General features: G+C 53.2%; 53 protein-coding genes, 1 rRNA gene and 1 pseudogene (1 of these 55 cut by a window edge). 22 read left to right on the top strand and 33 right to left on the bottom strand.

Annotation, left to right across the window (positions count from 1 at the left end; translation table 11 throughout):
* Window positions 1-281 precede the first annotated feature (281 nt).
* A 5S ribosomal RNA gene (gene rrf / locus ACPUC8_RS16350) occupies window positions 282-397 on the top strand.
* Between the two features lie 84 nt (window positions 398-481).
* Here the strand turns inward: rrf and mobB are convergent.
* Window positions 482-988 (bottom strand): molybdopterin-guanine dinucleotide biosynthesis protein MobB, encoded by a 507-nt coding sequence (mobB, locus tag ACPUC8_RS16355; protein WP_058972468.1) that lies wholly within the window; start codon window positions 986-988, stop codon window positions 482-484.
* Window positions 985-1,560: a molybdenum cofactor guanylyltransferase MobA gene (gene mobA / locus ACPUC8_RS16360; RefSeq protein WP_039328036.1), complete on the bottom strand. Its 576-nt coding sequence runs from the start codon at window positions 1,558-1,560 to the stop codon at window positions 985-987. The genes mobB and mobA overlap by 4 nt, the downstream gene beginning before the upstream one ends.
* A 71-nt stretch (window positions 1,561-1,631) precedes the next feature.
* Here mobA and ACPUC8_RS16365 point away from each other — a divergent pair, with 71 nt between their 5' ends.
* The 5 genes from ACPUC8_RS16365 to spfP all read left to right on the top strand — a co-directional run bounded on the left by ACPUC8_RS16365 (window position 1,632) and on the right by spfP (window position 7,075).
* A complete protein-coding gene (locus ACPUC8_RS16365) occupies window positions 1,632-1,907 on the top strand; it encodes a YihD family protein (protein WP_039328039.1) in 276 nt (91 codons plus the stop codon).
* A gap of 46 nt (window positions 1,908-1,953) precedes the next feature.
* Entirely contained in the window at window positions 1,954-2,940 is a 987-nt protein-coding gene (locus ACPUC8_RS16370; protein ID WP_039328041.1) for a serine/threonine protein kinase, read from the top strand.
* Between the two features lie 26 nt (window positions 2,941-2,966).
* On the top strand, window positions 2,967-3,596 hold the full coding sequence (dsbA, locus tag ACPUC8_RS16375) for a thiol:disulfide interchange protein DsbA (RefSeq protein ID WP_038644001.1): 630 nt from the start codon (window positions 2,967-2,969) through the stop codon (window positions 3,594-3,596).
* Between the two features lie 366 nt (window positions 3,597-3,962).
* The gene (gene polA, locus ACPUC8_RS16380; RefSeq protein ID WP_494926842.1) at window positions 3,963-6,752 is read left to right on the top strand and encodes a DNA polymerase I; all 2,790 of its coding nucleotides are present in this window, start codon (window positions 3,963-3,965) and stop codon (window positions 6,750-6,752) included.
* 275 nt (window positions 6,753-7,027) lie between these two features.
* Window positions 7,028-7,075: a small protein SpfP gene (gene spfP, locus ACPUC8_RS16385; protein WP_071892919.1), complete on the top strand. Its 48-nt coding sequence runs from the start codon at window positions 7,028-7,030 to the stop codon at window positions 7,073-7,075.
* An 86-nt stretch (window positions 7,076-7,161) separates the two neighbouring features.
* Here the strand turns inward: spfP and yihA are convergent, their stop codons facing one another.
* Complete coding sequence (gene yihA / locus ACPUC8_RS16390) at window positions 7,162-7,803, bottom strand: ribosome biogenesis GTP-binding protein YihA/YsxC (protein ID WP_494926843.1); 642 nt, start codon at window positions 7,801-7,803, stop codon at window positions 7,162-7,164.
* Between the two features lie 554 nt (window positions 7,804-8,357).
* On the opposite strand from yihA, the gene yihI reads away from it, so the two are divergent.
* Entirely contained in the window at window positions 8,358-8,879 is a 522-nt protein-coding gene (gene yihI / locus ACPUC8_RS16395) for a Der GTPase-activating protein YihI (RefSeq protein WP_494926844.1), read from the top strand.
* Window positions 8,880-9,115: 236 nt separating this feature from the next.
* On the top strand, window positions 9,116-10,489 hold the full coding sequence (hemN, locus tag ACPUC8_RS16400; RefSeq protein WP_494926845.1) for an oxygen-independent coproporphyrinogen III oxidase: 1,374 nt from the start codon (window positions 9,116-9,118) through the stop codon (window positions 10,487-10,489).
* Between the two features lie 49 nt (window positions 10,490-10,538).
* Here hemN and glnG read toward each other — a convergent pair whose 3' ends face one another.
* The 3 genes from glnG to glnA form a co-directional block, all read right to left on the bottom strand.
* Complete coding sequence (glnG, locus tag ACPUC8_RS16405; protein WP_039328060.1) at window positions 10,539-11,948, bottom strand: nitrogen regulation protein NR(I); 1,410 nt, start codon at window positions 11,946-11,948, stop codon at window positions 10,539-10,541.
* A 7-nt stretch (window positions 11,949-11,955) separates the two neighbouring features.
* A complete protein-coding gene (gene glnL / locus ACPUC8_RS16410) occupies window positions 11,956-13,005 on the bottom strand; it encodes a nitrogen regulation protein NR(II) (RefSeq protein ID WP_039328063.1) in 1,050 nt (349 codons plus the stop codon).
* Window positions 13,006-13,190: 185 nt separating this feature from the next.
* Entirely contained in the window at window positions 13,191-14,600 is a 1,410-nt protein-coding gene (glnA, locus tag ACPUC8_RS16415; protein ID WP_007885243.1) for a glutamate--ammonia ligase, read from the bottom strand.
* 439 nt (window positions 14,601-15,039) lie between these two features.
* Here glnA and typA point away from each other — a divergent pair, with 439 nt between their 5' ends.
* The 5 genes from typA to fabY all read left to right on the top strand — a co-directional run bounded on the left by typA (window position 15,040) and on the right by fabY (window position 19,955).
* Window positions 15,040-16,860, top strand: coding sequence for a ribosome-dependent GTPase TypA (gene typA, locus ACPUC8_RS16420; RefSeq protein WP_039328069.1), 1,821 nt, complete (start codon window positions 15,040-15,042; stop codon window positions 16,858-16,860).
* Window positions 16,861-17,044: 184 nt separating this feature from the next.
* Window positions 17,045-17,641 carry a glucose-1-phosphatase gene (gene yihX / locus ACPUC8_RS16425; protein ID WP_039328071.1) on the top strand — a complete coding sequence of 199 codons (597 nt, stop codon included), beginning with the start codon at window positions 17,045-17,047 and terminating at the stop codon, window positions 17,639-17,641.
* A 3-nt stretch (window positions 17,642-17,644) separates the two neighbouring features.
* Window positions 17,645-18,514: a virulence factor BrkB family protein gene (locus ACPUC8_RS16430; RefSeq protein ID WP_418903624.1), complete on the top strand. Its 870-nt coding sequence runs from the start codon at window positions 17,645-17,647 to the stop codon at window positions 18,512-18,514.
* Window positions 18,511-18,948 carry a D-aminoacyl-tRNA deacylase gene (dtd, locus tag ACPUC8_RS16435; protein WP_058972464.1) on the top strand — a complete coding sequence of 146 codons (438 nt, stop codon included), beginning with the start codon at window positions 18,511-18,513 and terminating at the stop codon, window positions 18,946-18,948. Before ACPUC8_RS16430 ends, dtd begins: the two co-directional genes overlap by 4 nt.
* A 59-nt stretch (window positions 18,949-19,007) precedes the next feature.
* A complete protein-coding gene (gene fabY / locus ACPUC8_RS16440; RefSeq protein ID WP_039328080.1) occupies window positions 19,008-19,955 on the top strand; it encodes a fatty acid biosynthesis protein FabY in 948 nt (315 codons plus the stop codon).
* A 103-nt stretch (window positions 19,956-20,058) separates the two neighbouring features.
* Here the strand turns inward: fabY and ACPUC8_RS16445 are convergent, their stop codons facing one another.
* From ACPUC8_RS16445 to ACPUC8_RS16455, 3 genes are all read right to left on the bottom strand, one after another.
* The gene (locus ACPUC8_RS16445) at window positions 20,059-21,738 is read right to left on the bottom strand and encodes an AsmA family protein (protein ID WP_039328306.1); all 1,680 of its coding nucleotides are present in this window, start codon (window positions 21,736-21,738) and stop codon (window positions 20,059-20,061) included.
* A 122-nt stretch (window positions 21,739-21,860) separates the two neighbouring features.
* Window positions 21,861-23,237 (bottom strand): nucleobase:cation symporter-2 family protein, encoded by a 1,377-nt coding sequence (locus ACPUC8_RS16450; RefSeq protein ID WP_058972463.1) that lies wholly within the window; start codon window positions 23,235-23,237, stop codon window positions 21,861-21,863.
* A gap of 92 nt (window positions 23,238-23,329) precedes the next feature.
* A complete protein-coding gene (locus ACPUC8_RS16455; RefSeq protein WP_494926846.1) occupies window positions 23,330-24,265 on the bottom strand; it encodes a quinone oxidoreductase family protein in 936 nt (311 codons plus the stop codon).
* A gap of 62 nt (window positions 24,266-24,327) precedes the next feature.
* Between ACPUC8_RS16455 and ACPUC8_RS16460 the strand changes: the two genes are divergently transcribed.
* Window positions 24,328-24,804: a MarR family winged helix-turn-helix transcriptional regulator gene (locus ACPUC8_RS16460; RefSeq protein WP_039328088.1), complete on the top strand. Its 477-nt coding sequence runs from the start codon at window positions 24,328-24,330 to the stop codon at window positions 24,802-24,804.
* A 14-nt stretch (window positions 24,805-24,818) separates the two neighbouring features.
* Here the strand turns inward: ACPUC8_RS16460 and recG are convergent, their stop codons facing one another.
* From recG to gmk, 5 genes are read right to left on the bottom strand one after another with little or no spacing between them, the layout of a single operon-like run.
* A complete protein-coding gene (gene recG / locus ACPUC8_RS16465) occupies window positions 24,819-26,897 on the bottom strand; it encodes an ATP-dependent DNA helicase RecG (protein ID WP_039328092.1) in 2,079 nt (692 codons plus the stop codon).
* Complete coding sequence (trmH, locus tag ACPUC8_RS16470; protein WP_039328096.1) at window positions 26,894-27,589, bottom strand: tRNA (guanosine(18)-2'-O)-methyltransferase TrmH; 696 nt, start codon at window positions 27,587-27,589, stop codon at window positions 26,894-26,896. The genes recG and trmH overlap by 4 nt, the downstream gene beginning before the upstream one ends.
* 2 nt (window positions 27,590-27,591) lie before the next feature.
* Window positions 27,592-29,700 carry a bifunctional GTP diphosphokinase/guanosine-3',5'-bis pyrophosphate 3'-pyrophosphohydrolase gene (gene spoT / locus ACPUC8_RS16475; RefSeq protein WP_039328100.1) on the bottom strand — a complete coding sequence of 703 codons (2,109 nt, stop codon included), beginning with the start codon at window positions 29,698-29,700 and terminating at the stop codon, window positions 27,592-27,594.
* 20 nt (window positions 29,701-29,720) lie between these two features.
* On the bottom strand, window positions 29,721-29,996 hold the full coding sequence (gene rpoZ, locus ACPUC8_RS16480) for a DNA-directed RNA polymerase subunit omega (protein WP_034823855.1): 276 nt from the start codon (window positions 29,994-29,996) through the stop codon (window positions 29,721-29,723).
* 57 nt (window positions 29,997-30,053) lie between these two features.
* Window positions 30,054-30,677, bottom strand: coding sequence for a guanylate kinase (gene gmk, locus ACPUC8_RS16485; RefSeq protein ID WP_494926847.1), 624 nt, complete (start codon window positions 30,675-30,677; stop codon window positions 30,054-30,056).
* A gap of 239 nt (window positions 30,678-30,916) precedes the next feature.
* On the opposite strand from gmk, the pseudogene ligB reads away from it, so the two are divergent.
* Window positions 30,917-32,659 (top strand): annotated as a pseudogene (gene ligB, locus ACPUC8_RS16490) (NAD-dependent DNA ligase LigB); the annotation flags it as partial.
* Here ligB and ACPUC8_RS16495 read toward each other — a convergent pair.
* The 12 genes from ACPUC8_RS16495 to ACPUC8_RS16550 form a co-directional block, all read right to left on the bottom strand.
* The gene (locus tag ACPUC8_RS16495) at window positions 32,600-33,217 is read right to left on the bottom strand and encodes a trimeric intracellular cation channel family protein (RefSeq protein ID WP_071885761.1); all 618 of its coding nucleotides are present in this window, start codon (window positions 33,215-33,217) and stop codon (window positions 32,600-32,602) included. The pseudogene ligB and the gene ACPUC8_RS16495 overlap by 60 nt on opposite strands.
* A 296-nt stretch (window positions 33,218-33,513) precedes the next feature.
* Window positions 33,514-34,158, bottom strand: a complete 645-nt coding sequence (locus ACPUC8_RS16500) for an oligosaccharide flippase family protein (RefSeq protein ID WP_494926848.1) — start codon at window positions 34,156-34,158, stop codon at window positions 33,514-33,516.
* Window positions 34,159-34,348: 190 nt separating this feature from the next.
* Window positions 34,349-34,615: a hypothetical protein gene (locus ACPUC8_RS16505; RefSeq protein WP_039328111.1), complete on the bottom strand. Its 267-nt coding sequence runs from the start codon at window positions 34,613-34,615 to the stop codon at window positions 34,349-34,351.
* Window positions 34,616-35,053: 438 nt separating this feature from the next.
* Window positions 35,054-35,449 (bottom strand): polyketide cyclase, encoded by a 396-nt coding sequence (locus tag ACPUC8_RS16510; RefSeq protein WP_494926849.1) that lies wholly within the window; start codon window positions 35,447-35,449, stop codon window positions 35,054-35,056.
* Window positions 35,450-35,617: 168 nt separating this feature from the next.
* Entirely contained in the window at window positions 35,618-36,763 is a 1,146-nt protein-coding gene (locus tag ACPUC8_RS16515) for an alanine racemase (RefSeq protein ID WP_494926850.1), read from the bottom strand.
* Window positions 36,764-36,830: 67 nt separating this feature from the next.
* Window positions 36,831-38,276, bottom strand: a complete 1,446-nt coding sequence (locus ACPUC8_RS16520) for an efflux transporter outer membrane subunit (protein WP_494926851.1) — start codon at window positions 38,274-38,276, stop codon at window positions 36,831-36,833.
* 138 nt (window positions 38,277-38,414) lie between these two features.
* Window positions 38,415-39,338: a kdo(2)-lipid IV(A) palmitoleoyltransferase gene (gene lpxP / locus ACPUC8_RS16525; protein ID WP_039328123.1), complete on the bottom strand. Its 924-nt coding sequence runs from the start codon at window positions 39,336-39,338 to the stop codon at window positions 38,415-38,417.
* 404 nt (window positions 39,339-39,742) lie between these two features.
* Window positions 39,743-41,032 (bottom strand): maltoporin, encoded by a 1,290-nt coding sequence (locus ACPUC8_RS16530; RefSeq protein ID WP_039328127.1) that lies wholly within the window; start codon window positions 41,030-41,032, stop codon window positions 39,743-39,745.
* Window positions 41,033-41,057: 25 nt separating this feature from the next.
* Complete coding sequence (gene treC, locus ACPUC8_RS16535) at window positions 41,058-42,707, bottom strand: alpha,alpha-phosphotrehalase (protein WP_494926852.1); 1,650 nt, start codon at window positions 42,705-42,707, stop codon at window positions 41,058-41,060.
* Window positions 42,691-44,142 carry a PTS trehalose transporter subunit IIBC gene (gene treB / locus ACPUC8_RS16540; protein ID WP_081998048.1) on the bottom strand — a complete coding sequence of 484 codons (1,452 nt, stop codon included), beginning with the start codon at window positions 44,140-44,142 and terminating at the stop codon, window positions 42,691-42,693. The genes treC and treB overlap by 17 nt, the downstream gene beginning before the upstream one ends.
* A 196-nt stretch (window positions 44,143-44,338) precedes the next feature.
* On the bottom strand, window positions 44,339-45,295 hold the full coding sequence (gene treR / locus ACPUC8_RS16545; RefSeq protein WP_058972457.1) for a trehalose operon repressor TreR: 957 nt from the start codon (window positions 45,293-45,295) through the stop codon (window positions 44,339-44,341).
* Window positions 45,296-45,418: 123 nt separating this feature from the next.
* Complete coding sequence (locus ACPUC8_RS16550) at window positions 45,419-46,282, bottom strand: YicC/YloC family endoribonuclease (protein ID WP_039328135.1); 864 nt, start codon at window positions 46,280-46,282, stop codon at window positions 45,419-45,421.
* 173 nt (window positions 46,283-46,455) lie between these two features.
* On the opposite strand from ACPUC8_RS16550, the gene ACPUC8_RS16555 reads away from it, so the two are divergent.
* Window positions 46,456-46,899 (top strand): DUF3574 domain-containing protein, encoded by a 444-nt coding sequence (locus ACPUC8_RS16555; protein ID WP_039328138.1) that lies wholly within the window; start codon window positions 46,456-46,458, stop codon window positions 46,897-46,899.
* A gap of 42 nt (window positions 46,900-46,941) precedes the next feature.
* Here ACPUC8_RS16555 and ACPUC8_RS16560 read toward each other — a convergent pair whose 3' ends face one another.
* Window positions 46,942-48,126: a NupC/NupG family nucleoside CNT transporter gene (locus ACPUC8_RS16560; RefSeq protein ID WP_494926853.1), complete on the bottom strand. Its 1,185-nt coding sequence runs from the start codon at window positions 48,124-48,126 to the stop codon at window positions 46,942-46,944.
* Window positions 48,127-48,272: 146 nt separating this feature from the next.
* Between ACPUC8_RS16560 and rph the strand changes: the two genes are divergently transcribed.
* Window positions 48,273-48,989 (top strand): ribonuclease PH, encoded by a 717-nt coding sequence (rph, locus tag ACPUC8_RS16565; protein WP_058972456.1) that lies wholly within the window; start codon window positions 48,273-48,275, stop codon window positions 48,987-48,989.
* A 49-nt stretch (window positions 48,990-49,038) separates the two neighbouring features.
* Window positions 49,039-49,680 carry an orotate phosphoribosyltransferase gene (pyrE, locus tag ACPUC8_RS16570; protein ID WP_034823839.1) on the top strand — a complete coding sequence of 214 codons (642 nt, stop codon included), beginning with the start codon at window positions 49,039-49,041 and terminating at the stop codon, window positions 49,678-49,680.
* Window positions 49,681-49,765: 85 nt separating this feature from the next.
* On the opposite strand, the gene slmA is transcribed toward pyrE, so the two are convergent.
* The 3 genes from slmA to coaBC form a co-directional block, all read right to left on the bottom strand.
* A complete protein-coding gene (slmA, locus tag ACPUC8_RS16575) occupies window positions 49,766-50,362 on the bottom strand; it encodes a nucleoid occlusion factor SlmA (protein WP_039328145.1) in 597 nt (198 codons plus the stop codon).
* A gap of 116 nt (window positions 50,363-50,478) precedes the next feature.
* The gene (gene dut, locus ACPUC8_RS16580) at window positions 50,479-50,937 is read right to left on the bottom strand and encodes a dUTP diphosphatase (RefSeq protein ID WP_039328147.1); all 459 of its coding nucleotides are present in this window, start codon (window positions 50,935-50,937) and stop codon (window positions 50,479-50,481) included.
* Window positions 50,915-52,135 (bottom strand): bifunctional phosphopantothenoylcysteine decarboxylase/phosphopantothenate--cysteine ligase CoaBC, encoded by a 1,221-nt coding sequence (coaBC, locus tag ACPUC8_RS16585; RefSeq protein WP_494926854.1) that lies wholly within the window; start codon window positions 52,133-52,135, stop codon window positions 50,915-50,917. The genes dut and coaBC overlap by 23 nt, the downstream gene beginning before the upstream one ends.
* Before the next feature lie 190 nt (window positions 52,136-52,325).
* Here coaBC and radC point away from each other — a divergent pair, with 190 nt between their 5' ends.
* From radC to mutM, 4 genes are all read left to right on the top strand, one after another.
* Window positions 52,326-52,982 (top strand): RadC family protein, encoded by a 657-nt coding sequence (radC, locus tag ACPUC8_RS16590; protein ID WP_494926855.1) that lies wholly within the window; start codon window positions 52,326-52,328, stop codon window positions 52,980-52,982.
* Between the two features lie 242 nt (window positions 52,983-53,224).
* Window positions 53,225-53,461 (top strand): 50S ribosomal protein L28, encoded by a 237-nt coding sequence (gene rpmB, locus ACPUC8_RS16595; RefSeq protein ID WP_007885297.1) that lies wholly within the window; start codon window positions 53,225-53,227, stop codon window positions 53,459-53,461.
* Between the two features lie 11 nt (window positions 53,462-53,472).
* Complete coding sequence (gene rpmG / locus ACPUC8_RS16600) at window positions 53,473-53,640, top strand: 50S ribosomal protein L33 (protein WP_001051798.1); 168 nt, start codon at window positions 53,473-53,475, stop codon at window positions 53,638-53,640.
* Between the two features lie 70 nt (window positions 53,641-53,710).
* Entirely contained in the window at window positions 53,711-54,520 is an 810-nt protein-coding gene (gene mutM / locus ACPUC8_RS16605) for a bifunctional DNA-formamidopyrimidine glycosylase/DNA-(apurinic or apyrimidinic site) lyase (protein ID WP_039328161.1), read from the top strand.
* A 1-nt stretch (window position 54,521) separates the two neighbouring features.
* Here the strand turns inward: mutM and coaD are convergent, their stop codons facing one another.
* The 3 genes in view from coaD to waaA are tightly spaced (at most 3 nt apart) and all read right to left on the bottom strand, a layout consistent with a single transcriptional unit that may run on beyond the window.
* Entirely contained in the window at window positions 54,522-55,010 is a 489-nt protein-coding gene (coaD, locus tag ACPUC8_RS16610; RefSeq protein WP_494926856.1) for a pantetheine-phosphate adenylyltransferase, read from the bottom strand.
* On the bottom strand, window positions 55,007-55,783 hold the full coding sequence (locus ACPUC8_RS16615) for a glycosyltransferase family 2 protein (RefSeq protein ID WP_494926857.1): 777 nt from the start codon (window positions 55,781-55,783) through the stop codon (window positions 55,007-55,009). The genes coaD and ACPUC8_RS16615 overlap by 4 nt, the downstream gene beginning before the upstream one ends.
* A 3-nt stretch (window positions 55,784-55,786) precedes the next feature.
* Window positions 55,787-56,800 carry the 3' portion of a lipid IV(A) 3-deoxy-D-manno-octulosonic acid transferase gene (gene waaA / locus ACPUC8_RS16620; protein ID WP_039328170.1) on the bottom strand. 261 nt of this gene lie beyond the right edge of the window, so 1,014 of the gene's 1,275 nt are visible here — the last part of the coding sequence; the start codon falls outside the window, past its right edge; it ends in the stop codon at window positions 55,787-55,789.

Consider the following 56,800-nt stretch of genomic DNA (forward strand, 5'->3'; position numbering starts at 1 on the left):
TGCAGCGATGCATTGAGCTAACCGGTACTAATGACCCGTGAGGCTTAACCTTACAACGCCAGAGGCGTTTTTGAGAAGACGCAAAAGTAGATTTTCAGCTTGATTCACCGGATTTTAGATTTAGTTTTGTTCTGCGGACATGAGTCCGAAGGATTTTGCGCTGAAGCAAGGCGGCAAGCGAGACGATGTGAAGGAGCATACATGAGTATGTGACTGAGCAGCGCGAACGCAGCCAACGCAGCAGCAGTGCAAAAGACACAGGACAGAACACCAAGAATTTGCCTGGCGGCTGTAGCGCGGTGGTCCCACCTGACCCCATGCCGAACTCAGAAGTGAAACGCCGTAGCGCCGATGGTAGTGTGGGGTCTCCCCATGCGAGAGTAGGGAACTGCCAGGCATCAAACAAGTGAAGAAGCCCTGAACGAAAGTTCAGGGCTTTTTTACGTCTGAAATTCAGCCATCTCATCCAAAAAATCTCTGTTTATTGGCCTCTTTTCAGCCACTCTTCAATAAAATCAGCCACCTTAACTGTCTGATTAATATCAAGGAGAGGAAGGTTGATTGCCAATTTCTCATCGCTTGCCACAGCAATCACGTATTCATCCAATAAATCGGTCACCCCACCTTTAACACCGTGCCGCCAGAGGGCAATTTTGGGCACCGGTTCGCCCTTAAAGCCTTCAACCAGCACCAAATCCAAGATTGAACTGTCCATTTTGGCCGCTAACGCCGTCAAATCTAACGGCTGATCCGGGGTTTCACACATCAAAGCCCAGCGTTGGTTACTGGCGACGATCACTTGGTCGGCACCCGCTTTTCGCAGCAAATAGCTGTCCTTTCCCGGTGTATCTATATCCATTTGATGGTGAGTGTGCTTGATTAACCCTGTACGGATGCCTCGTTCCTTTAGCAAAGGGATAACCTGCTGTAACAAGGTGGTTTTTCCTGTACCGCTCCATGCCACAACTGCCAGCAACGGCACGCTCATGACAGGTTCTCCTCATTCATCAAATCGTCCGGGGTATTGATGTTGCGAAACGCCGACTCAGGATCGGTAAATGTCACCGCATGGCCGCCGTGCTCCCGTAGGAACTGCATTAAACGTCGCTCACCGCGTAACAGCCAGGCTTCCAGATCATCGGCTAATGATCGATGAACCAGCGCTAATGCGGGATGATCGCGCTGCGTCGAACGTACCCAGACAGCGGGGGCATTGCCGCGCTGCTGCCATAAACGTGCGACGAAATCCTCTGGAAGCCAGGGCGTATCACAGGCGCAAAAGGCGACCCATTCGGTTTTGCTGTGCTGCAAACCACTCAGCATGCCAGCCAGAGGCCCTGGGAAATCAGACATAGAATCAGTAATCACCTGACAGCCGCTATGCTGATAACGATCAATGTTACGGTTCGCGCTTATCAACACAATATTGACCTGCGGCATGAATCGCTGCAGAACGTGCTGATAAAGCGGTTTGCCCTGCAGTTCCAGCAGCCCTTTATCTTGACCTCCCATACGGCTGCCTTGCCCACCGGCGAGGATCACGCCAGTCAATGCTGTCATTTTCGTCTCCTTAGTCATTCTGGACGATACTTGCATCACGGCAGCGTACCACCTGCGTAAAGGAATCAACGATGAAATATCACCGCCTTAATGAACTTCTCGAACTCCTGCAACCGGCATGGCAAAAGGAGTCGGATCTTAACCTGCTGGCATTTTTACAAAAATTGGCGCAGGAATCCGGTTTCAGTGGCCCATTAAGTGAATTAACCGATGATGTATTGATTTACCATCTCAAGATGCGTGATGCTGACAGCCATGCTGAAATTCCCGGACTGAAAAAGGATCACGAAGTGGACTTCAAAACTGCGCTATTACGTGCGCGCGGTGTGATTAAGGATGATGAGTAGTGTTATCCTTGCGCATGACTTGCAACGGTAACCTACAGACAAAATGATGAGCGAAGCTGCCTTTACTTTCCAGACGCTGGACCCTGATGTCATCCTCGATGCACTTTGGGATGCGGGTCTGCGTGTCGAATCAGGCCTAACCGCCCTCAATAGCTACGAGAACCGTGTTTATCAGTTCAGCGATGATGAAAAGCGTCGCTATGTGGCCAAGTTTTATCGTCCACAACGCTGGAGTGCGCAGCAGATTCATGAAGAGCATCAGTTCACACGGGATCTGCTGGCAGATGAAGTTCCGGTGGCAGCGCCATTGACGCTGCAAGGCAGCACGCTGAACCAGCATGCCGGATTTATGTTTGCCGTTTTCCCCAGTCTGGGAGGACGACAATATGAAACAGATAACGAAGAACAGATGGAGTGGGTGGGGCGTTTTCTGGGCCGCATCCATCAAACCGGTCGTCAGAGTCTGTTTCAGCAGCGCCCAACAATGGGTCTGGAAGAGTATGTGTTCCAGCCTCGTCGGGAACTGGAGCAAAGCACACTGGTGCCTGGTGCGCTGAAAGACGCACTGCTGAACGCCGTAGATAAACTCAGCAGCACGCTGCAGCAGTGTTGGCATAGCCAATGGCAACCTCTTCGGCTGCACGGTGACTGCCATCCGGGTAATATTCTATGGCGCGATGGCCCGATGTTTGTCGATCTGGATGACGCGCGTAACGGCCCGGCCGTGCAGGATTTATGGATGTTGGTGAATGGCGATCGTCAGGAGCAACTGATCCAATGGGACATTCTGCTGGAAGCTTATAATGAATTCAGTGACTTCGATTTACATGAATTGTCACTGATTGAGCCTTTACGCGCTATGCGCATGGTTTATTATTTGGCCTGGGTGGTACGCCGTTGGCAGGATCCCGCTTTTCCGCGCGCTTTCCCCTGGATGACCGATGAGGATTTCTGGCGCCGACAGATTGCACTATTTATCGAGCAGGAGAGGCTGTTACACCAACCCCCGTTGCAGCTTAGCCCGCAATTTTAATGAAGTACTCAGGAGATTTTTTCACGATGAAAAAGATTATGTTTGCGTTGGTAGGATTAATGCTGGCATTTGGCGCTTCAGCCGCACAGTTTAACGACGGCAAACAGTTCGTTACGCTGCCAAAGCCGGTTGCGGGTGAACCGCAGGTGCTGGAGTTCTTCTCCTTCTTCTGCCCACACTGCTACCAGTTCGAACGTGTTTATCACGTGAGTGATGCAGTGAAAAAGAACCTGCCAGCTGACACCAAAGTGACGAAATATCACGTCGATTTCCTGGGTGGTGATTTCGGCCCAGTCGTCACGCAGGCTTGGGCTGTGGCGATGGCCTTAGGTGTGGAAAGCAAAGTCACTGCACCGATTTTTGATGGTATCCAGAAAACCCAAACCATCACTGATGCAGCAAGCCTGAAAGCGACTTTCATCCAGGCGGCGGGCATCTCTTCTGAAGATTATGATGCTGCATGGAACAGCTTTGCGGTAAAAGCGTTGGTGGCGCAGCAGCAGAAAGCAGCCTCTGACCTGAACTTGCAAGGTGTGCCTGCGATCTTCGTTAACGGCAAATACATGGTCAACAATGGCGGCCTTGATACCAGCTCTATGGACAATTTCGTTGCAGATTATGCCAACGTAGTGAAGTTCCTGGTTGAGAAGAAGTAATCAAGCTTGATAAAACGCCGACAATGTCGGCGTTTTATCGCCATTATCACTGCGCAACACTCATACTCCTGTTAACCCTCCGCTTAATATCCACATGGACGATCACCTTTTTAAAAAGGTGTTGTGCATCACGGTAAGTTGATAACTATCTGAATATAAAGTTTTTTTATCAATAAAATGATTGCAATTAACGTAAATAACAATACGTTATGATTTTTACGCACAAAGTTATCCACAACCCGATCCTTGCGATCCGCTCCGCGTAACCGCGAAAAAGATCCTGACTTCCCCGCACAGATTCAACATTCTTCTCTGGTTGTGGCATCCTTATAGCCCTCATTATCGCAACGAAGAAAATACGAACCTATGGCGCAAATTGCAGAAAACCCTCTGATTCTGGTAGACGGCTCCTCATATCTCTATCGGGCATATCATGCCTTTCCGCCGTTAACCAACAGTGCTGGCGAGCCAACAGGCGCCATGTATGGTGTGCTCAACATGCTGAAAAGCCTGTTGATGCAGTATCAGCCGAGCCACGTGGCTGTTGTCTTCGATGCGAAAGGCAAAACCTTCCGTGATGAGTTATTCGAGCACTACAAATCTCACCGTCCGCCGATGCCTGACGATCTGCGTGCACAGATTGAACCGCTGCATGAGATGGTTAAAGCGATGGGTCTGCCATTATTGGCTGTAACTGGCGTTGAGGCCGATGATGTTATCGGTACACTGGCGCTGGAAGCCGAGAAGCAAGGCCGTGCAGTGTTGATCAGTACCGGTGATAAAGACATGGCGCAGCTGGTCACGCCGGGCATCACGCTGATTAACACCATGACCAATACGGTGCTGGGTCCGGAAGAGGTTGAGCAGAAATATGGTGTTCCGCCGTCACTGATTATCGATTTCCTGGCCATGATGGGCGATAGCTCGGACAATATTCCCGGTGTGCCGGGCGTGGGAGAGAAGACGGCACAAGCACTGCTGCAAGGGTTAGGCGGCATGCAGTCGATTTACGACAATCTCGATAAAGTGGCCGATCTTTCGTTCCGTGGCGCGAAAACCATGGCGGCGAAGCTGGAGCAAAACCGTGAGGTGGCTTTCCTCTCTTATCAGCTGGCGACGATTAAGACCGACGTTGAGCTGGAGCTGGGCTGTGAGCAGCTCACGGTTAACGAGCCTGACGTCGAAGCGCTGCAAACTTTGTTTGGCCGTTACGAGTTCAAACGCTGGATCACCGATTTACAGGATGGCACCTGGCTTCAGGGTAAGAAGAGCAATACCCAGGCTCAGAAATCACTGGCAAGTGAACCTGTGGCCGCAGCCGCGGAAACAGCCAGCGTGCTGTCATCGGATGGCTACGTCACCATTCTTGATCAGGCGACCTTCGACGAGTGGCTGCAAAAGCTGAAAAATGCGGAGCTGTTTGCCTTCGATTTGGAAACCGATTCGCTGGATAACTGGAGCGCCAACATTATTGGTCTCTCCTTTGCGATCGCGCCGGGTGAAGCGGCTTATCTTCCGGTGGGCCATGACTATCTTGATGCACCAGACCAGCTGGACCGCACCGACGTCCTGAAACAGCTGAAACCGCTGCTTGAAGATGCCAAAGCCGCGAAAGTGGGGCAAAACCTCAAGTACGACCGCGGCGTGCTCAAGAATTACGACATTGAGCTGAAAGGCATTAAATTCGACACCATGCTGGAGTCTTACTGTCTGAACAGCGTTGGCGGTAAACATGATATGGACAGCCTGGCGGCGCGCTGGTTGAACCACAAAACCGTGACCTTTGAAGAGATTGCCGGAAAAGGCAAAAATCAGCTGACCTTCAACCAGATTGCGATTGAGCAGGCCGCTCACTACGCCGCAGAAGACGCCGATGTCACGCTGCAGCTGCACATGCAAATGTGGCCAAAGCTGGAGCAGGAAGCGGGGCCGAAGCAGGTGTTTACCGACATTGAAATGCCGCTGGTTACGGTGATTTCTCGTGTTGAGCGTAACGGCGTGTTGATCGATCAAAACATTCTGGCGAAGCACTCGCAGGAGCTGACTACCCGTTTGGCTGAGCTTGAGCTGAAGGCTCACGAATTAGCCGGTGAGCCGTTTAATCTCTCTTCTACCAAACAGCTGCAAACCATTCTGTTTGAAAAGCAGGGCATTAAACCCACCAAGAAAACGCCGGGCGGTGCCCCATCAACCAGTGAAGAAGTGCTGGCTGAGCTGGCTCTCGACTATCCGCTGCCAAAAGTGATTCTGGAGCACCGTGGTCTGTCGAAGCTCAAGTCGACCTACACCGATAAATTGCCACTGATGATCAATCCGAAAACCGGTCGCGTCCATACCTCTTATCATCAGGCAGTTACCGCAACCGGGCGTCTCTCTTCCACCGATCCGAACCTGCAAAATATCCCGGTGCGTAATGATGAAGGTCGTCGTATTCGCCAGGCGTTTATAGCGGGTGCGGATAAGCGCATTGTGGCGGCTGACTACTCGCAAATTGAACTGCGTATTATGGCGCACCTGTCACAGGATAAAGGCTTGCTGGATGCCTTTGCGCAGGGAGAAGACATTCACCGTGCCACGGCGTCAGAAGTGTTTGGTGTGGCGCTGAGTAAGGTGTCAGGGGAGCAGCGTCGCAGTGCCAAAGCGATTAACTTTGGTTTGATCTATGGCATGAGCGCATTTGGTTTATCGCGTCAGCTGAATATCGGTGCCGGCGAAGCGAAGAAGTATATGGATCTCTATTTCGAACGTTATCCGGGCGTGCTGCGCTATATGGAAGAGACGCGTGCGCAAGCTGCGGAGAAGGGCTACGTTGAAACCCTTGAGGGCCGCCGTCTGTGGCTGCCGGACATCAATTCCAGCAACGCCATTCGTCGTAAAGCGGCTGAGCGTGCGGCGATTAATGCCCCGATGCAAGGCACGGCAGCAGATATCATTAAACGCGCGATGATTGCTGTGGATGGGTGGTTACAACAGCAGAATGATGATGCAGTGCAGATGATCATGCAGGTACACGATGAATTGGTGTTCGAGATCCGCAATGATGCGGTTGAGAGTGCCAGTGCGACGATCCGTCAACTGATGGAGAGCAGCATGAAGTTGGATATACCGCTGCAGGTTGAAGTCGGAACGGGTGATAACTGGGATCAGGCACACTAACAGGTGAATGTTGGCGGCATCTCGGTGCCGCTGACATCATCATAAGAAAAAAGTTTGATTAATCGGTTCAGCAAGCGCGCAAAGCCGCTTGTAAAATGCACGTTGGGTAACTGCTTATCCCCTAAGCATTTTTTTAGTAATTAAACTACATGCCTTAAGCCAAAGTGTGACGAACCTGGTAAAAAAGATGTCGGATCCTGAAACTTAACAACAAAAAACCCTTTGTCGGTCAGGAAAAATCAGGTAAAGTTCATCGCGTAGGGTACAGAGGTAAGATGTTCTATCTTTCAGACCTTTTACTTCACGTAATCGGATTTGGCTGAATATTTAGCCGCCCCAGTCATTTATGACTGGGGCGTTTTTTATTGGGCTTTTTCTGAAAAGCGGGCTGAAAAACCCGCTGGAGAGATTAGGCGGATGGTGCTTCGCTATCGCCTTCCTGCGCCGGTTCCAGTTCAGCGAACCAGTTGTCCAGCTTTTGACGAACGATATCCACACCCAGCTTTTTCAACGATGAGAACATCTCGACCTGCACATCACCCATAAAGCCCAATGCAGCTTCACGCACCATCTTGAGCTGTGCTTTACGCGCGCCTGAGGCCAGCTTATCCGCTTTAGTTAACAGTACCAGCACCGGAATGCCACTCTGAACGGCCCACTCAATCATGTTCTGATCGAGGTCTTTCAATGGATGGCGGATATCCATCAGCACCACCAAGCCTTTCAGTGCCTGACGTTTCTGCAAATATTCAGACAGTGCGCGCTGCCACTTGCGCTTCATTTCTTCCGGTACTTCCGCGTAACCGTAACCTGGCAAGTCCACTAAGCGCTTACCATCAACCACTTCAAACAGGTTGATGAGCTGGGTACGGCCAGGCGTTTTACTGGTACGTGCCAGACCTTTCTGATTGGTCAGGGTGTTCAGTGCGCTGGATTTGCCCGCATTAGAGCGCCCGGCAAAGGCGACTTCAATGCCCGCATCCGCCGGCAAATGGCGAATATCCGGGGCGCTGAGCATAAAATGGGTCATGTGATAGTTCAAAGCAGACAAAGTAAAACTCCAGCAGAGTGATTCGGCAATTGGGCTGATTATACCTGTTATGGCGCAAAAGTGCCCGATGGCGTCTTAACGCGCTATTTTGTAAGAGATCAACGATTGTTACTGCCAGTCATTACCGCTTAATGGAATGTTCACATTAAGACTTGTTGTTAATAATCATGGTGTTAATGGAATCATGAAAAAGACCGCTCTAAATAAGAGACAAGTCTCACTTGTTCATTTTACTGATTGGTCTACATTGAGTGTCAGTGCACGGCAGCACCCATCAGGATGATGCGCTCAGGAGTGTCGGGGAAGACCAAGAGCATGGCAGGAAGTGATTCAGGCACGAGTCAGACAAGGAAAAGGAATACTCGCAGGAGCGATGGGGCGAAGGAGCAACCGGGACGTGGTGAGCCGTAAAGGATTGATACCGTAATTCCTTCATGAGAAGGTGCGAAATAAGGCGATAGCATAGGCTATCGCCTTTTTTCTTTGCCCGCTTTCTGCTAGATTTCGCCGCAATTCTATACTGAATTCACTTAGCATCACTGAGACCGGACACCATGAAGCAACCTGCATCAGCCCCGCGTGGCAAACCTGCTGCAAAAGCCAAGCGCAAATCGCGTGAAGAACTCAACCAGGAAGCGCGCGACCGTAAACGCGATAAAAAACACAGTGGCCACAAATCTGGCAGCCGTGCCAATCCGGAAGTGCAAGCCGCAAATAAAGGCCAGGGTAAAAAAAGCCAGGACCCACGCGTAGGCAGCAAAAAGCCGATTGCGCTGGTGGCCGACGGTAAAACTCAGCCAGAGAAGAAACCCGCCGCGCAACCCAAGTCGAAAGCGGAAAAAGTGCGTTTAACGCCGCAGGAAGAGCTGGCCAAGCTGGAAAACGATGAGCGTCTGGATACGCTGCTGGATCGTCTTGAAAATGGCGAGACGCTGAGCGGCGAAGATCAGGCCTGGCTGGACCAAACCTTAGACCGCATCGACGAGCTGATGGAAACTCTGGGCATTGCCTTGGATGACGAAGCGGAAGATGAGCAGGCAGAAGAAGATATGATGCGCCTGTTGAAGGGCAACTAAGGCACTTTTTGATCGGCATGCGTGTTACCGCATGCCGCGCTAAACAGGTATTCGCTTATGCTTTGGCCTGGATCAATTTTAGCGCTGCTACTGACATGTTATCTGCTGTGGTTATTGTTTAAACTACGCCGCCTGTCGCGTCTGAAGTCGCGTATACGCCGGCGTTCGGCTCACCGCTTCATCCACTCTTCTGCTACGCGACCCTCTCTCAGACGACGTCACCGTAAGGAGTGAGCATGTCATCGCAGCAGATTGAATGGGATCAGCGCCTGATTGAAAAATACAATTACGCAGGCCCGCGCTACACCTCTTATCCCACTGCGTTGGAGTTTAATGAAAACTTCGGCGAGGCGGCATTTCAGCAAGCCGTTGAACGCTATCCTGAGCGCTCTCTGTCACTGTATGTGCACATCCCGTTCTGCCATCGTCTGTGCTATTTCTGCGGTTGCAATAAGATCGTCACGCGCCAGTTGCACAAGGCAGACCGCTATCTTGATGTGTTGGAACAGGAAATCCGTCAGCGAGCCCCGCTTTTTGCTGGTCGTCGCGTAACCCAATTACACTGGGGCGGCGGCACGCCAACCTTTCTTAACCCGGCACAGGTGAGCCGGCTGGTGGCGCTATTACGCAGCCATTTTGACATTGCGGATGATGTTGAAATGTCGATCGAGGTCGATCCACGTGAAATTGAACTGGAGATGATCGATCATCTGCGTGCCGAGGGGTTTAACCGACTGAGCATGGGCGTGCAGGACTTCAACAAAGCCGTGCAGGAGCGTGTTAACCGCGTTCAGGATGAAGAGACCATCTTTGCCCTGGTCGAGCGTGCTCGGGCGCAGGGGTTCCGTTCCGTGAGTCTCGATTTGATCTACGGCCTGCCGTTGCAAACGCCAGAGAGCTTTGCTTTTACCTTGCAGCGGGTAATCGCACTCAATCCCGACCGCCTTAGCGTGTTTAACTATGCGCATATGCCCACCCTGTTCGCGGCGCAACGTAAGATCAAAGATGATGAACTGCCCAGCGCCGCCCAGAAGTTGCTGATTCTGCAGCAAACTATCGCAACCTTAACCCGCGCGGGCTACCAATTCATTGGGATGGATCACTTTGCCAAGCCAGATGATGAGCTGGCTGTGGCACAGCGTGCCGGTGTGCTTCATCGCAACTTCCAGGGTTACACCACCCAGGGAGAGAGCGATCTGCTCGGTTTCGGGGTGTCGGCGATCAGTATGCTGGGTGACGGCTATGCGCAGAACCAGAAAGATTTGAAGGCGTATTATCGCGACGTTGAGCAGCGTGGCAATGCCTTGTGGCGCGGCCTGACGTTAAGCGATGATGATTGCCTGCGCCGCGATGTGATCAAAGCGCTGATCTGTAATTTCTCTCTGGATTTTTCTGCCATTGAGGCGCACTGGCCAATCGATTTTGACGACTATTTCGCAGAGGATTTAGCGCTGCTTGCGCCGTTAATCGCCGATGGCTTGCTGGAACAGCAGGGGCTCAGCCTGCAGGTAACGGGGATTGGACGTTTGCTGATTCGCAATATCTGCATGTGCTTTGATCGTTACCTGCGCCAGAAAGCCCGCCTGCAGCAATTTTCACGTGTGATATAAAAACAAAAGGCGGCCTGAAGGCCGCCTGCGGTTGCACTAAGCTGCAATCTTACTCCATACCCAGTTCTTTCAATTTACGCGTCAGCGTATTTCGACCCCAACCGAGTAACCGTGCGGCTTCCTGCTTGTGCCCCTGAGTGTGGCGCAGTGCGGTGGTGAGCAGCGTGCGTTCCATTTCCGGCTGAGCTTCAGAGAGCAGGTTTTGATGACCGGAACGCAGCGCGCGGTCCGCCCATTGTGCCAGCAGTGTTGCCCAGCTATCTGGCAGCGACTGAACCGGGCTATCTGGCGTGCTCGACTCAAACAGTTCCGGCGGCAGATCCTGAATCAACACTTCCTGGCCCGCAGCCATTACGGTTAACCAGCGGCAGGTGTTCTCCAGTTGGCGCACGTTACCGGACCAATGCAGACGCGTCAGTGCGGTTTCCGTCTCCTGGTGCAGAATCTTCGCTTCAACACCCAACTCACGCGCAGCCACCTGCAGGAAGTAGCGCGCCAGACGAGGGATGTCTTCACGACGCTCGCGCAGTGGCGGCAGATGGACACGGATCACGTTGAGACGGTGGAACAAGTCTTCACGGAACTTGCCTTCCTGCACGCGCAGTTCAAGGTTTTGGTGGGTTGCCGCGATGATACGCACGTCCACTTTCACCGGCGCATAGCCGCCCACGCGATAGAACTGGCCATCAGCCAAAACGCGTAACAAGCGGGTCTGCACATCGAGCGGCATATCACCGATTTCATCGAGGAATAGCGTACCGCCATCAGCTTGCTCAAAGCGACCCTGACGAATCTGGTTTGCCCCGGTAAAGGCACCTTTCTCGTGTCCGAACAGCTCGGATTCGATCAGGTCTTTAGGAATGGCAGCCATATTCAGCGCGATAAACGGTGATTTAGCCCGCGGACTATGACGATGCAGCGCATGCGCCACCAACTCTTTACCGGTACCTGATTCGCCGTTAATCAGCACACTGATCGACGAGCGCGACAAGCGGCCAATTATACGGAACACATCCTGCATCGCTGGCGCTTCGCCAATGATATCGGTAGTGGGGCCGCTCACCGGCTGATTGCGCGGCTGCTGCTGCTCCTGATAATGGCTAATCGCACGTTCAACCAGTGCCACCGCCTCATCGATATCAAACGGTTTTGGCAGGTAATCAAACGCACCCTGCTGATAGGCGCTCACTGCGGCATCCAAATCCGAATGCGCGGTCATGATGATCACCGGCAGCATAGGATGACGCTGTTTAATTTGTTTCAGCAACGCCAGCCCATCCATGCCCGGCATGCGAATATCTGATAACAATACATCTGGGGTTTTACTTGAGAGTGCATCCAGCACCTCATTGGCGCTGTCAAATGTTGCGCAGCTCAAACCGGCTCCAGTGAGCGCACGTTCAAGCACCCAGCGGATGGAGCTATCGTCATCGACGATCCAGACTATCCCTCGTTGCATAGAAACCTCACTGGCGAATAGGCAGGTAGACCGAGAATTCGGTGTGTCCTGGCCAACTGTTAAATTCTATTTTTCCTGAATGCTGATCGATCAAACTGCGGGCGATGGAGAGACCTAAACCCGTGCCCCCTTCGCGTCCGCTGACCATCGGATAGAACAGCGTATCTTGTAGCTGGGCAGGTATGCCTGGGCCATCATCTTCAATATCAATGCGTGCCACTAAGCGATAACGTGTGCCGTGCAGCGTCAGTTGGAAAGCAGTGCGCGTGCGGATGACGATAGTGCCGCCTTCCTCACCCAGCGCTTGCAGGGCATTACGCACTACATTAAGCAGCACCTGCTCAATCTGGTCAGGGTCATGCGGCAGTTCTGGCAGGCTGGGGTCGTAATCACGCACCAGCGAGACATTGTCCGGTAACTCCATTGAGACCAGGTTGACCACGCGCTCGGCCACCTGATGAATGCTTTGTGTTACGTGCATACCCGGCTGTTGTGGCCCGAGTAAGCGATCGACCAGATTGCGCAGGCGGTCCGCCTGTTCAATGATGATCCGGGTATATTCATGCAGCGACGGATCGGGCAGGGCACGGGTTAATAATTGTGCCGCGCCGCGTAATCCACCCAGCGGGTTTTTAATTTCATGTGCCAGTCCGCGCACTAAATCACGGGCTGCGACCTGCTGTGCATGTTGCAACTGTTCCTGGCTCAGGCGGCGTTGATTATCCATCGGCGCCATTTCCAGCAAAATAAGGCCATCGGGCAGTCGTTGCGCCGTCAGCGACATAATGTGCGCTCGGCCATCAACCACCAAAGTGACTTCGCTGTCGGTAAAGCCCTGGCCTGCTCCAAGACTCTCGCTCATCACCTCAATATTCAGCGAAAAATAGCCGGTTAATTCCGGTAATGGCGTGCCGAACAATTTGCGTGAGCTTTGCGCCAGTAATTGCTGAGCTGCCGGGTTGGCATAATGGATAACCAGATCGTTATCGACCAGCAAAATACTGTTGATTAGAGAGTTGAGTATCTGCCCCGCGTCGGGCAGCGTGCCAGTAGCCATACAGCGTTCCTCTGCACTAAGTTAGTGCATTATAGCCTTTTAGGACGGAAATCTGTCTTTGAAACGGTATTTGCGCGGAGAAAAAAGCCCATCCGGAGATGGGCCAAAGTTTCCACGGCAATATAAAAAGTTTTCAGACTCTGTGCGCCGCCAAAAAAGCGGCGCATGAAGCCGAATTTTTTAAATTAAACGCTGTAGTACAGTTCGAACTCAACTGGGTGCGGAGTCATGCGCACACGGTCAACTTCTGGCTTACGCAGTTCAATGTACGCATCGATAGCGTCATCAGTGAACACGCCGCCACGGGTCAGGAACTCGCGGTCTTCGTTCAGTGCGTTCAGTGCTTCTTCCAGAGAACCTGCAACTTTTGGAATCTCAGCTTCTTCTTCCGGAGGCAGGTCATACAGGTTTTTGTCCATGGCATCGCCAGGGTGGATCTTGTTGATAACACCATCAAGACCCGCCATCAGCAGTGCAGTGAACGCCAGGTATGGGTTAGCCGCTGGATCCGGGAAGCGCGCTTCGATACGACGAGCTTTCGGGCTTGCAACCACTGGAATACGGATAGAAGCAGAACGGTTACGGGCAGAGTAAGCCAGCATAACAGGTGCTTCGTAGCCTGGGACCAGACGCTTGTATGAGTTAGTGGTTGGGTTCGCCAGGGCGTTGATCGCTTTAGCGTGCTTGATGATACCGCCGATGTAGAACAGAGCAGTTTCAGACAGGCCGCCGTACTTGTCGCCAGAGAACAGGTTCACGCCGCCTTTTGACAGGGACATGTGGCAGTGCATACCAGAACCGTTATCGCCGAACATTGGCTTAGGCATGAAGGTTGCAGTTTTGCCGTACGCGTGAGCAACGTTGTGCACCACGTATTTGTAGATCTGAATTTCGTCAGCTTTTTTGGTCATGGTGTTGAAGCGGGTTGCCACTTCGTTCTGACCAGCAGTTGCCACTTCGTGGTGGTGAGCTTCAACCACCAGACCCATCTGCTCCATGGTCAGACACATAGCAGAACGGATGTCCTGAGCTGAGTCGACTGGTGGAACTGGGAAGTAACCGCCTTTCAGACCTGGACGGTGACCTTTGTTACCGCCTTCGTATTCTTTACCGGTGTTCCATGCTGCTTCGATATCGTCGATAGCAACGTGTGAACCTGAGGTAGATGAACCGAAACGAATGTCATCGAACAGGAAGAACTCTGGCTCTGGTCCAAACAGCACGGTATCCGCGATGCCTGAAGAACGCAGGAACTCTTCTGCACGCTTAGCAATGGAGCGTGGGTCACGGTCGTAGCCCTGCAGTGTGCCTGGCTCGAGGATGTCGCAACGAATGATCAGGGTAGAGTCTTCGAAGAACGGATCCATCACCGCAGTGGTCGCATCCGGCATCAGCACCATGTCTGATTCGTTAATGCCTTTCCAGCCGCCGATGGATGAGCCATCGAACATTTTGCCTTCTTCGAAGAAGTCAGCGTTAACCTGGTGCGCAGGGATAGTAACGTGCTGTTCTTTACCTTTGGTATCGGTAAAACGCAGGTCAACAAACTTAACTTCGTGTTCGTTCATCATCGAGAGAACGTGTTCAGCGGACATACTCAACTCTCCTGGAAATGGTCATTATCGTCATGGTGAGAGAACTTCGTTGCCTGGAATGTGTCACGACTTCTGACCATTACCTAACCAAGATCTCGGCAAGCTCTTTCAACCGTTTTATAACTGTCGTTTTCGCTTAAAAGATATAAAGCGAATTCTGTGCCAACTTTATTACAATGGTGAAAATGGCGCTGTGGCGCGCTCTTTGGTGAGTCGACCACTGCACCAGTATGGATGGTGCGCACTAATTTGGTGCTCCATGGATGAAATTGCGCCCCAAAAAGGTGCAAAACACCATCGCAGTGCAGATTAATGCACCGTTATTGGTGCTAAAAAACAGCACTATGAGAAACTTTAAGTGAATACTGTGATCATGTTCAGTCTTTCGCTTAATCCGTGTACAATACCGCGTTATTTCTATAATGCCTGAGGCAAAGCTGTGATCGAAAATTTGCGTAACATCGCCATTATCGCGCACGTTGACCATGGTAAGACCACCCTGGTTGACAAACTCTTACAACAGTCCGGTACTTTTGATGCCCGTACCGAAGCGACTGAGCGCGTAATGGACTCCAACGATTTGGAGAAAGAGCGTGGGATTACCATCCTCGCAAAAAACACCGCCATCAAATGGAACGACTACCGTATCAACATCGTTGATACCCCAGGACACGCCGACTTCGGTGGTGAAGTGGAGCGCGTTATGTCCATGGTGGATTCGGTGCTGCTGGTTGTAGATGCGATGGATGGCCCTATGCCGCAAACCCGCTTCGTAACCAAAAAAGCCTTTGCTCATGGTTTGAAGCCGATCGTAGTCATCAACAAAGTTGACCGTCCTGGCGCGCGTCCAGATTGGGTTGTTGATCAGGTCTTCGACCTGTTCGTTAACCTCGATGCGACCGACGAGCAGCTGGACTTCCCTATCATTTATGCTTCAGCGCTGAATGGTATTGCAGGTCTGGACCACAACGACATGGCTGACGACATGACCCCGCTGTACCAGGCGATTGTGGATCGTGTTTCTCCGCCACAGGTTGAAGTTGAAGCACCACTGCAGATGCAGATCTCGCAGCTGGACTACAACAACTACCTGGGTGTTATCGGCATTGGCCGCATCAAGCGCGGTAAAATCAAGCCGAACCAGCAAGTCACTATCATTGATAGCGAAGGCAAAACCCGTAACGGTAAAGTCGGTAAAGTACTGGGCCACCTGGGTCTGGAACGTATCGAAAGCGCCGAAGCTGAAGCTGGCGATATCATCGCGGTAACCGGTCTGGGCGAGCTGAACATCTCTGACACCATCTGTGATACGCAGAAGGTTGAAGCGTTGCCAGCCCTGAGCGTCGATGAACCAACCGTAACCATGTTCTTTAACGTCAACACCTCACCTTTCTGCGGTAAAGAAGGTAAGTACGTGACTTCGCGCCAGATCCTGGAGCGTCTGAACAAAGAGCTGGTGCACAACGTGGCACTGCGCGTTGAAGAAACCGAAGATTCAGATGCGTTCCGCGTTTCTGGTCGTGGTGAGCTGCACTTGTCTGTTCTGATCGAGAACATGCGTCGTGAAGGTTTCGAGCTGGCGGTATCCCGTCCGAAAGTTATCTTCCGTGAATTCGAAGGCCGTAAGCAAGAGCCATTCGAAAACGTGACCCTCGACATCGAAGAAACCCACCAGGGTTCTGTGATGCAAGCGATGGGTGAGCGTAAAGGCGACCTGAAAAACATGGATCCTGATGGTAAGGGCCGTGTACGTCTTGACTACATGATCCCAAGCCGTGGTCTGATTGGCTTCCGTAACGAATTCATGACCATGACTTCAGGTACCGGTCTGCTGTACTCCACCTTCAGCCACTACGACGATGTGCGTCCGGGTGAAGTGGGCCAGCGTCAGAACGGCGTGCTGATCTCTAACGGCCAGGGTAAAGCGGTAGCGTTCGCCCTGTTCAGCCTGCAGGATCGCGGTAAGCTGTTCCTGGGTCACGGTGCGGAAGTGTATGAAGGCCAGATCATCGGTATTCACAGCCGTTCAAACGACCTGACAGTTAACTGCCTGACCGGTAAGAAACTGACCAACATGCGTGCATCAGGTACTGATGAAGCCACCACTCTGGTTCCACCGCAGAAAATGACGCTGGAGCAGGCTATCGAGTTCATCGATGATGACGAACTGGTAGAAGTGACTCCGCAGTCAGTCCGTATTCGTAAACGTCACCTGACCGAGAACGACCGTAAGCGTGCGTCTCGCGGCGGTAAAGACTAAGCGAAACAGTCTGATATTTAAGCCCCGCATTGCGGGGCTTTTTTATGTCTGCAACCCGCTGAAACGCTCGCTTTCTGAACTTTGCACCGGCTTCCAAATCGCGGATTTCCTCCTCATCGTACCTGTTCAGCTTCTCGTTTTACCGCTAGAGTGAATGATCCAGGGAACATAGAGGAGAGGCGTCATGCTGTACATTTTTGATTTAGGCAATGTGATTGTTGATATCGATTTTAACCGTGTGCTCGGCGTCTGGAGTGACCTGGGACGTGTGCCGCTGGCGACGCTGCAAAGTCGCTTCCGTATGGATGAAGCGTTTGAAAAACACGAACGGGGTGAAATCAGCGATCCTGAATTTGCGGCACGCATCTGTGACCAACTGGACATTGCACTGAGCTATCCGCAATTCACTGCAGGCTGGCAGGCAGTGTTTGTCGGTGTTCGCCCGGAAACACTGGCGATCATGAACAGACTGCGCGCCAACGGCGAGCGCGTGGTGATCCTGTCGAATACCAATCAGCTGCACTTTGAATTCTGGCCAACGCAATATCCGGAAGTGCAACAGGCTGCCGACCACGTCTATATGTCGCAGGACATGGGGATGCGTAAGCCTGAGGCACGTATCTATCAAACTGTGCTGGAACATGAAGGTTACACGGCCGACCAGGCGGTGTTCTTCGATGATAACCAGGCAAATATTGATGCCGCGCGTGCGCTGGGTATTGAGAGCGTGCTGGTAGAAGATGACAAAACCGTACCAGCCTGGTTTGCGAGCCGTCTCTGAGTGGTGACGCGTAACCATCTGCGCCATTCGGCGCACGCGTTTTTTCTCTGGGTCAAACTGCTGTGGCGACGCGTAGATGAAGACAACATGACGACGCAGGCCGGAAATCTGGCCTACGTCTCATTACTGGCTTTAGTGCCGCTTATCGCCGTGGTGTTTGCCCTGTTTGCCGCCTTCCCGATGTTCAGAGACATCAGCGTCCAACTTAAACACTTCGTTTTCAGCAATTTCATGCCGGCAGCGGGTGACGTCATCCAGCGTTATCTCGATCAGTTTGTCGCAAATGTGAATAAGATGACGGCAGTGGGGACCGTGGGGTTGATCGTCACGGCCCTGCTGCTGATGCATTCCGTAGACAGCGCACTCAATACCATTTGGCGCAGTGATAAACAGCGCCCCTTGGTCTATTCCTTTGCGGTGTACTGGATGATCCTGACGCTAGGCCCGTTACTGGCAGGAGCGAGTCTGGCCATCAGCTCTTATTTGTTGTCCCTGCGCTGGATTGATGTGACCGGCGTGAACAGCCTGATTGATCAGATCTTGCGTGTGTTTCCTTTATTGCTGGCCATCCTCGCTTTTTGGCTGCTGTACAGCATTGTTCCCACCCGGCGCGTGCCTGCCCGTGATGCATTGATCGGGGCGATTGTTGCGGGGCTGCTGTTTGAGTTGGGTAAAAAAGGCTTTGCGCTCTATGTTACGATGTTCCCTTCGTATCAATTAATTTACGGCGTACTGGCCGTCATCCCAATACTCTTTCTGTGGGTTTACTGGACCTGGTGTATTGTGTTGTTAGGTGCGGAAATAACCGTCACATTGGACGACTATCGCCAGCTGAAAAAGCAGGAACGCGAAAAAGAACGAGAGGATACATGATTGCTTTGATTCAGCGCGTCACTCGCGCGAGCGTCAGCGTCGAGGGCGCGACGGTGGGCGAAATTGGTGCGGGTTTGCTGGTGTTATTAGGTGTTGAGAAGGGCGACGACGAACAAAAGGCACAGCGTTTATCTGAGCGTGTGCTGGGTTATCGCATCTTTGGTGATGAGAACGACAAAATGAACCTTAACGTACAGCAGGCCGGTGGCAGCGTGCTGGTGGTTTCCCAATTCACCCTTGCCGCCGATACCAACAAAGGCATGCGCCCCTCTTTTTCAGGTGGCGCTGAACCGGCGGAAGCCGAGCGCCTCTATCACTATTTCAGCGACTGTTGCCGGGAACAGGGTGTGTCCACGGCGAACGGTCGTTTTGCTGCCAACATGCAGGTTTCACTGGTTAACGATGGTCCAGTCACCTTCTGGTTGCAGGTGTGAGGTTTTCAGCCGAGCGGCCAGGGATCAGCCACGCAAGCTCCGAACGAGAGAATCACTTTATGTATCATCTTCGTGTGCCGCAAACAGCGGAAGAGCTGGATGTTTATTATCAGTTCCGCTGGGAAATGTTACGTAAACCGCTGCGTCAGCCGCAGGGCTCCGAACGTGATGCCTGGGATGCGCTGGCCCACCATCAAATGGTGGTGGACGAACAGGGCAATCCGGTTGCCGTCGGACGTCTTTATATCAACGCCGAAAACGAAGCGGCGATCCGCTTTTTAGCCGTGCATCCCTCGGTGCAAGGGAAAGGTTTAGGCACGCTGGTGGCGATGACGCTGGAATCCGTTGCGCGTCAGGAAGGGGCGAAACGCGTCACCTGTAGCGCACGTGAAGATGCCGTCGAGTTCTTTGCGAAGCTGGGCTTCGTCAACCAGGGTGAAATCACCGCGCCTCAAACCACACCGGTGCGTCACTTCCTGATGATTAAACCGGTGGTCACGCTGGATGACATACTGCATCGCGCCGATTGGTGTGGGCAATTACAGCAGGCCTGGTATGAACACATCCCGCTCAGTGAAAAAATGGGGGTGCGCATTCTGCAATATACCGGGCAGAAGTTTGTCACCACCATGCCCGAAACGGGCAACCAAAACCCTCACCACACGCTGTTCGCCGGTAGCCTGTTCTCGCTGGCCACACTCACAGGGTGGGGGCTTATCTGGCTGCTGCTGCGCGAGCGTCACCTTGGCGGCACCATCATCCTGGCGGATGCGCATATTCGTTACAGCAAGCCCATCAGCGGTCGTCCGGGCGCGATTGCCGATCTCGGCTCATTGAGCGGCGATCTCGATCGTCTGGCGCGTGGCCGTAAAGCGCGTGTGCAGATGGAAGTGGAACTGTTTGGTGATGATGAGTTAGGTGCGGTGTTTGAAGGGGTGTATATCGTGCTCCCCGCCGATGCGGATGGTGCGTTAGAAGAGGGCGGTTCCGGCGCACGGATCAATTAATACGTTGTGTGTTCTGTTGCGGCGCAATTTATTGCGCATCTGGCAGCAACATCGTTGCTCCAGGTACGCGCGATAAATCGCGCCGCTACGATTCTCTGCAAATTTACTGAACCTGCCCGCCTCGCATCGTCTGCTGCACCGATTGTGAATCAGTAGTCACGGACAAATTCCCCTCCACGCTCGGACGCAGCGGCGCATTAGCGCTCAGCGATCCCTTCAGTTGCAACAGCAGATTGCTGTTACCGCTGAGCGGCAAGGCTGGCCAGCCCCAGTTTTGCAACACATTGGCGGGCACCGCCTGGCCTTTTAGATTCAGCGTTAATGCACGCTGTGCATCCTGCCCGACGTTCGCGGTGCCTTCCAGCAAACCGCTGCCGTTAAAGGCACTCATTTCAGTGATCTGAACCTGTTGATCGTCAGCATTGAAAGTGATGGATGGATGGCGCAGATCGGTGCGGTTAAAGGTGGCTTCCGCCGCATTGAAACTCGCTTTGCCGCTCCAGACGCCCCACTGATGCTGGCGCGCCAGTAGAACGTTATCGGCACTGCCATCCAGCGCTGTCATCTGGAACGGGAAGGCGGGATTAATATCGATCACCAGATTGCGGTTTGCCGTCGCGTGTTTCAACAATACGCTGTCCAGCCAGGAGGGTAACGCCTGCTGCCAGCGATCGCGCCAGTTCTGTGGCAAGGTATATTCCAGCCCGGCAATCGCTAAGTCATCAAGCGTCAAACGCTTATCGCTGCGCGTCCAGGTGCCGTTAGCGCGGATCACCCCGTTTGCCCAGCGTGAACTGAACTGTGCCAACTCAATGCCTTGCGCTGAGAAATTGGCATTCACAATCGGGTCGTTCAGCTCAAAGCCGCCGTTGATAAAGTTACCGGCGTTCATCGACAGTGAGCCGCCATCGCTCTGCCAGTCATCACCGCGTAGCGTGATGTTCTTCAGGGTCAAATCGAGATCGGTCACCGCCCAATCCGGGCCTTGCAGTCGTGCATCCGTCATATCCAGCCGATTAATGCTAACGGAAGGCACATCACGTAACGGATTGAGGAAATCGCTCAGGTTTTGATGGGTCTGCAAACGGATATCGTTGAGGCGTAGCTGATCAATCTGCCAGTTGCCCTGGGCATCGCGCTCAGCGTTGCCGGTCATCGAACCGCGCGCGAGGTCCGCGCCAATGTTGGTGAGTACTAAACGCCGCTGATTAACGCTGCCTTGCAGCAGCACATTGTTGCCGGGCACGCCATTCAACGTCATGACGCCAGCACTCATCTGAAACTGAGCATCACTGCCCAACATGTCTGTCGGCGTCGGTTTCCACGGCACAATCCCACCGTTTACACGCTGAGCCATCATCGGCAGCGTGCTGTGTGGGCTATCAATGCGTACATTATTGAGCTGCAGGCGGTTAGCCTGGATCGGCAGCGTGGTATCCGGTGTTTGATTGGCAAGGTTGATTTCGCCATCGCGTACTTCAATGCTGTCAAAATGTAGCCAGTCGCTGAATTGCACCAGCGCCAGACCCAGATCGACGCGCTTGGCAACCAGCACCGCCGGTTGGCCATCATGGCCGAAGCTGAAGTCATCGAGGATGATGTGTGAAGGCGAAGAGAAGTTGTGCTCAATCTTGCTCAGCGACAGGTGCCAGGCGGTTTTATCGCTTACCCAACGGCTAAACCAGCCTGCGCCCCACTGGGTCTGCAGCATGACATACAGGACCACCAGCCCAAGCAGAATCAGCAGCAGTAAGGTAAGGAAAAACTTGCCTAAAAATTTCATCGCATCCATCCATCCCGATATTTATCCGGTAAGAGGTTGTTATGCCTGAATTACCGTTACAGCTCAACAGCCTGGATGTAAAAGCGGATAAATAACAGGCAGGCCGTAGCCTGCCGTACGAGTTACTTTTCTTGTGGAAAGACGAGGTTAAGTACGATTGCGGTGATACCACCCGCAGCGATACCCGATGACAGCAGGGTTTTCAGCCAGTCTGGCGCAAATTGCAGAATCAGCGGTTGCTGGGAAACCCCCAGGCCCACAGCCAGTGAAAGCGCGATGATCATGATGGCGCGGCGGTTCAGTGGCTCACGCGAAACAATACGCACACCGGAAGCCGCGATAGTGCCAAACATCACAATGGTGGCACCGCCGAGTACCGGTTCTGGAATATGCTGAACAAAGCCGCTGACTGCCGGGAACAAGCCAAGCACAATCAGCATCAACGCCACCACAAAACCCACGTAGCGGCTGGCAACACCGGTCAACTGGATCACCCCGTTGTTCTGACCAAAGCAGGAGTTCGGAAACGTATTGAACAATGCGGAAACAAAAGAGTTCAGGCCGTTGGCCAGCACGCCGCCTTTCAGGCGCTTCATGTATACCGGGCCGCTCACCGGTTGCTCTGAAACATCGGAGGTGGCGGTGATATCGCCAATGGTTTCCAGCGAGGTCACCATAAACACCAACATCAGAGGAATCAGCAGATTCCAGTCAAAACCCAGACCGTAATAGAGCGGGGTGGGTACGGCGACCAGCGCTTGGTTGGTGGGGGCGGTGATGGTGGGTAACATATCCAGCGCCCAGGCCAGCGCATAACCCACCGCCATGGCAATCACCAGAGATGCAACGCGCAGATACGGATTGCGCTGGCGGTTAAGCAAAATAATCACCACCAGCACGGCACCGGCCAGCAGCAGGTTTTTTGGTGCGCCAAAAGTGTGATCGCTCATGGCCGCGAAGCCACCGCCAATCGAGGTCAGGCCAACCTGAATCAGTGACAGGCCGATAATCATCACCACGATGCCCGACACCAGCGGCGTGATAATACGGCGCGCCAGGTGCAACACGCGTGACAGCACCATCTCGGTACAGGATGCCACCATCAAAGTGCCAAACAGTGCCGCCATCATGGTGGGCACATCCGCACCGCCATTCTTCAGCGCCATCCCGCCCATAATCAACGGGGTGACAAAGTTAAAGCTGGTGCCCTGAATCGACAGCAGGCCGGAACCCACCGGTCCCCAGGTTTTGATTTGCAGAATCGATGCCACGCCGGAAGCAAAGAGTGACATGCTGATAATGTGCTGGGTATCCTGCGCCGGTAAACCCAGCGCCTGGCAGATCAGCAGTGCGGGCGTAATCACCGCGACAAACATCGCCAACAGATGCTGGCAGGCCGCAAACAGTGTTTGAGGCAAGGGCGGACGGTCTTCGAGGCGGTAAATCAGTTCACTTTTAGGCGTGGCTGGCTGGTGAGATTCAGCGGTATTGACGGACATGGTGGACGTTCTCAATAACAACAAAGGGGCGATTTTAAACGGTTGCGTTGTGAAAGCAATCGTTTGCAATGCCCCTTTGCCGTTGTATTGATTTAAAGCGTAAACACCGTGCGGCTGCGGCTATCATCTTCCTGCCATGCCTGCGCCACTTCACTTAGCGGGCGCATGTTAAAGGCAATGGAAAAATCGCTTTCTGCCGCTGCGTTGAGCATTTCACTGATACAGGCGATGAGTTCAGCATCAGAGACGCTACCCAAACCGCTACCCATCAGAGTCAGGCCAGAAGAGCGTAATAATTTGCTGTGAAGCGAGATTTCCTGACCGCTCAGCGAACCAATCTGGACGAAGCGCACCACTTTTTCACCCCCTGCCACCGCGGCTTGCATGATGTCGAGTGCACTCGGGCCCCACAGATAATCCAGCACCACATCAACACCTTCCTTCATTAGAGCAGGAAGTGAGCCAGGCAGTTCATCCAGTGTCAGCGTGATATCGGCACCCTGCGTACGCAATTGGTTAAGCACTTCACGGTTGCGCCCGGTGGCGATAATTTTCCCAGCGCCGAGATGGCGGGCGATGCGTACAGCCAATCCACCCGAAGTGCCGGTGGCGCCATTAATCAACACCGTTTCCCCTGGCTGTAACTGAGCACGTCGCGTCAGCGCAGCCCATGATGACATGCCGGGATTGGCGATGGCCGCTGCCAGTACCGGATCCAGCGTGGCGGGCAATGGAACGATGGCGGCAGCAGGTACTAAAGTTCTTTCCGCCATGCTGCCCCAGGGCGCATTAAAGGCGAGGAAGTAGACCGGGTCGCCGTTACTCAATGTGCCCGTGCCATCAATGCCGGCAATAAAGGGATAGTGTGAACCCGCGCTGTAGTGCTTACCCGCCGCACGTGCTTTTGCCAGCTGGCTGATGGCCGAGGCTTTAACTGACACGACAACCTGTTCTGCGTCAGCCTGTGGCTCCGGAAAATCACCGTATATCGGCAGGATACCCGCCGCAGAAACGATCGCTGCTTTCATGTTTTCACCTTAAATTAATATGTGTAATATGCACACATTAGTTCTGCCTCGGGATAACGTCAATGAAAAGTGTGCAAAATACACATAATAGTGCGGAGTTTGATGATCTTCATAACGCGCTGCTGATGATTGTGGGTACATTCAACCGACCTCAGCGTGATGAGTTGCTGATTAAAGAGTCCAATATTCAACTCGACCGCGCGCTGTTTCCACTGCTGATACAGATTGGCCGTTTCGGTCCTATTGGTGTGGTCGAACTGGCGGAGCGCGCAGGGCGTGATTACACCACCGTAAGCCGTCAGGTGGCGAAGCTAGAGGAGCTAGGACTGGCGCAACGGCAAAAAAATGCCAAAGACAAACGGGTGAATGAAGCGGTGATTACCCCGGCAGGCAAGGCAATGACCGATAAAATCGATACTGCACGCGCGCAGATTTATCAGAATTTGTTTGCCAGTTGGCCGCATGATGAACGCGCCGAACTGGCGCGTCTGTTGCAGAAGTTTGTCGGTGATTTTATGGCGATCGATCGCAACCCGTAAGACCGCGTCAGCATTTATGCGTTGCTGTAACGCTCGGTCTCCGGCAACCAGCGCTCAATGAGTGCTTGAGCCTGCTCGGGGTAATGCTGGTGGATATGGCGAGCCACACGCTGAACTTCGGGGATCATGCCCTGATCGCGCAACAGATCAGCGACTTTAAACTCTGCGTTCCCGGTCTGACGCGTGCCCAGCAGTTCACCCGGGCCGCGAATCTCAAGGTCATGTTGCGCAATCACGAAGCCATCATTGCTGTCGCGCAGCACCTGCAAACGCTTTTGTGCCGTTTTGCTCAGCGGCGCTTTATACAGCAGCACGCAATGCGAGGCGACAGCACCACGGCCAACGCGTCCTCGCAGCTGATGCAACTGTGCCAGGCCCAGTCGCTCTGGGTTTTCGATGATCATCAGGCTGGCATTGGGAACATCTACACCAACTTCGATCACCGTGGTGGCCACCAGCAGTTGAATGTCGTTGGCTTTGAATGCGGCCATCACGGCCTGCTTCTCTGCGGGTTTCATGCGACCGTGCACCAGCCCAACCTGCAAACCGGGTAGGGCGGCTTTCAACTCTTCCCATGTCGCTTCTGCTGCTTGCGCTTCCAGTACGTCTGACTCTTCGATTAATGTACAGACCCAGTAAGCCTGACGACCTTCGTGACACGCATTTTTGACACGCTCAATAATATCGCCACGGCGGCTATCAGGAATCGCCACCGTTGTGACCGGCGTACGGCCAGGGGGCAATTCGTCGATGGTTGAGGTATCCAGATCGGCATAAGCGGTCATCGCTAGCGTGCGGGGAATCGGGGTTGCGGTCATGATCAGCTGATGCGGATGGAAACCTTGCTCTTCGCCTTTTTCCCACAGTGCCAGACGCTGGTGGACGCCAAAGCGGTGCTGTTCATCAATGATCACCAGCGCCATGCCGTTAAATTTCACCTGCTCCTGGAATAGAGCATGGGTGCCAACCACCATCGCCACCTGACCACTGGCAATGGCTTCCTGCTGAGCTTCACGCGCTTTGCCTTTCTGTTTACCGGCCAGCCAGCCTACTTCAATGCCCAGCGGTGCAAACCACTGGCGGAAGTTGTTGGCATGCTGCTCGGCCAGCAGTTCGGTGGGCGCCATGAGCGCCACTTGCTTGCCATGCGCGATCACATTCAGCGCCGCCAGTGCGGCAACCAGGGTCTTTCCGGAGCCAACATCGCCCTGTACCAGGCGCATCATCGGGAAGTCATTGGCCAAATCGCGCTCTATCTCCTCAACCACCCGCTTCTGTGCGCCCGTCGGTGAGAAGGGCAGCGCAGCCAGCAATTGATCAACCAGATGATGTCTGGCGGGCATTGGCAATGCGTGATGGCGCTGCGCACCGGCGCGTACGGCCAGCATGCTGAGATTGTGCGCCAGTAGCTCTTCGAGAATTAAGCGTTTCTGGGCCGGATGGCGGCCGGTTTCCAGCTCGCTGAGCGGTAAATCAGGTGGGGGGCGATGCAGTGTGCGCAGCGCATCTGGCAAACTCATCAAGCCGCCACTCAGTTCCGACGGCAACAGTTCGGCAATCGGGCAGGTTTCCAGCAACGTCAGTGCCTGATCGGTCAGATTGCGCAGTGTTGCCTGGCGAATCCCTTCGGTGGTGGGATAGACCGGCGTCAGCGTCTCTTGCAGCTCTACGCCGCCTTGTTCGCCCTGCACGCGATACTCGGGATGAATGATCTCTGCGCCGCGTTGGCCGCGTTTGATTTCACCATACGCGGTGACGCGACGGCCAGGAGCGAGGCTGTTTTTCATTCCGGCATTGAAGTTGAAGAAGCGCATGGTCAGCACGCCGCTGCCATCGCTGATCTGGCACACCAGCATACGGCGACGGCCAAAGGTGATGTCGCTGTGCAGCACTTCGCCTTCCACCGTGGCCCAAACGCCCGGTAGCAGGTTATTAATTTTGTAGAGTTGGGTGCGATCTTCGTAGCGCAGCGGCAGATGCAGCAGCAAATCCTGAATGGTAAACAGACTGAGTTTAGCCAGTTTACCCGCCTGACTGGCGCCGACGCCGGTCAGGGTACTGAGCGGGATGGCATCCAGCAGACGGCCTTTCATTTTTTACCCGTCGCTTGCATGGTGGCCCACCAACTGGCATCGGCTTCCACCTCGCCCTGGACGTTAATGTGCGGATACGGCAGGCCTTTCTGCTTCGCAACGCGTGCCAGCACCGGATAGCCGCCTTCAAACAGCAAACGCTGCTGTTCGTCTTCATCCAGCAGGCTGTATTGACGCTGGTACATACCGGCATTTTGTCGCTGGCGTTGGGCTTCATACAGGATGAGCGCAGAGGCGACAGACACATTCAGTGATTGCACCATGCCAACCATAGGAACAATGATGTCTTGGTCGGCAAGCGCCAGCGCTTCAGCGGTAATCCCGGTTTTTTCCTGGCCCATCAGAATGCAGGTCGGCTTGGTGTAATCGACTTCGCGAAAATCCACGGCATTTGCCGACAGGTTGGTCGCCAGCACTTGCATGCCCTGACCTTTCAGATGACGAACCGCTTCGGCGATGTGGCGATGAGTCTGGACTTTTACCCAGCTATTGCTGCCTGCAGAGGCTGATACCATGGTGCGCATACGCACGCTGGGCCATACGGCGTGAACTTCATGGATGCCAACAGCATCGGCGGTACGAATCACCGCTGAGACGTTATGTGGCTTATGGACCTGTTCCATGCAGACCGTGAGATCGTGCTGGCGCATGGCCAGCATCTCCTGGATACGAGCAAAGCGTTGAGCGTTCATGCCTAATTACGGTTTCGGTGAACTTTAATCACATCCGGCATCACGCGAATCTTGCGCATAATGTTGGCCAGATGGACGCGATCGTTGGCAGTGAGGCGGATAAAGGCGCTGTAAACACGGCCATCACGTTCTTCAGTGCTCAGACTTTGAATGTTGGAACTTGCGGTATTGATCGCTGCCGTCAGGTTAGCCAGCGCGCCCTGATGGTTGAACATGTCGACTTTGATTTCCGCGACAAATTCCTGATCGATATCCTTGTCCCACTCAACCGGCATGAACTTCTCTGGCTCTTTCTGATAGCCACGAATGTTGCGGCAGGATTCGTGGTGCACCACCAGACCTTTGCCGGGACTGACGTGAGCCACAATCGGATCGCCTGGAATCGGGCGGCAGCATTTAGCAAAGGTGATCAGTACACCATCTGCGCCTTTAATCGGCAGCTTTTTACGTTTGCTGTCTCTTGGCGCTTCTTCACTGCCGGATTGCAGCAGGTTTTTCGCCACCACCACGCTCATGGCATTGCCCAGCCCGATTTCCGCCAGCAGATCTTCAATACCCGCCAGCTTCATACGTTCCAGTTCGTGCTGAATATTTTCTGCCGGAATCTCGGCCAGCTTCTTACTGCCACCTAAGGCGTGACTTAACAGGCGTCGACCCAGGTTGACGGAGTCTTCACGTTTAAGGTTCTTCAACAGCTGACGAATCTTCGAACGCGCTCTGGAGCTGACAACAAAGTTGAGCCATGCCGCATTCGGACGGGCGCCCGGCGCGGTGATAATTTCTATGGTTTGGCCGCTGGTCAGCGATTGTGACAGCGGATAAGGCTGGCGATCGACGCGTGCGCCAACGCAGGCGTGACCAATATCGGTATGCACGGCATAGGCGAAATCCACCGGGGTGGCGCCCGCAGGCAGCTCGACAATGCGGCCTTCTGGCGTGAAGACGTAGATTTCATCCGGGAAGAGATCGGACTTCACGCTTTCGATAAATTCAAACGAACTACCGGCGCTCTGTTGCAGCTCCAGCAGGCTTTGCAGCCAGCGCTGAGCGCGGATCTGCGCGGTCGTGCCGTTTTCACCGGCTTCTTTATAAGCCCAGTGTGCCGCTACCCCCATCTCTGCCATCTGATCCATATCTTCGGTACGGATCTGCACTTCGACCGGCACGCCATGCGGGCCAATCATTGAGGTATGCAGGGATTGATAGCCGTTGGCCTTGGGAATAGCGATGTAATCTTTCACGCGTCCTGGACGCGGTTTGTACAGACTGTGCATCTGGCCGAGCACGCGATAACAGGTATCTAAATCTTTCACGATCACGCGGAAAGCATAGATATCCATGATGGAGTGGAATCGCTGCTCTTTCAGATGCATTTTGCGGTAGATCGAATAGAGATGCTTCTCGCGGCCACTGACGCGGCAGGGAATACCGGCTTCCTGTAAGCGGCCATCGATTTCAGAAAGAATCTTCTGAATCATCTCTTTACGGTTACCGCGCGCCGCTTTCACCACCTCTTTAATCACCCGGAAACGATTGGGATAGAGGGCTTCAAAGCCCAGCTCTTCCAGTTCTGTTTTCAGGTGATGAATACCGAGGCGGTGCGCCAGAGGGCTGTAAATCTCCAGCGTTTCCAGTGCAATACGACGCTTTTTATCCGGTCGCAATGCACCCAAGGTGCGCATATTATGCGTGCGGTCAGCCAGTTTGATCAGAATGACGCGGATGTCTTGCACCATCGCCATGATCATTTTGCGGAAGTTTTCAGCCTGGGCTTCTTTCTTGTCGCGGAACTTCAGCTTATCGAGCTTCGATACGCCTTCCACCAGTTCGGCAACGCTTTTGCCAAACAGCTGTTCCATATCCTGGTAGGTGGCGGGTGTATCTTCAATCACGTCATGCAGCAGCGCCGCCATCAGCGTTTCATGGTCGAGTTTCATCTCGGCCAGAATGCAGGCAACGGCAACAGGATGGGTGATGTAAGGTTCACCGCTGGAGCGTGTTTGACCCTCGTGGGCATCACGCGCAACAAGATAAGCTTGCTTGAGGCGCTTTATTTGCTCCTCAGGCAAGTATTTTTCAATCAGTTGATTGAGGCTTTCAAACAGATACAAGGTTGACCTGCAGAGTGCTGTTAACGACGACCTTCAGCGATAGCGGTAACGGCTTGTAACTCAGCGGCTTCCTGCTCTTGCTGTTCCTGACGATCACGTACATCCAGAATCTGGGTGGTGATCAAGCCTTCTTCGATTTCGCGCAGGGCGATAACGGTGGCTTTATCGTTCTCTTCTGGAACCAGCGGATCTTTGCCGCCTACCTGCATCTGACGTGCACGACGTGCAGCGACCAACACCAGGTCAAAACGGTTACCAATTTTCTCTACTGCGTCCTGAACGGTTACGCGTGCCATAGGTGTGCTACTCCACAGATGATGAAGAAATGACTGGGCATAATACTGAAAGTGACTTCAGACTGCCAATAGTTTGCTGATTAAAGCATCATGTCGCGATTTTTGGCGACTCATACGCAGACGTTCTGCGCGAATAATGTGTTTCAGATCGGTCAGCGCCAGATCGAAATCATCATTCACGATCAGATAATCGTATTCGGCATAGTGACTCATCTCCGCCACAGCTTGCGCCATGCGGCGGGCGATCACCTCTTCGCTGTCCTGACCACGGCCACGCAGGCGACGGTCCAGCTCTTCGGTCGACGGCGGCAAGACAAAAATGCTGCGTGCAGCCGGCATTTTTTGACGAATTTGCTGCGCGCCTTGCCAGTCGATATCCAGAAATACATCAACACCGGTTGCCAGCACGCGTTCAATTGCCGCGCGCGAGGTGCCGTAGTAATTGCCGAACACTTCCGCGTGTTCGAGGAAGTCATCGGCGGCAATCATGGCCTCGAATTCGGGCTTTGAGATGAAGAAGTAGTGTTCACCATGTGCTTCACCGGGACGCACGCCGCGGGTGGTGTGAGAAATAGACACCTGCGTATCGTACAGCGGCTGTGTCTTTAACAGCGCCTGAATCAGGCTGGATTTACCCGCGCCGCTAGGGGCGGAAACAATATAAAGCGTGCCTTGAGCCATGGTTATCTTGAATTGAGTAAAGAGCGGAGTCGATTTCCTGCACAGTATACACGGCTTAGGCTCGCCACGCAGCGTTTGCCGTTGGGCTAAGGCAATTCTTTTTCCGTGAGCCCGTTCCCGCTGCGGAAGTTGCGCGCTGTAACGGCGTTATAAAGCGTGCAAGTTGGCTTCCTGATGTTGAGTTTTACATTGGTGATCGACCCTGATGCGCACTCCAATAAGCAAAAAGGAGTGCATTCATGAAAGGTTGGTTGTTTCTATGCTGCGTGTTACTCAGTGCCGATGGCTGGGCTGACGCGCTTTGCCCCAACTGGTCGCCGGTTCGCGCCGATCAGGAGATCGTTCAGTTGCAAAGCCAGTTGCGTCACTGGGACGATGCCTACCATCGACAGGGCAAAAGCCTGGTGAGTGATGAGGATTACGACAGCCTGCAACAGCGTTTACAGCAGTGGCAGCGCTGCTTCACGGCTGACCGCTCGGGTTACGAAGCTCTGCTGACCACGAACGGGAGTATACTTCACCCGGTTGCCCACACCGGGGTGCGCAAACTGCGCGATAAGCTGGCCGTGGCGTACTGGATGCAGGATAAAGCGCCGCTGTGGATACAACCCAAAGTCGATGGTGTCGCGGTGACGTTGGTATATCGACGTGGGCAACTGGTTTCATTCATCAGTCGTGGAGATGGTCTGCGTGGCGAACAGTGGTTAGAGAAAGCCACACAGATTCCGGCCATCCCGCAGCATATCGATACCGATCGAGAAGAAGTGGTACTGCAAGGCGAGCTGTTCCTGCAGATGACCGATCATCAGCAGGCGCGGGATGGCGGCAAAAATGCGCGTGCTCAAGTCGCGGGCGCCATGATGCGGCGGGACGCTTCTACGCTACTGAGTCGGCTCGGTCTGTTTGTCTGGGCATGGCCTGATGGACCTGTGCAAATGAGTGAGCGGTTGGCGCAACTCTCCCGTTGGGGATTCGGTTTATCGCACCGCTGGAGTCGGCAAATTAATAATGAGGAAGAGGCCGCCGCGTGGCGTGAACGCTGGTTTCGTGAGCCATTGCCGTTTGTGACCGATGGCGTGGTGATGCATCTGTCACCGTCGAGTGCCGGACGTGACTGGCAGCCCGGCCAAAGTAGCTGGTCGGCTGCATGGAAATATCAGCCAGCAGAGGTGAGCAGTGAAGTGCTATCCGTGGATTTTAACGTCGGACGTACAGGCAAAATTGCGGTGATACTCAACGTGATCCCGGTTCAACTGGATGACAAAACGGTGCGCCGGGTCAATATCGGTTCTGTGCGTCGCTGGCGCGAACGGGATGTGATTGCCGGCGATCAGGTGGCACTGGCGCTGGCTGGCCAAGGCATTCCGCGTCTGGAGCGCGTAATCTGGCGCGTGACGCAACGTGATTACCCCACAGCGCCGTTGCCGGATGACTTCGATGCGCAGACATGCCTGCATTTTAGCCCCCCATGTCGGCTGCAATTTTTATCTCGCCTGAGTTGGCTCAGCGAGAAATCTGTGTTGAATATCCCCGGCGTCCAGCGCAGCAACTGGCAACGTTTACTCACTAGCGGCGCGATAACGCATCTTTTCTCCTGGCTGACACTCACCCCTGAGCAAATCGCCCAGGCCAGCGGCCTCTCCACTGAGCGTGCGCAGCAGTTCTGGCAGCGCTTCCATCTCACCCGTCAGCAACCTCTGCGGCGCTGGGTCAATGCGTTAGGCATACCTTTACCGCGTGCGGCTTTACAGGCGTTGCCTGATTCACAGTGGTCACAAGTGATGGCGCGATAGGTCGAGGAGTGGCAGCAGTTGCCTGGCGTTGGCAGTGTGTTGGCGCATCGCATCGTCTCCCTGTTGCAGCATGACGATGTCCGACAGTTGATTGATTTTTTGCAGCAGCAGGATATTCCTGCTGCGCACTCAGTGCTCGGGATGAGGATAGTTGAAGATCGGCAAGCCCAGGCGGAAACGCAGCGCCAGCAAACGGGCGATGAATCCGAACAACAGGGTGATGATGACCACCGCCTCATTCGGCAGAGGGGTTTTCAGCAACAGGATGTAGAGCCAACCTGAGGCGAAAGCGATACCGGCATACAACTCTTTCTGGAACACCAAAGGGATGCGGTTGCAGAACATATCACGCAGCACACCGCCAAATACGCCGGTGATCACGGCAGCAATCGCCGCAATGATCGGGGCATGCCCCGAATCCAGCGCTACCTGTGCGCCAATGATAGAAAACACCACCAGGCCCAGTGCATCCAAAACCAGGAACACTTTACGCAAATGATTCATCAGCGGTGCAACAAAGGTGGTCACCACTGCAGCCGCTGCCACGATCATGATGTATTCCGGGTTTTTCACCCAGCTAAGTGGATAGTGGCCTAGCAGGATATCACGCACCGATCCTCCGCCAATGGCGGTAACGGAGGCAATGATGATGACGCCAAACAAATCCATTTTACGACGCCCTGCGGCCAGCGCACCGGTCATGGCTTCGGCGGTAATCCCAATAATATAGAGAACGGTTAATAACATAGAGCACCCCAGATGATTGGCGGCCAGCCTAAAGATTTCCCAGCGTACAGACCACTGAGTTTTTCTAAAAAGAGGTTATCGGATTAGCCACTTTGATGGCGAACATGCTAACAGGCTTAACCGGCGGGATAAATTGGCGATGCGATGTCAGTTCGCATAAAAAAAAGTGATGTGAAGTATGGGGGAGGATACGGCTGAACGCCTTGCGGGTCTGAAAAAGAAAAAAGCGTGCTGGCGACCAGCACGCGAATGCATCTTCTCAGATGCCCAGAGCCCACCATATAGACTTGTTGTTATTATCCGTTTCTTGCACGCACATTGGCGAAACTTTTCAGGCTAAAACGGTATTCCGGCTGGAACCAGGAGCGGCCGTAGTAGCAGTAGACCAGCATTCTGATGGATACCATCGCGAGGTAGCCCCAGATAGCGCACAGCACTGAAGGTGTTAACCACACGGTAAACAACGTGACACCTAACCCAACCAGCACCGAGGAAGTTTCGGTGAAAGCGATGCGCGAAAATTGTTTTTCCCGCTGTAATATAGCGCGATAATGTTGACCTTGCGGAATAATAATAAATATAACCGAAATCATTTCCAGCATAATGGCCATTTCCGGCTGATTCATTATGCGGCTGTACAGGTCGCTGCCAATAAACAGGACGGCAAATATCACCATTCCGCTTAATACATTCCCCCAATACAGAATGGAAAGTTCGCTATTATTCAGGCTTTTATTTCTAATCACTGCGTTGCCAAATCCGCGATCGGCCAGTGTATCAATGACCAATAACATCACAATAGCAATAGCGAGCAGGTCTAACTCGTTTGCCTGAAGTATTTGTGCCAGAAGTGAAAGCTGTAAAACACCAATGCCGACGATTTTAATGGATGACAAAATTGACCATTTGGCGCTGGCCAAATTCTTTTCTCTTATCGTCATTCTCTGCTCGTTATGGTACATGTACCAGTGCAATTGAGGGTTCACCCGGGCTGAGCCCAGAGTACAGATTATACCCAAAATAATTCGAATTGCGGCAAGTGGGTGAATCCCCAGGAGCTTACATCAGTAAGTGACTGGGGTGCGCACACGCAGCCAACGCAACTGCGGTTCGAAGTATGACGGATATACATCAATGCAGCGTTTCCTGGCGTAGCCCTGAGATACCTTTCAGGGATTGCCATGTTAAGATGCATTCAATTAAATGATGCTCTGAATTTAAAAATATAACCCTGGTGTGTAATTTTTTAATTGTCTCAGCGGTATCTCCCCCAGTCAGGAGGAAATCCGCAAGATCGTTATAAAATCCCTTTACGTTATTATATTCCCCGGCCAGCATCCTCCTGGCAATCTCAACAAATTCTTTTTCTGATAACAAAGGATAGGTTGAGCGATCCATATTGTTTCCCTGCTGTTGTTATTATCGTGTATTGCTGTGTGTGAATGAGTTATACCGTGTTTTAATTAAATTAACACCATAAGAAAACTCCTATAAATAAACTTCATAAATAAATGGTTTCAGATTTTGCATCTGAATAGATAAGGCGATCGATTTACTATTTATTAGTCTTTGTCGACAGTTTGCGACAATGACAAGTCAGTGGAATGGACGAAAATATAAAAACATCGATAAATCAGAGTGCGTCAGCGGACATATGGGCTACCTCACCAGGAATTTTCCTGGTAAGGAGACTTTAGCCAGACTTGTGAATAGTGAAAAAACCCGCTTAAAAAATCGTACAACTGTTAAATACTGCTGCGTAAAAAAAAGAAATTTTCTTATTGGTTGATTCCAACGCAAGTTAAAGCCATGGCAAAAATTAATAATATATTGATTCTAATGGGTTAAAAGATGAAGAAGTTGATTCAGATCACGCTTTACCCAGGCAACATCCTGCGCGAATTTCTCATCAGACATCAGCGGTTGACGATAAACCACCATCACAATTTCCGCCCCTTGCTCGTTGGCTATCACCCGCATGGGCATGTAAATCTCTTTGCCGGTACCGGTATCAATCCAGTGATCCATAACCCCAAAAGGGTTGTGGGGCGTGAAGCGGATTTTTACCGTCCCTTCGGGACCTTTCGCTCGCCAGTAGCTTCCTTCCTGGGTCAGGGTGCTGGCGCTGAGTCCGCTAGCCCATTTGGCAAAGCATTCCGGCTTCCAGATGGTTTCATATAAATCTAACCAGTGACGAGGAATGGTTAGCGTGACTGTCTGAGATGGCAGCATGGAACCTCCTGTTGAGCAGATAACGCCGGTTTGACGCGGCAACAACGTGCAAGGCTGCGTTCAACAAGGCCCTGCAACATTTTGTACCTTAACTGAAGGTAAGCGGGCTGGAAATGGCCCGCTCATGGAAGTGTGGCGTCACAGAGGTTTCAGGGGGAAATGCGATGATCAGATAAACTTGCCGCGCCCTTGAATATCGAGGGTCTCTGCACTGCCATCTGGTTGGCGCAGGACAAAATCATCGGACTGTGCCACGACTGCGCAGCTGTGATTAGGGAAGATGCGCAGAAGAGAACCTAATGCGGGTGCCCGATCGTCGTACTGTAAAAAGCCGTGTTCTTCCGACAGCTTCAGCACTTCATACTGGTTACCCTGCTCATCAACGGCAATACCGAAGCCGCTGGCATTGGTGCCGTGTGGGCCTTTGTCCGAGCTGAGCATTTTCGAACCGGCATCGATAATCGCGTAGTGCGGATTGACCGCCACCACCCGCGTGACCACGCTGAGTGCCAAGGCATCGGGTTCACATAAACCCAGGCGGAGGGCGGTGAGATCCAACAACGCATAGTTCCCCGGGCGAATTTCGTCACTGCCTTCGGTGACCGGTGCAGCTAAAGCCGTTGGCGTGGAGCCCACTGAAATCGGGCAAGGCGTTATGCCCGCCGTGTTAAGCCGCTGCTGTACGTCGCGCATCAATGCCATTTCCTGCAGTGCCACATTGGCGATGGCTGCAGCATTGCCCGCGCCGTATGCATGGCCCGCATGAGACACCAGGCCGGCAAAAAAGATACCCGCATTCTGGATCTGTTGAGCCAGTGTGGCGGCTGCGTCACTGTGCGGATCGATCCCCACACGATGCAAACCGACATCGACTTTAATCGCGATAGCGACATCGCCAGTTGGCTGGCGCTGGCAGGCATCCACTATGGCCGCCACACCCGCTGTGCAGTCTGCGATAAAGGTAATACGTGCCTGATGCTGGCGCGCAACGGCCAGCATCTCGGTCAATGTGGCGGCATGGACCACGGGATACGCCAGCAACAGATCACGCTCGCCGCCGAGGATAAAAGCGATACCTTCACTTGGTTTTGACACGGTAATGCCGCGCGCGCCCAACTTGCGTTGTTGCTCAGCAATCCAGACACTTTTATGCGTTTTGATGTGCGGACGCAGTGCCACACCAGCGGCATCCGCTTTTTGCTGCATAAGTTGCAGATTGCGTTGCAGGCGTGCTGCATCAATTTCGAGGTAAGGAGTGAGTCGGTCAGCGATAAGCGGCCGTAACCAGCCAGCGTTAGCATTCAGTTCCATCATGATAGTCCGCGGGTTATTCCAGATGCGGACTATCATTCATCAATGCGTGGCCGAATGCCAGCCGCGCTTATCCCTGCGCAGCAGGGGTGCCATTCTGGAAGCCACCCCCCAGATCTTCAATTAGCACCACTGCCAGATTGATCTGCTGTGCCTGTAACGCCACCAGTTTCTGGTCGGATTCAATCAGCTGGTTTTGGATGGTAAGCACATCCAGATAAGGTCGCAGACCTGCCGTGTATTCACGATTCAAATCATCCCATGCGCTGTGAATCAACTGATTGGCGCTCTGCTGCTGAGCCAACTGCTCCTGAATCGATTGCAACTGTGTGATGGTATCGCTGATGTTGCCGAGTGAACCGATCAATAATTTATTGTACTGCGCGACCGCAAGGTCCCAGTTGGCATCACTCTCCGCCAGATCGGCGCGGCGCTCGCCAGCGTCAAAGATGGGCAGGGAGAGGCTGGGCCCCACATTGAAGAAGCGACTCGGCGCTCCAAAGAACGCATCGCCAAGCAGTGAACGCGTACCCGCCTCTGCCACCAGGTTGATGTTGGGATAAAACTCTGTTTTGGTTGCGGCGATCTGCTTCGAGGCCGCTTCCACACGCCAGCGTGCCGCGACGACATCCGGACGGCGTCCCAGCAACTCGGCGGGAATGTTGTTCGGCAGTGTTGCCGCGATCGGAACCGCCATCCTGGCGGGTTTCAGCTGGTGCCAGTAGTCTGGCCCTTTACCAATCAATGTTGAGAGCTGAATTCCGGCATCGGTTACGTTCTGCTGGGCTTCGGTCAGGCTGGCTTCTGCGGTTTTCTGCTGTGAAAGTGCCTGCTTATATTGATAGTCAGAGGTTAAACCCGCGCTGACATACTGCTGCTGGATTTTAGCAATCCCCTTAGAGCGATCGGCGTTCTGCTTTGCCAGTTCAGCGTTTGACCAGGCCAGATTGAGGTTGTTCCAGGCGCGCGTCACGTTGGCGGCGAGCGTGAGCTGGCTGGCCTGGCGATCAAGCTCGCTGGCGCGCGCCTGTCCCAGTGCGGCTTCAGCGGCATCTTTCTTACCGCCCCACAAATCGAAGGTGTAGCTCATGCCAATATTGGCGGTGCGCAGCGTGCTGTAGCTCTTGCCCTGTAGCAGCGGGTCATCCACTTTCGCCACGCGAGAACGGGTAATACCGGCATTCAGGTCAACGTCAGGATAACGTTCAGCATCAGCAGCAATCACCTGTGCATTGGCTTTATCAGCCTGCGCGTTGACGACCTGTAAATCAGGGCTGGAGGTCATGGCATCAGCGATCAATCGATTGAGCTGCGCATCGTTAAAGTTTTGCCACCACGCTGTTTTTGGCCAGTTTGCCGCACTGAAATGTGCATCTTTCAATGATTGGTTGGCCTGCAGTGAGTTGGCATCAAGCAGCGTGTTATACGTGTGTAAGCCATGCGGGTTGGCACAACCGGCCAGCAAGGCGCTGGCAATGGCAAGCGCGAGCAGTTTGGATCTAAATTGCAGAGTCATGTGTTTGGTCAGAATAGGAGAGAGCAGACCATTACATGAGTCTGTGCAAATTTTGACAAACTTGTTTTTCGTTAAGAATGGTTGGCAAATGTGAGCGGCAGGAAGGCGCAGCAGGTGGGAACCTGCTGCAACAAGAGATTAGATGTAAAGCGATGCCTCACCCGGTGGGCGAGTTTTAAAGCGACGGTGCAGCCACAAATACTGCTCTGGCGCACGCAGGATCTCTTTCTCAATCACTTTATTCATATAAGCCGCCGCAGCCGCTTCATCTTCATAAGGATAGTTTTGCAGCTCTGGCTGAATAATCAGCTGATAGCCGCTCTTGTCGCTATTACGGATCAGCACAATGGTCAGCATGGCCGGTTTCGCCAAACGCGACAACACGAAAGTGCCGTTGGTGGTAGCCGCTTTCTCAACGGCAAACAACGGAGCGAATACGCTGCCTTTCGGGCCGTAATCCTGATCCGGTGCGAACCAAACCGCTTCGCCCTGTTTCAGCGCCTGCACCATGCCACGTAGATCGCGACGATCGATCATCGCCTTGTTCGATCGCATACGGCCTTTGGTTTGCGCCCACTCCATCGCCTGATTATTGTGCGGGCGATACATCGCCATCATCGGCTGGCACAAGCCCGTAATACGTCCACCTAATTCCAGCGACATAAAATGCACGCCTATCGCCATCACACCGCGATGATTTTGTTGTGCATTCTGCAGGTTGTGCAGACCTTCAACGTGAAAATAGCGGCGCACGCGCGCATCGGACCAGAACCAGGCGATACCGGTTTCCGCCAATGCCATGCCCAGCGACTCAAAATTGCCTGCGATCAACACCTCTTTGTCTTCCTCATTAATATGTGGGAAGCAAAGTTCAATGTTGCGACGCGTAATGCGCTCACGACGCTTCAGAAAGTGGCGTGACAGCTTGCCGGCAGAGGCGCCAAGCCGTATCAAAATGGGATAAGGGAGTTGCACCAGCAGCCAGAGTACACCCAGACCAAACCAGGTAAACCAGTAGCGGGGATGCAAAAGTTTGGAACAGAACTGCCCGTTTTTCTTCATAGCGCCTTCAGGGAAAGAGTGAATGTATCGCGCAAAGAAGGGTGTCCATGAATTCCTGGCGGTACGACTGTGCTAATTACGACCAGTAGATTAGCAAATAGTGCCTTCAAAGAAACGTAATCTCTGCAATCTTCAGGATTGAGGGGTTTGATTGAGGAGGGAACTATGCGGCAAAAATTAAGCTAAGTGATCTTTTTTTATCATTAATAACATGAGGTTGTTTTCATGTTGTGTCGTCAGTGACTCTCTCCACAATCGTGGATTTGGTCAAAAAATATCATACAAAAATACGCATCCTTTCAAATGCCTTACATTGCGTAATTTAAAAAATCGGCTAGCGTTGCGAAATCAGGTCGTGAGCGACAGAAATCCTGCGCAAGCTGAGTGCCTGCGCAGGGACAGTGTTACCACCAGGCTTCTATCTGTGCGCCAAACGCCACTTCGCTACCTGCTCCTCTGCTGAAGGTTTTAGCTGGCGAATCGCGCAGGGCGATATTTTTGCGCCAGGCACTCTCGCTGGCGTCCGCATAGCCCCATTTCTCATTCCATTTGGCATAAGTGGTGTATAGCCGAAGTGCAGGGCGTGACCAGATGCTTTCACCCGCCTGCCATTGCTGGGCCAGTGTAACCTTATACTGCTGATTCTTTTCGCTGATTTGCTGTGATTTGACCCGGTCATAGCCCAACTCAACCAGGGTGCTCATGATCGGTGTCCATTTATACATCGGGCGGATGCCAGCACTGTACCAGGTGGTGCCGTTATGGTTTTCCCGATCGATATTCTGGTAAAGCCCGACATACATCAGGCTCCATTTATCATTGATATCGATAGCGCCATGGTTGATGAGTCGAAGCATATGACCGTTATTGTCCACGCTGGCCCCTTCTGGGCGCCCGGTGGTGATTGATGTCATCGCATCGGTCGCATACTGCACCGCAAATTTGTTAAATCCGCCTTCTAACGATTGCGTATGCTGTGCCGTGGCCATCCATCCCCGGGATGAAGCCCCCTCTGCGAGTGAGAACCCTTTTTGCACTTGCGCACGTCCGTAGTCGACACCGAACTCCAACTGGCCATTGCGGTTGGTATCGATCTCCGCAAGGCGTACATCAACGGTGTCATTAATGGTGGGCTGCCACTTCATCTGGTTTTCAATAAATCCCCATGATCCGCCTGCTTCGGTATTGCGCGTCACCGCTAACGAGAGTTTGCCCAAAGGGGTGTTGATATGTTCTAACCCAACGCCTGGACCAGAGATATCCCAATAGTAAAAATCAATCATATGCACATCATGGCGCTGATAGAGGCGTTTACCTGCCCATAATGTTGACCCTGGTAAGGCATCGATAATGTTTTTTCCCTGAACATTGGCTTCACGAAAATTGGGTGTGACGCTCTCGACATCATTCTGTTGAGAGACGGCATAAGCCAGATTGGTATCGAGATAAAAGCGCTGATCGTTCTCTTCCCATAAAGACTGGCCTAGCTTGAGTTCCGCATAGGTTTCGCATTCATTACCCAGCCGGTAGACTCCGTTGGCGCCAGTGGTGCGGGCGCACTTCTGCTCACCGCCTTTACTACTCCAGCCGATGCCAGACCGCGCGTAACCGCCGAAATCGACCGCCAGTGCGGGGTCCGCAATAATGCATCCCAGAAGGGGAATGAGGCGTAGGGATTTTCCTGGTTTTTTCATTGTTATATCCTTTTATTTCATTGTTTTATTTAGGGTTGAGGTAAAGGCATTCGTAGGGGCGCAGCGTGTTTTTACACGCAGACGGCGGGTAATTACCGAGCAATACATCGCCAGATAACAGTTCGCTATCGACCTCCAGATGGGTAGGACTGAGATTGGCGATCACCTTGAGTGTCGGATGGCCGAATGCGTTGCGGGTGTAGCACCACAAGGAGGGATCGGTGGGCCGTAAATCACGGTAATCCCCGGCGGTGATCACGGGTTGAGTTTTGCGTAACTGGATTAGCCGTTGATAGAGGTAAAAAACGGAGTCGGGGTCGGCCAACGCCTGCTCCACGTTGACTTGCGCTACGTTATCGCAAAATGAAATCCAGGGCGTGGCGCGGGAAAATCCGCCATGAAGTGACGCATCCCACTGCATAGGCGTGCGGCCATTGTCTCGCGACTTACTGGCGAGGATCGGCATCAGCTTGTGCTCATCCCCACCCTGAGATTGCTGCGCAGCGAAAAGATTGAGCGTCTCAACATCACGGTACTGTGAGATGTCGCTAAACCCTGGATTGGTCATACCGATCTCTTCACCCTGGTAAATGAAGGGCGTGCCTTGCATGCCGTGCAGAATCATGGCCAGCATTTTGGCGGAGCAGGTACGCCACTCACCGTCATGACCGTAGCGAGAAACGATGCGTGGCTGATCGTGATTACACCAAAACAGGGCATTCCAGGCATGGCCATGCATGCCTTGCTGCCACTGGTTAAAAATCGCTTTCAGCGCGATAAAATCAGGTGGAGTGAGACTCCATTTTTCACCATTGAGGTAATCCACTTTCAAGTGGTGAAAATTGAAGGTCATGGATAATTCGCTGCCATCCAGTGCAGCGTACTGACGGCAGTGTTCAAGCGACGTAGAGGACATTTCACCCACCGTCATCAGTTGCTGGGGCTGGAAAACGTCACGGCTAAATTCGCGTAAATAGTGGTGGATGTGTGGGCCATCGGTATAGAAACGTCGCCCGTCACCGTGGGAGTCATCAGGGAAATCAGCGTGTTTAGAGACTAAGTTGACGACATCAAGCCGCAGACCATCTACGCCGAGGTCAGCCCAAAACCGACAGATATCTTTTAAGGCTTCACGTACAGGCGGATGCTGCCAGTTTAAGTCAGCCTGCTGGGGGCTAAACAGATGCAAATAATAGTGCTGACTCTCCTCATGCCATTGCCAGGCGCTTCCACCAAATTTTGATTGCCAGTCATTAGGCGCAACCCCTTGAGATCCGCTGTGCCAGAGATAAAAATCCCGATAATCACTGCTTGGATTTTCTGCCTGCTTAAACCAAGGGTGTTGTGTGGAGGTGTGGTTAAACACCATATCCATTACCACGCGAATCCCCAATTGATGCGCGGCGTGGATCAGGCGTTTAAAGTCTTCTAACGTGCCGTAGAGCGGATCAATGTTGCAGTAGTCGGCAACGTCATAACCGTTGTCGACCTGCGGTGAAACATAAACAGGAGTGAGCCAGATGGCATCCACGCCCAGGGTTTTCAGATACCCAAGTCGCTGAATGATGCCATTGATATCGCCAGTGCCACTGCCCGTGCTGTCCTGAAAACTTTTTGGGTAGATTTGATAAATCACCCCATTTTTCCACCAAGGGATCTCATTCAGCTGTGCCATAACCTGTTTCCTGATGACGTGCCGCAGCAGATTTTGACGAGTGGAATTTGTGTCGGTAGATGAGAGAAGTGAGCGCAACAGGCACCAGGATGGCAATGAGCATCGCCAGTGCAAAAATGCCCCAGAACTGCGGTTTGATAGAAAGGATGCCAGGCAAGCCTCCCACGCCAATACCGTTGGCATTTACACCATACAGCCCGCATACCAGTGCAGCACAGGCCGATCCGATCATCGCGCAGAGCATGGGAAAACGGTATTTCAGGTTAATCCCGTACATCGCGGGTTCTGTCACGCCGAGGAAAGCGGAGATCGCCGCCGGCACCGAAATTTCGCGCTCTTTCTGCTTTTTGCTGATGAGAATGATCCCCAATACCGCGGATCCCTGCGCAATATTCGACAGGGCGATCAGCGGCCAGAGCGGAGTCCCGCCAGTGCTTTGCAGCATCTGCATATCAATCGCCAGTGTGGTCTGATGCACACCGGTGATCACCAGCGGTGCATAAAGAAAACCGAATAAGGTCGCACCGATGGGCGCGAACGCCCCTGACATAACGCTTTTCACGCCCCACGCCACAGCATCACCTAACATACGACCGAAAGGACCGATAAGCGCGTGGGCAAGGAAAACCGCGATGAGCAGTGTGGAGATCGGTACGATGACTAGATGCAGAAAATCAGGGATGGCCTTTTTGAAACGGTTTTCAATGAGCGCAAGGGCAAGACCCGCCAACATCGAGGGAATGACCTGAGCCTGATAACCGACTTTTTCAATGGTGAACCAACCGAGTGACCAGGTATCAGGGAGCTGCTGCCCCAGGCCATAGGCGTTCATCAATTGCGGTGAGACAAGGGTAATGCCAAGCACGATGCCCAGTATCTCTGTGCCGCCCATTTTTTTGACCGTGGACCAGCACACCGCAACCGGCAGGAACATAAAGATGGCTTCGCCGGGCAACCAGAGCAGGTCATACAACGTTTGCCAGACCGGGGAGATTTGCGCCAGGGTTTTGCCATCGCTAAATGGGATATCACCGATGACATTGCGAAAGCCGAGAATTAAGCCACCGCTTATCAAAGCGGGCAACAGCGGAAAGAAAATCTCAGCAAAGTGGGAGATGGCACGCTCGAACACACTCATGTTGTTGCGTGCGGCAATCTTCACGGCTTCTTTGTTCTGTTTATCACCGCCGGTCAGGCGTAACAGCGTGCTGTAGTAATCGCCAACCTGGGTGCCAATAACGACCTGAAACTGGCCAGCATTGGTGAAACAACCTTTCACCATCTCCAGAGTTTCAATATTTGCCGGGGAAGCCAGTGAGGGATCATGCAAAACAAACCGCAATCGTGTAATGCAGTGACTCACACTCGCGATATTGTCTTTACCTCCCACATACTCAATTAAGCGTTCAACATCCTGTTGCGGGTTTGTGCTCATTTTTCTATGCCTTAAGCTGCAGAATTAACACCGCAGAAAGCCTTATTTACTTTCTACGCATCTGGCGCAGACATTACACAAAGCGTCGCTGCAATAATTGGGAACGTTCCCGATAGTGTGTGTTTCTTCACATAAAAAATGGGAACGTTCCCAAATCTGAGCCAGAGATCACATTGGTCATGGGTGACGGGTGCGGTTAATCCTGCGGATGCAGCGTGGGGGAGAGCAGATGTTGTTGAGGGTTTAAGTTGCCCGCGAGCTGAGAAATTAGCTGTCTGACAGCCACTTCCCCGCTGTTTTTATAACCGGGTTGTACAGAGAGGGTGAGGGGGAAGATGAACTCTAATAAGGCATTACTGCCCACACAGCCAACCTGTACATGGCTGATGGCATGCTGCTGCAGGTATTTCTGAACACCTAACGCAATCGTATCAGAAGCACAGATGACCGCTTGGGTATGGGGTTTCAACACCTGAGCGGTGAGATCAAAACCGCTCTGATAGCTAAGATCACCCAGCGCCATTGTCACTTCAATATGATGTTGCTGGCATTGCGTGAGGTAAGCCTCTGAACGCTGCTGGCCTGTGGTGGTATCGCTGGCTTCCACGCCAATATAGCTAATATGCCTGACATTTTTTTCAATAAGCTGAAGCATGAGGAGCTGGATCGCCCCGGCATTATCATATTCGACCGATGAGATCCCGGGCATACCCTGTGAGACCAGCACCGTTTTGCGTTGCCATTGTTCAAGCACAGTTGGGCTTAACGTCGAGAAACCAAAAAGAATCAGACCATCGATGTTGCGCTTTTCCAGCAGTTGTAAATGTTCAGCGACCCGCTCCGTGCTGAATTGGCTTTCAAGAATGATTGGGTCATAACCCTGTTCATATAACAACGGCAGCATAGCGCGGACGGACTGTGTTTCTGCCGGAGAGTCCAGTCTGGAAACAATAATCGCGACGATTTTGTCACTGCCGCCTCGCATCGATCGCGCTGATTTTGACGGGCTGAAATTCTGATCCTGCACCACTTGAAGGACTTTGAGACGAGTCGCTTCGCTGACGCCCCCTTCATTATTGATCACGCGCGAGACGGTCGATTTACCGACGCCACTCAAACGGGCGATATCTTTTATGGTAAGACGGTTATGCATAGTTTCGCGTAGCGGTGTCAATTAAGGGGTTGGGGAGTGCAAGTGTACCCTTTTCACGTAAAGGCTTCAGCGCAAAGAGTAGGTCAAGCCCCCAGGTGCGGGACTTAACCTCGTCAAAGGATGTTACTCGATATTCTGGATCTGCTCGCGCATCTGCTCAATCAGTACTTTCAGCTCGATCGCTGAAGCAGTGATATCCGCATTGATTGACTTGGAAGCCAGCGTGTTCGACTCGCGGTTGAACTCTTGCATCATAAAGTCGAGGCGACGTCCCACGGCTTCTTTCTTCTTCAGAATGTTATAGGTTTCTTTCACGTGCGCATCGAGGCGATCCAACTCTTCTGCCACATCAACGCGCTGCGCCATCATCACCAGCTCTTGTTCAAGGCGATTGTTTTCCAGCTGTACTTCAGCTTCTTCCAGCTTTGTGATCAAACGCTCGCGCTGCCATTTCAATACATCCGGCATTTGCGCACGCACTTTACTCACTTCCTGAGAGACACCCTCCAGACGCTGTTCGATCAACGTTTTCAGCGCGTTGCCTTCGCTTTCGCGTGCCACGATAAAGTCATCGAGTGCACCATCCAGTGCCGCCAACAGCTCGGTATTGATGGCATCGAGATCCTGCTCTTGTGCTGACATCACACCCGGCCAGCGCAGGATATCCAACGGATTAATTGCGCCTTCATCGGTTTGCAGCTTCACCCAGTTGGCAGCACGCACCAGCTGTTTCGCCAGCGCTTCGTTGAGCTGCAGTTCGCCCTGCGCAGAAGGGTCGGCATCAAAGCGCAGGTTGCACTCGATTTTGCCGCGCGTCAGACGGTTGCGGATACGTTCGCGGATTACCGGCTCCAGGCCGCGAAATTGCTCGGGCAGACGGATGTACGTTTCCAGGTAACGCTGGTTCACCGAACGGAGTTCCCAGGCGGCGCTGCCCCAGTTGCCTTTGGCTTCGCGGCGGGCGTAAGCGGTCATGCTGCGGATCATAAGCTTGTACTCATTTTCAGGAATGTTCCCCGCATTATAGTGACGGTAGCCAAACCATGATAGGCGTATGCGTAATGAGCGTACCTCGTGGGCGACTTTCGGTGAAAAGGATGACGGATCAACCCTTCTCACCCTATGATGTTCTGTGTGATACCTAAAATTCTGAGGCTATGATGTTGAATAAATTGGCGATACCATTGGTACTTGTCCTCTCTCTGGCAGGATGCCAGGCACCCTCTACCTCCCATGAACAGATCCCACCCAATACCGCGCCGGTCGCCGTGTGTGGCTCGGGCGACATCATGATGCAAACCACCTTGTGGTTCGGTATGAACAAGCCTAAAGGTGGCACGGTGAGCAGCAGTGAATGGCAACAGTTTGTTGATAACGACGTGACGCCGCGCTTTAAAGACGGGCTTTCCGTGTATGACGGTAAAGGGCAATGGCTGGGCGAAGGGGGCAAACTGGCGCGTGAAAACAGTAAGGCTTTGATGCTGATTCATCAGCCTGACCGCTCAAGCTCAGAAAGCATCAACACATTACGTGACATCTATAAAAAGCGATTTGATCAGGAATCCGTGATGCGCGTCGATGCGCTGGTGTGCGTGGCGTTTTAGCGAAATGAGCAGGGCGCACCGTTTAAGCGCGCCCTGAAAACCTTAAATGAACAGGCCAGCAAACGCGGCGGACAGCAAGCTCACCAACGTTGAGCCATAAACCAGCTTCCAGCCAAAGCGCGACACAACGTTACCTTGTTTCTCGTTGAGCCCTTTAATCGCACCGGCCACAATCCCGATCGACGCAAAGTTGGCGAACGACACCAGGAATACCGACAAAATACCCAGCCCGCGTGGTGTCATCTCTGCTGCCACTTTTTTCAGCTCAATCATGGCAACAAATTCATTGGCGACCAGCTTAGTCGCCATGATGCTGGCGGCCTGCAGTGCATCGGCGGTCGGAATACCGATCAGCCACGCAAAGGGATAGAACACGTAGCCAAGTAACTGCTGGAAGCTGTAGCCAAACACGGCAGAGAACAGCGCATTGATGGCGGCAATCAGCGCGATAAAGCCAATCAGCATGGCTAAAATGATCATCGCCACTTTAAAGCCAGCCAGAATGTATTCCCCCAGCATTTCGAAGAAACTCTGGTCTTCATGCAGCTTATCCAACGCGATGTGTTCTTCAATTTCCGGGCGAGTAGGGTTGATGATCGACAAGATAACAAAGGTGCTGAACATATTGAGCAGCAGGGCGGCAACTACATATTTGGCATCAATCATCGACATGTAGGCGCCAACAATCGACAGTGAAACCGTCGACATCGCCGTCGCTGCCATGGTGTACATGCGACGTGCCGAGATATCGCCCAAGATACCTTTATAGGCGATGAAGTTCTCCGACTGACCCAGAATCAAGGTGCTGACGGCGTTGAAAGACTCCAGCTTGCCCATACCGTTGACTTTAGATAACAGAGTACCGACCACGCGGATCAGCAACGGCAGAATGCGCCAGTGTTGCAGAATACCAATCAGCGCGGAGATAAACACAATCGGGCAGAGTACGCCGAGGAAAATGAATGCCAGGCCCTGTTTTGCCATGTTGCCGAACACAAAATCGGTGCCTTGTGCAGCAAAGGTCAGTAAGGTCTCGAAAAAGCCGCCGACGGCGGTCACCACTGACTGGCCACCGGCCGAATGCAGGAAGAACCAGCCAAGCGCGGCCTCAACAATCAATAATTGAATAATAAAGCGCGGACGAATCTGTTTACGGTCATGGCTGACCAGCAGCGCAAGGGCAAAAATCACCCCCAGCGCCAGCAGGAAATGGAGTATCGCTGTCATCATTTGTCTTTTTATTTGAAGGAAAGGGCGCATTTAGCCACAGCTGCGGCTAAATTTCATCCGGGATTGTCGCTCACGCGGGCAGGACAGCCGGGTGGGAAGTCCGTATAATGCGCAGCCAAACCTAAGCAAGCCGGAGAGAAACCATGCGTCCAGCAGGCCGTAACGCATCTGAAGTGCGTCCCGTCACCCTTACTCGTCACTACACCAAACACGCTGAAGGCTCTGTCCTTGTCGAGTTCGGTGAAACCAAAGTGCTGTGTACCGCCACTGTTGAAGAAGGTGTGCCGCGCTTCCTCAAAGGGAAAGGTCAGGGCTGGGTCACCGCTGAATATGGCATGCTGCCGCGTTCAACCCACAGCCGTATGGCGCGTGAAGCGGCGAAAGGCAAACAAGGTGGGCGCACGCTGGAGATTCAGCGTCTGATCGCCCGCTCGCTGCGTGCAGCTGTGGATTTAGAGGCTTTGGGTGAATTTACTATCACGCTGGATTGCGATGTGATTCAGGCTGATGGCGGCACTCGCACTGCATCCATTACCGGCGCTTGCGTGGCCTTGGCCGATGCGCTGAATGCGCTGGTGGCGGCCGGTAAACTGAAAGCCAACCCGATGAAAGGCATGGTTGCTGCCATTTCTGTTGGGATTGTGGGCGGTGAAGCGCTGTGCGATCTGGAGTATGTGGAAGATTCCGCGGCTGAAACCGACATGAACGTGGTGATGACAGAAGATGGCCGCATGATTGAAGTGCAGGGCACTGCTGAAGGTGAGCCGTTCAGCCATGAGGAATTACTGCAGTTGCTGGCGCTGGCGCGAGGCGGCATTGAGCAGTTGATTCAGGCGCAAAAAGCAGCGTTAACAAATTGATTTAACAGGCGACCACAGAGTCGCCTTTTCTTTATTTGAGGAGTGAGAAATGAAAGCCTGGCAGCGTCAGTTTATTGAATTCGCCCTGAACAAAGGGGTTCTGAAGTTTGGTGAGTTCACACTGAAATCGGGTCGTAAAAGCCCGTATTTCTTTAACGCCGGTTTGTTCAATACAGGACGTGATTTAGCGCTGCTGGGACGTTTTTATGCGCAGGCACTGGTAGACGGCGGTGTGGACTTCGATCTGCTGTTTGGCCCAGCTTATAAAGGCATTCCGATTGCGACCACCACCGCGGTGGCGCTGGCCGACCACCATGACCGTGACGTGCCTTATTGCTTTAACCGCAAAGAAGCCAAAGACCACGGCGAAGGTGGCTTGCTGGTGGGCAGCCCGCTGCAGGGTAAAGTGATGCTGGTGGATGATGTGATCACCGCAGGCACGGCAATTCGTGAATCCATGGATATTATCAGTGCGCATAACGCAACGCTGGCGGGCGTGATGATTTCTCTGGATCGTCAGGAGCGTGGACGGGGTGATATCTCTGCCATTCAGGAAGTCGAGCGCGACTACCAGTGCAAAGTAACCGCTATCATTACGCTGGCGGAGCTGATTGATTACCTGGAAGAGAAGCCGGAGATGGCGGACCATCTGGCGAAAGTGCGAGCCTATCGGAAAGAGTACGGGATTTAATATCGCTGTATGATGACGGTCGCCATGAATGGCGACCCTACTGCAACGTTTCGTAGGGTGCGCTTTGATGCGCCCCCACTCATGATTACACTAACTGCGCGGCCATCAATGGCCAGCGGGTGTCGAAATCCGCGGTGGGACGGAAGCGGAATTCAGAGCGCACATAACGCGACAATAACCCTTCACAAAACGCCAGCAGTTGGCTCGCCAGCAGCGTTTCATCGGTTTGGAAACCATCACCTTCACGCATTTTTTTCTCACGCATCACCTGACGTAGCTGCACCTCAATGCGTTCAAACAGCTGGTTAATGCGCCCTTGCAGGCGATCCTGTTCAAACATCAGCGCGTGCCCAGTCAGAATGCGCGTCAGCCCGGGATTACGCTCACCAAATCCCAGAATCAATTGCACGATAAGACGCAAGCGGGCAACTGTTTCTTTTTCATCTTTCAGGATCAGATTGATGCGAGTAATCAGACTGTCTTCGATAAATTCGATCAGGCTGTCGAACATGCGCGTTTTGCTGGGGAAATGACGATACAGCGCCGCTTCCGAAACGCCTACATTGGCTGCCAGCTTGGCGGTGGTGATGCGCTGACTGCCATCGCTCGACTCCAGCATTTGCGCCAGCGCCTGCAAAATCTCTTCGCGACGATTCCGTTTCGCGACTTTTTTTTCTGCCATGACCTTCAAGACCCCTGAGATTCACCAAAAACAGGCAATACTGCCTCATCTACCACAAGCGCAATGGCCTGTGGCGATGAGAAATAAAAAGATGGCTTAGCGAAAAGTGTCGCGTGTTACTGGCGGCCAGAGTGACCAAAGCCGCCTGCACCGCGATCGCTGGTGTCGAATTCTTCTACCAGATTGAATTCGGCTTGCACAACGGGTACGAACACCAGTTGCGCCAGGCGGTCACCAGGTTGCAGAGTGAAGCTGTCCTGACCACGGTTCCAGACCGACACCATTAACTGACCCTGATAATCGGAGTCAATTAAGCCGACCAGGTTACCCAGCACGATGCCGTGCTTATGACCCAGGCCCGAACGCGGCAGAATCACTGCTGCCAGTGAAGGATCGGCAATATGAATTGCCAAACCGGTAGGCACCAACGTGGTCATGCCTGGGGTGATCTCCAGAGCACCATCCAGGCAGGCGCGAAGATCGAGGCCTGCAGAACCTGGGGTTGCATAAGTTGGCAGCGGGAATTCATTACCCACACGCGCATCAAGAATTTTAACGTCGATTTTTTTCATCATAACGGCTGACAATCTCGTCTATTAATTGTTGGCCAAGGAGCGTCTTATCACTGAGCGGTAAGACTTTCTCTCCTTCCTGCCAAAAAAGGTGAAGAGCATTGGTGTCGCTATTGAATCCCTGTCCGGCCTGCGCCACATCGTTGGCGCAAATCAGGTCCAGGTTTTTCCGCACCCGTTTTTGCCGCGCGTATTCTTCCACATTCTGGGTTTCGGCAGCAAATCCCACCACATAAGGGCGATTTTTCTGCAATGCGGCAACACCGGCGACAATGTCTGGGTTCTTCACCAACTGCAGCGTGACGTTATCATCGCCACCCTGTTTTTTGATTTTCTCTGCGGCAATGGATGCCGCCCGGTAGTCTGCCACGGCAGCACTGGCAATGAAAATATGTTGTTGGCTGATTTGCGCCATCACGGCGGCTTCCATTTCCAGTGCACTGCCCACATCAACACGCTTCACGCCCGCCGGTGTTGACAGCGAGACCGGGCCGGACACCAGTGTCACGTTGGCACCGCGTTTGGCTGCCGCCGCGGCAATGGCGTAACCCATTTTTCCCGAGCTGTGATTACTGATATAGCGCACCGGATCAAGCGCTTCACGGGTTGGACCGGCGGTGATCATAATGTTGAGATGTTGCAGATCGTTGACGGGCGCCGCCCATTCAAGTGCATAAGCCACAATGGCCAGTGGATCAAGCATACGCCCAGGGCCGATATCACCGCAGGCCTGGCTGCCGCTATCCGGGCCCCAAATCAAGACGCCACGTTGATGTAAACGCTGCAAGTTCTCTTGCGTGATGGCCGCGCGATACATTTGTTGATTCATGGCGGGCACGATGGCCAGGGGCGCTGCGCTGGCGAGGCAGGCCGTCGTGACCAGATCGTTAGCCATACCTGCGGCGAGGCGCGCGATCAGGTCAGCCGTGGCGGGAGCCAGCAGGATCAGGTCAGCCCATTTGGCCAGCTCAATATGGCCCATTGCCGCTTCGGCGGCGGGGTCGAGCAGATCATCAAATACCGGATAGCCAGAAACGGCTTGTAAGCTCAACGGCGTAATAAACGCTTTCGCGGCTTCGGTCATCATCACACGCACGTCAGCGCCGCGATCGCGCAGCCGACGCACCAACTCAGGAGCTTTATAAGCAGCAATGCCGCCGCTGACACCGAGCAGAATTTTTTTACCGGCTAATCCCGTCATGTTTCTGGCCTCAACTCAAAACGGATTGCCGCGTCACACGCGGCAGATGGAGGGAACTTTATCACAAAATCCGCTACTCGCCTTTTCACTGCCTGCGGCCTTTGCGAGCCGTCTCTGAAATCGCAACCTGCTTGCTGGTGTGAAACCTGGCTGGCGCGCACAATCGCCACTTCGCAGGGAGGGCAAGGCAATGAAAGAACTGGCACCACGGGAAAAGCTGGCGTTAAAGGGCGCGGAATCACTGAGCGATGCAGAACTGCTGGCAATATTTTTGCGCACGGGCAGTCAAGGCACCAACGTGATGCTGCTGGCACAGCTGATGCTCAATGAGTTTGGTTCACTTTATCGCATCATGACGGCGAACCATGAGGCGCTGGGGAAGATCAAAGGGTTGGGCTCGGCGAAGATTACGCAGTTGCATGCGGTAGCTGAGCTGGGACGGCGCTTTTTTGCCAGCCAGCTGGCACGGGAAAATGTGATGGAAAATCCGCAGGTGACGCGTCATTACCTGCAAAGCGTGTTGGCGCATCAGGAACGCGAAGTGTTTATGGCGCTGTTTCTGGATAACCAACATCGTGTCTTGCAAGCACAGAAGATGTTTTCCGGTACCATTGCCAGCGTTGAGGTACATCCACGTGAAATTGTGCGTGAAGCGCTGAAACTCAACGCCGCTGCCGTGATTCTGGCGCATAATCACCCTTCTGGCATCGCTGAACCGAGTCGCGCCGATCGCGATATCACCGGTAAAATCGGGCAGGCTTGTGCCTTACTGAATATTCGTTTGCTTGACCATTTGGTGATCGGTCGCGGCGAGTACACATCTTTCGCTGAGCGTGGCTGGCTGTAAAACATGCGTCTGGTTGGGCAGAAATGATGCATTTTCGCGCGATCCATAGGGATCTTTATCTGTTCGGGACTTGAGCACACCGCCTGAGCGGCGTATACTACGCCACCTTTGAGAATCTCGGGTTTGGCGTTTGGGTCAGCTTAGCGGGTTCACATGGAACTCGCCTGGCGGGCTAAGGCCTGACGAGGCGGCCAAAACCTAGTTTTTAAAGCTCGAGCTTATTTGATTTTTGGAGAATAGAAATGTCACGAGTCTGCCAGGTAACTGGAAAGCGTCCGGTGACGGGTAACAACCGTTCCCACGCAATGAACGCGACGAAACGCCGTTTCCTGCCGAACCTGCACTCTCACCGTTTCTGGGTTGAGAGCGAAAAGCGCTTCGTTACTCTGCGTGTATCTGCTAAAGGTATGCGTGTTATTGATAAAAAGGGCATTGATACGGTTCTGACCGAAATCCGCGCCCGTGGTGAGAAGTACTAAGGAACTGAATCATGGCTAAAGGTATTCGTGAGAAGATCAAGCTGGTTTCCTCTGCTGGTACAGGTCACTTCTATACCACCACGAAGAACAAGCGTACTAAACCAGAGAAATTAGAACTGAAAAAGTTCGATCCGGTTGTACGTCAGCACGTGATCTACAAAGAAGCCAAAATTAAGTAATTTTGGTGTTCTTGCTAAAAACCCGGCTTCGGCCGGGTTTTTTGTTTCTGCGGTTTGTTGAGGAGATGACATGCCTGAATTACCAGAGGTAGAAACCAGCCGACGTGGCATTGAGCCACATCTGGTGGGCGCAACGATTTTGCATGCGGTGGTGCGTAACCCTCGCCTGCGTTGGCCGGTCTCGCACGAAATTCATGCGCTAAGCGACCAGCCCGTGCTGAGTGTGCAGCGTCGCGCAAAATACCTGCTGCTGGAACTGCCGCATGGCTGGATTATCATTCACCTCGGCATGTCCGGTAGTTTGCGTATTCTGCCCGGCGAACAGGCGGCTGCGAAGCACGATCACGTCGATTTAGTGATGAGTAACGGCAAAGTGCTGCGCTACACCGACCCGCGTCGCTTTGGAGCCTGGCTGTGGACCGCTGACCTGGAAGGCAGCAGTGTGTTGGCGCATCTTGGCCCGGAGCCGCTCAGTGCCGAATTTGATGGTGCTTATCTGTTTGAGAAGTCACGCGGTAAACGTACGGTGATTAAACAGTGGCTGATGGATAACAAAGTGGTGGTCGGCGTTGGCAACATCTACGCCAGCGAATCGCTGTTTACGGCTGGAATCTTGCCCGACCGCCCAGCGATGAGTTTAAGCCGCGAAGAGGCAGAGCTGATGGTTGCCACCATCAAAGCCGTGTTACTGCGCTCAATTGAACAAGGCGGTACTACGCTGCGTGATTTCCTGCAAACGGACGGTAAGCCGGGCTATTTTGCACAGGAACTGCAGGTCTATGGCCGGGCGGGAGAGCCGTGTCGCGCGTGTGGTACACCGATTGTCAGCGGTAAACATGGCCAGCGCAGCACCTTCTGGTGCCCACGCTGTCAGCACTAAATCAAGGTTGCTGCGCCAGTCGCGCCAGCAATGCCTGATGCACAACGGCAGGCAGAAATGCCTGCACATCGCCATGATGACGTGCAACTTCCTTCACCAGTGACGATGAGACGAAAGAGAAACCTTCGGACGGCATCAGAAAAACGCTTTCCAGGATAGGCAGCAGATGGCGATTCATTTGTGCCAGTTGCAGCTCATATTCGAAATCTGATACGGCGCGTAATCCCCGCACCAGCACATTGGCGTTTTGCGCTTTGGCAAAATTCGCCATGAGATCGCTGAAACCCACAACCTCGACATTCGGCAGATGCGTTGTCACCTGACGCGCCAAATCCACGCGTTCATCCAGTGAGAACAACGGTTTCTTGCTCGGGCTGGCGGCAATGGCCACCACGATGCGGTCAAACATTTGCGCCGCGCGCGTGACAATATCCAGATGCCCCAGTGTGATGGGATCAAACGTGCCGGGATAAATCGCTTTAGTGCTCATACGCGGCCTTGTGTTGAGGTGTGATGCAGCGCCCAGAGCGCCGAGTATTTGTTGAAGGTGTACTGTGCGTTCACGACAGCCAAAATCCAGCCCTGTTTGCCATCAAGGAAGCCGGCGCGCAGTAACAGGGTTTTGAGGAACGCCCCCAAGGTGTGGCTGAAAATGGAGAAAAGCCCACAGCGTTTGCCGCGCTGGAAACGCTCAGCAGCCCAGGCTTCGGCATAATTCATCTGTTTGCGCTGAAAAGCGATCAGATCGCGGCAGGTGAGGTGCTGCAAATCACCGGTGAGCGCAACAACTGGCGCGCCTTGCGTATCCAGCGATTCGTGCACCAGGTTGTCGTTGTAGTTGAGTGCGCGTGGATACAGGCGCAGAACGCGATCCGGATACCAGCCACTATGGCGCATAAAGCGGCCAAGGAACAAATTACTGCGTCCGAGGCTGTAAACCGTATTCGCTGCGGGTTGCTCCAGGACGTGTTCAATCGTACGGCGTAATTCAGGCGTCACACGCTCATCGGCATCCAGCATCAGGATCATATCGCCGCTGGCAAAAGCCTGCGCGCGTTGACGCTGTTTACCAAAGCCATCCCAACCTTCCGCCTGATAAACCTGTGCGCCCAGTGCACGGGCGACGTCTGCCGTAGCGTCCTGACTGCCGGAATCCAGCAGCACAATCTCATCGGCCCAACTGACCGAGGCTAGCGCCTCCGGTAGCAGTTCAGCTTCGTTTTTGGCGATCATCACCACGGAGAGACGTTGGCGTTGCGACATGAGTTAGTGAGCTCGCGGCGGTAAATGAGGTTCGAGTAACTGTAGCAGACGCTGTAATGCGCCCTGGTTTTGATGCAGCACTTCCACGGCATGTCGGCCATAGTAGCGGCGATAGTCGTCATCCTGCAGCAGGTTAGCGACTTGTTTTTCCAGCGAAATCACATCGGTAACCGTGATCAAACCTTCCGCCTGCTGCAACTTGGCGCAGATATCTTTGAAGTTCCAGATGTGCGGGCCCATCAATACGGGAATGGCATGCGCTGCCGGTTCCAGTGGATTGTGGCCGCCGCGCTCGACCAGACTTCCGCCGACAAAGGCGATATCGGCAATGCCGTACAGCATCATCAGTTCGCCCATGGTATCGCCGATCACCACTTGCGTTTCGCTGGACGGAATTTCACCGCTGCTGCGCAGAATAAAGCTGAAGCCGCGTTTTTGCGTCAGATCGCAGGCATCTTTGAAACGTTCAGGATGGCGTGGCACCAGAATCAGCAGCAGGTCTGGGAATTGCTGCAGCAGACGGCGATGGGCATCCAGAATGATGGTCTCTTCACCTTCATGAGTACTGGTTGCAATCCACACCTGGCGGCGCGAAGCCCACTGGCGGCGAAGCGTGACGGCTTTTGCGGCCAGTTCGGGGGTGACAGAAATATCAAACTTCAGGCTACCCGTGACGGCCAGATGTGAACGTTTAAGGCCGAGGCTGAGGAAACGATCGGCATCTTCGCTGTTCTGCGCCGCAATCAGCGTAATGCGTTGCAGCAAATCACGCATAAAGCCGCCCAGCTTTTTATAGCCTTTTGCCGAACGTTCAGACAGGCGAGCGTTGGCAATCACCAGAGGAATCTGGCGCTGATGCAGAATACGGATAATGTTGGGCCACAGTTCGGTTTCCATAATGATCACCAGACGTGGATTGACGGTGTCGAGGAAACGGTTGATGGAGCCGGGCAAGTCGTAAGGCAGATAGACGTGATGCACGTCTTTGCCAAAGGCAGACTGAGCGCGTTCCGAACC

The organism is Pantoea sp. CFCC18177 (assembly GCF_059412425.1).

What these genes read in the sequence shown, in the direction of transcription:
- mobB (WP_058972468.1), bottom strand. Translation starts at nt 988, where the DNA reads ATGAGCGTGCCGTTGCTGGCAGTTGTGGCATGGAGCGGTACAGGAAAA.
- mobA (WP_039328036.1), bottom strand. Translation starts at nt 1,560, where the DNA reads ATGACAGCATTGACTGGCGTGATCCTCGCCGGTGGGCAAGGCAGCCGT.
- ACPUC8_RS16365 (WP_039328039.1), top strand. Translation starts at nt 1,632, where the DNA reads ATGAAATATCACCGCCTTAATGAACTTCTCGAACTCCTGCAACCGGCA.
- ACPUC8_RS16370 (WP_039328041.1), top strand. Translation starts at nt 1,954, where the DNA reads ATGAGCGAAGCTGCCTTTACTTTCCAGACGCTGGACCCTGATGTCATC.
- dsbA (WP_038644001.1), top strand. Translation starts at nt 2,967, where the DNA reads ATGAAAAAGATTATGTTTGCGTTGGTAGGATTAATGCTGGCATTTGGC.
- polA (WP_494926842.1), top strand. Translation starts at nt 3,963, where the DNA reads ATGGCGCAAATTGCAGAAAACCCTCTGATTCTGGTAGACGGCTCCTCA.
- yihI (WP_494926844.1), top strand. Translation starts at nt 8,358, where the DNA reads ATGAAGCAACCTGCATCAGCCCCGCGTGGCAAACCTGCTGCAAAAGCC.
- hemN (WP_494926845.1), top strand. Translation starts at nt 9,116, where the DNA reads ATGTCATCGCAGCAGATTGAATGGGATCAGCGCCTGATTGAAAAATAC.
- glnG (WP_039328060.1), bottom strand. Translation starts at nt 11,948, where the DNA reads ATGCAACGAGGGATAGTCTGGATCGTCGATGACGATAGCTCCATCCGC.
- glnL (WP_039328063.1), bottom strand. Translation starts at nt 13,005, where the DNA reads ATGGCTACTGGCACGCTGCCCGACGCGGGGCAGATACTCAACTCTCTA.
- glnA (WP_007885243.1), bottom strand. Translation starts at nt 14,600, where the DNA reads ATGTCCGCTGAACACGTTCTCTCGATGATGAACGAACACGAAGTTAAG.
- yihX (WP_039328071.1), top strand. Translation starts at nt 17,045, where the DNA reads ATGCTGTACATTTTTGATTTAGGCAATGTGATTGTTGATATCGATTTT.
- dtd (WP_058972464.1), top strand. Translation starts at nt 18,511, where the DNA reads ATGATTGCTTTGATTCAGCGCGTCACTCGCGCGAGCGTCAGCGTCGAG.
- fabY (WP_039328080.1), top strand. Translation starts at nt 19,008, where the DNA reads ATGTATCATCTTCGTGTGCCGCAAACAGCGGAAGAGCTGGATGTTTAT.
- ACPUC8_RS16445 (WP_039328306.1), bottom strand. Translation starts at nt 21,738, where the DNA reads ATGAAATTTTTAGGCAAGTTTTTCCTTACCTTACTGCTGCTGATTCTG.
- ACPUC8_RS16450 (WP_058972463.1), bottom strand. Translation starts at nt 23,237, where the DNA reads ATGTCCGTCAATACCGCTGAATCTCACCAGCCAGCCACGCCTAAAAGT.
- ACPUC8_RS16455 (WP_494926846.1), bottom strand. Translation starts at nt 24,265, where the DNA reads ATGAAAGCAGCGATCGTTTCTGCGGCGGGTATCCTGCCGATATACGGT.
- ACPUC8_RS16460 (WP_039328088.1), top strand. Translation starts at nt 24,328, where the DNA reads ATGAAAAGTGTGCAAAATACACATAATAGTGCGGAGTTTGATGATCTT.
- recG (WP_039328092.1), bottom strand. Translation starts at nt 26,897, where the DNA reads ATGAAAGGCCGTCTGCTGGATGCCATCCCGCTCAGTACCCTGACCGGC.
- trmH (WP_039328096.1), bottom strand. Translation starts at nt 27,589, where the DNA reads ATGAACGCTCAACGCTTTGCTCGTATCCAGGAGATGCTGGCCATGCGC.
- rpoZ (WP_034823855.1), bottom strand. Translation starts at nt 29,996, where the DNA reads ATGGCACGCGTAACCGTTCAGGACGCAGTAGAGAAAATTGGTAACCGT.
- gmk (WP_494926847.1), bottom strand. Translation starts at nt 30,677, where the DNA reads ATGGCTCAAGGCACGCTTTATATTGTTTCCGCCCCTAGCGGCGCGGGT.
- ACPUC8_RS16495 (WP_071885761.1), bottom strand. Translation starts at nt 33,217, where the DNA reads ATGTTATTAACCGTTCTCTATATTATTGGGATTACCGCCGAAGCCATG.
- ACPUC8_RS16500 (WP_494926848.1), bottom strand. Translation starts at nt 34,158, where the DNA reads ATGACGATAAGAGAAAAGAATTTGGCCAGCGCCAAATGGTCAATTTTG.
- ACPUC8_RS16505 (WP_039328111.1), bottom strand. Translation starts at nt 34,615, where the DNA reads ATGGATCGCTCAACCTATCCTTTGTTATCAGAAAAAGAATTTGTTGAG.
- ACPUC8_RS16510 (WP_494926849.1), bottom strand. Translation starts at nt 35,449, where the DNA reads ATGCTGCCATCTCAGACAGTCACGCTAACCATTCCTCGTCACTGGTTA.
- ACPUC8_RS16515 (WP_494926850.1), bottom strand. Translation starts at nt 36,763, where the DNA reads ATGATGGAACTGAATGCTAACGCTGGCTGGTTACGGCCGCTTATCGCT.
- ACPUC8_RS16520 (WP_494926851.1), bottom strand. Translation starts at nt 38,276, where the DNA reads ATGACTCTGCAATTTAGATCCAAACTGCTCGCGCTTGCCATTGCCAGC.
- lpxP (WP_039328123.1), bottom strand. Translation starts at nt 39,338, where the DNA reads ATGAAGAAAAACGGGCAGTTCTGTTCCAAACTTTTGCATCCCCGCTAC.
- ACPUC8_RS16530 (WP_039328127.1), bottom strand. Translation starts at nt 41,032, where the DNA reads ATGAAAAAACCAGGAAAATCCCTACGCCTCATTCCCCTTCTGGGATGC.
- treC (WP_494926852.1), bottom strand. Translation starts at nt 42,707, where the DNA reads ATGGCACAGCTGAATGAGATCCCTTGGTGGAAAAATGGGGTGATTTAT.
- treB (WP_081998048.1), bottom strand. Translation starts at nt 44,142, where the DNA reads ATGAGCACAAACCCGCAACAGGATGTTGAACGCTTAATTGAGTATGTG.
- treR (WP_058972457.1), bottom strand. Translation starts at nt 45,295, where the DNA reads ATGCATAACCGTCTTACCATAAAAGATATCGCCCGTTTGAGTGGCGTC.
- ACPUC8_RS16550 (WP_039328135.1), bottom strand. Translation starts at nt 46,282, where the DNA reads ATGATCCGCAGCATGACCGCTTACGCCCGCCGCGAAGCCAAAGGCAAC.
- ACPUC8_RS16555 (WP_039328138.1), top strand. Translation starts at nt 46,456, where the DNA reads ATGTTGAATAAATTGGCGATACCATTGGTACTTGTCCTCTCTCTGGCA.
- ACPUC8_RS16560 (WP_494926853.1), bottom strand. Translation starts at nt 48,126, where the DNA reads ATGACAGCGATACTCCATTTCCTGCTGGCGCTGGGGGTGATTTTTGCC.
- rph (WP_058972456.1), top strand. Translation starts at nt 48,273, where the DNA reads ATGCGTCCAGCAGGCCGTAACGCATCTGAAGTGCGTCCCGTCACCCTT.
- pyrE (WP_034823839.1), top strand. Translation starts at nt 49,039, where the DNA reads ATGAAAGCCTGGCAGCGTCAGTTTATTGAATTCGCCCTGAACAAAGGG.
- slmA (WP_039328145.1), bottom strand. Translation starts at nt 50,362, where the DNA reads ATGGCAGAAAAAAAAGTCGCGAAACGGAATCGTCGCGAAGAGATTTTG.
- dut (WP_039328147.1), bottom strand. Translation starts at nt 50,937, where the DNA reads ATGATGAAAAAAATCGACGTTAAAATTCTTGATGCGCGTGTGGGTAAT.
- coaBC (WP_494926854.1), bottom strand. Translation starts at nt 52,135, where the DNA reads ATGACGGGATTAGCCGGTAAAAAAATTCTGCTCGGTGTCAGCGGCGGC.
- radC (WP_494926855.1), top strand. Translation starts at nt 52,326, where the DNA reads ATGAAAGAACTGGCACCACGGGAAAAGCTGGCGTTAAAGGGCGCGGAA.
- rpmB (WP_007885297.1), top strand. Translation starts at nt 53,225, where the DNA reads ATGTCACGAGTCTGCCAGGTAACTGGAAAGCGTCCGGTGACGGGTAAC.
- rpmG (WP_001051798.1), top strand. Translation starts at nt 53,473, where the DNA reads ATGGCTAAAGGTATTCGTGAGAAGATCAAGCTGGTTTCCTCTGCTGGT.
- mutM (WP_039328161.1), top strand. Translation starts at nt 53,711, where the DNA reads ATGCCTGAATTACCAGAGGTAGAAACCAGCCGACGTGGCATTGAGCCA.
- coaD (WP_494926856.1), bottom strand. Translation starts at nt 55,010, where the DNA reads ATGAGCACTAAAGCGATTTATCCCGGCACGTTTGATCCCATCACACTG.
- ACPUC8_RS16615 (WP_494926857.1), bottom strand. Translation starts at nt 55,783, where the DNA reads ATGTCGCAACGCCAACGTCTCTCCGTGGTGATGATCGCCAAAAACGAA.